This is a genomic window from Streptomyces sp. NPDC012935 (assembly GCF_042900345.1).
Taxonomy (GTDB): Bacteria; Actinomycetota; Actinomycetes; order Streptomycetales; family Streptomycetaceae; genus Streptomyces.
The window spans coordinates 113,435-169,315 of record NZ_JBIBBC010000015.1; the positions used below are offsets into that span (position 1 = coordinate 113,435).

The following is a 55,881-nucleotide window of genomic DNA, read 5'->3' on the forward strand; positions in this document are numbered from 1 at the left end:
TCGGCGACGAGGCCCTCAACCCGCGCGAGTCGCTGGAGCGGCTGCGCGAGACGAAGGCCCGGTACTCCCCTGCCCCGTAGGGCACTGCGCCCCGTAGGGCACTGCGCCCCGTAGAGCACTGCGCCCCGAAGGGCGGAGCTTCGTTACGGCAGGCGGCCGACACCTCCGAACTCGATCCACTCCTGGGTCAGTTGACGCGGCGCCACCTCGGTGTCGGGGCGCCAGGTGGAGACCTCGACCAGGCCGGGTTCGAGGATCTCCAGACCCTCGAAGTACTCCGCGACGTCCTTCTCCTGGCGCACCCGGCCCCAGTGCCCCTGTGTCGCCTGGTCCATGAAGTCCGTGACGAACTCGCGGACCTTGGCGTCCTCGCTGACGAGCTGGCACATCAGCATGAAGCTGCCGGGCGCGAGGTGCTCGCGCACCCGGCGGGCCACGGCGAGGGGGCCGTCGGTGTCGCTGTCGGGGATGCAGTGGAAGACCGAGTTGAACAGCACCGCCACCGGCTGCGAGAAGTCGATCAGGCGCTCGGTGTCGGCGTGGGAGAAGATCGCGTCGGTCTCACGCATGTCGGCGTGAATGACGGCCGTGTTGTCGTTCTGGTCCAGCAGGGCGCGGCCGTGGACCAGGACCATCGGGTCGTTGTCGACATAGACCACGCGCGAGGACGGGTCGACGGACTGGGCGACCTGGTGGACGTTGTTCTGGGTGGGCAGACCTGAGCCGTGGTCGAGGAACTGCCGGATGCCGTGGTCCTCGGCCAGTGTCCTGACCACGCGCTGCAGGAAGCGGCGGTTGTTCAGGGCGAGGGCGCGGGTGCTGGGGACGACCTTGTCCAGCTCCTCGCAGGCGGCTCGGTCGGAGGCGTAGTTGTCCTTGCCGCCGAGGTAGTAGTCGTACATGCGCGCGGCTGTCGGAATCGTGGCATCGATCGACGTGGACAGCTGCTTTCCAGGCTCCATCGTTTCCCCCAGTCACAGGGCCGGCCGAGGAGATCACCTCGCCGACAACACATCCTAGGGAGGGGGAAGTTGGTGGGGCCAGTCCATCGGTCAACCGCTGGAGAAATGACCCCTCGGCGACGGGCCGCCGACGGAATCCGCAGGCCGGGGAACCAACTCAACCCGGCCACAGAACGGCGCAATTGTCCGGAGAAGGCGCCTCTCGTCCCGGATGTCGCCATGTCGCCGTGTCGCCGTGTCGCCAAAGATGCGTAGATGCATACGACGCACTCCAGTTCGACGCCAGTCGGAGCCTGCCCTCACGGCCATGGAGTCGCACCCGTGAGGGCTTCTCGGACGCCTTTCATGATCGGGGCTGTACGGCGCGCCACTTCGAACTAGGGTTCTTGGTCGGAAGCCACATTCGACGGGGGTACGCACGTGGCCGATTCGGCGCGCTCGCTCGACGACACCGCGCAGGACGGGGGAAGGCCGGGCCGGTTCAGCGGCATGGGCCGCTTCATGCTCGTCTGGAGCGGGCAGGCGATATCCCTGGTCGGTAACTCCGTCCTGCGCTTCGCCTTCGTCTTCGAGACCTGGACCGCCCCTTCGACGAGAAGGCGGCCGGCACGGTGCCGGGCAGCGGGGTGGGCGTGCTGGTGCTGCGCCGACTGGAGGACGCGCCGGCCGACGGTGACCCGGTGCGCGCGGTGATCCGGGGTACGGCGGTCACCAACGACGGTTCCGGCAAGGTCGGTTTCACCGCCCCGGGGGTGGACCAGCAGACGGCCGCGATCACGGAGGCGTGGGCGGCGGCGGGGCTGGAGCCGTCGGCGGCGCAGTACGTGGAGGCACACGTGACCGGGACGGAGCTGGGAGACCGGATCGAACTGGAGGCGGCGAGCGCGGCCTTCGCAGGCGGTCGTGCGGGCGATGTCCGCATCGGCTCGGTGAAGTCGAACATCGGGCATGCGGACGCGGCAGCCGGGGCGGCGGCGCTGATCAAGACAGTCCTCATGCTGGAGAACGCCACGCTGGCCCCGACGGTGGACGTCACCCGCCCGGTCACCGCGCTCCGGGACTCCCCGCCGCGGCTCGTGACCGAGGCCGAGAAGTGGCCGGTCAGGGCGGGCCTGCCCCGGCTGGCGGGCGTGACGTCGGTGGGAATCGGCGGCACGAATGTGCACGTGGTGGTGCAGGAGGCGCCGGAGCAGCGGACCCGACCGGGCAGTCCCGCGCACCCGCTGGTCCTGCCGTTGTCGGCCCGCACCGAGCACCAACTCGCCGCACTCGCGGACCGGTTGGCGCGGCGCCTGCGCGAGGCGGACGCCCCGTCCCTGGCCGATGTCGCCCACACCCTCCGCACGGGCCGGGTGGCGATGCCCGTACGCGGCTATGTCGTGGCCGCCGGGGCACGGGAGGCCGCAGACAAACTCACGTCCCTGGCCGGGGGCCGCCGGGACACCGTGACCGACCCCCGGGGCGAGGCATGGCTCAGCGGCGAGGAGGTGACCTGGCCGGCCCTCGACGGTGACGTACGGCGGGTGTCACTCCCGACGTACCCGTTCGCGGGTGAGAGCTACGGCGCACTGACGCCGAGGCGGCCGGCGACGGCGGACAGGACGGCGGAAGCGCCCGACCTGCCGAGCCCGACCCCGGCGTCGGCTCCGTCGCCGTCGCGGTCGCCGTCGCCGTCGCCGTCGCCGGAGAACGAACTCGCCTCCAAAGTGGCCGAGTTGGTGATCGAGGCACTGGAACTCAACGGCGCCCCCGACCTGGAGAAGACGTACTTCGAAGCGGGCGGCGACTCGCTGACGGCCGTCCACCTCGCCGGAAGGCTCCGCGACGAGCTGGGCATCGACGTACCGATCCAGCTGTTCCTCGAACCGATCACACTGAAGGACATGACGAACCGCATCGTCGAGACGAAGCAGAACGGCGACGCCGACGGCGCACTCGACACCCTCCTCTCCGAATTCGAGGCAGAGTCATGACCGTCCCCCTCCCGGACAGCCGGACCCGATGGCTCAGGGGCGTGAGCGCGCCCGGCGCGAGAGTCCGCCTGGTGTGCTTCCCCCACGCGGGCGGCGCGGCGGGCTTCTTCCGCGACTGGGCCAAGCTGACGCCACCGGAGATCGAGGTCATGTCGGTGCAGTACCCCGGCCGCCAGGACCGGCTGTCCGACCCCTGCGCGAGCACGATGGAGGAGCTGGCGGGCGCGATCACGACAGCCCTGCTGCACGAGCTGACCGACGACGTGCCGTTGGCCTTCTTCGGCCACAGCATGGGTTCGTCGGTGGCGTACGAGGTGGCCCGCCGTCTGGAGGACGTTCCCGGCCGCACCCTCACCCGCCTGATCGTGTCGGGCCGCACCCGGCCCCTTGTCCGGCAGGAACAGGCGCCGCGCCCGCTCCAGACCGACACCGAGATCCTGGACCACGTCCGGCGGCTGGACCCCGAGGGCGCCGCCGTCTACGAGCACCCCACGCTGCGGCCGTTGATCATGCCGGCCCTGCGCGCGGACTTCGGGCTGCTGGCGACGTACCGCCCGGATCGTCTGCACCGGCTGGGGGTTCCGGTCACGGCCTGCGGCGGCGACCGCGATCCCGCCTGCTCGATCGAGGACCTCTCGGCATGGGCGGACGTCACGACCGAGGGGCTGGACGTCCGGGCCTTCGAGGGGAACCACTTCTATCTCACCCCGCGCCGAGAGGAGCTGATCGCGCTGATCACCTCGCTGCTGTCGTGAGCGGCGCGTCGAACGGACGTACAAGTGGTGAGGTGCAAGAGCTGAGAGAACTGGGCATGTTTCCCTTTCAACGACCTGAGGGGGCATGCCCCGATGAGCGAGGCCGCCGCACGCGAGGCCGCCGCACCCACGCCGGCACCCCGGAAGGTCGTCGTGACCGGCCTCGGGGCGATCACACCGCTGGGCGTCGGGGTCGCCGAGCTGTGGCGGGGGCTGCTCGACGGGCGGCACGGGATACGGGAGTTGGAGGGGGAGGAGTTCGCCGGGCTGCCCGTGCGGATCGCAGGGGTCGTGCCCGTGGACCCCGCCCGGCTGCTGCCCCGCCCGGTGGCCCGACGGATGAACCGGGCCGCTCAGTTCGGGGTGCTGGCCGCCCGGGAGGCGTGGGTCGACGCGGGGTTCGCCGTGGGCGGCACGCGGGAGAGCGAAGTCGAGCCGGAGCGGGTCGGGGTGAGCCTGGGGGCCATTCTCGGTGACGCGTCCGTACTGGTCGGCGGGGACCGGAAGTTGCGGGAGAAGGGGCCGCGCGCGGTCTCGCCGCTCACCACCCCCATGACGGTGCCGTCACAGGCCGCCTCCCAGGTGTCGCTGGACCTGCACATCACGGGTGAGGCGAGGACCGTGACGAGCGCCTGTGCGTCGGGAACCGAGGCGATAGGGCAGGCGATCGACCGCATACGGTACGGCCAGCTCGACGTGGCTCTGGCGGGCGGCGCCGAAGCCGTCGTCACCCCCGCCATCATGGCGTCCTTCGCGGCGATGCGGGCCCTGGCCGACGGGGACCCCTCGACCGGCTCGCCCTCCCGGCCCTTCGCCAAGGACCGGGACGGGTTCGTCAACGGCGAGGGTGCCGGGATGCTCGTCCTGGAGGCCGAGGAGCACGCACGGGCGCGTGGCGCGCGGATCTACTGCGAGGCCGCGGGCTGGGGCCTGTCGGCCGACGCCCACCACATGGCCGCCCCCGACCCGTCCGGCAGCGGCGTCGCGCTGGCCCTGCGCCGTGCCCTGCGCGATGCCGGGGGGCGGGTCGCGGACGTCGTCCACGTGAACGCCCATGCCACGGCCACGGTCGAGGGCGACCTGGCGGAAGCGGGCGCGCTGCGGGCGGTACTCGGGCAACGGCACGTACCCGTTACGGCGCTCAAGGGGCACCTGGGGCATCTCCAGGGTGCGGCGGGCGGGGTCGAGGCCGTCGCCGCCGTCCTGACGCTGCATCACGGGGTGGTGCCCCCGACCGTCGGGTGCGGGGAGGTCGACGACGCGATCGGGCTGGATGTGGTGAGGGGGGTGCCGCGGGCGCTGCCCGTGGACGGGGACCTGGTGCTCAGCAATTCGTTCGGGTTCGGGGGGCACAACGCGGTGTTGGCGCTGCGGCGGAGATAGGGCGCGAAGTCTTCAGGCTGTGCGCTTGCGCGACGCGGCCTTCTTGGCCGTGGTCTTCTTCGCGGTGCTCTTGGCGGTGCTCTTGGCGGTGCTCTTCGCCGTCGTCCTGGCCGTCGACTTCTTAGCGCCCTGGCCCGGCTTCGCCGTCGACTTCTTGGCCGACGACGCGGTCTTCTTGGCCGCCGCCTTCTTCGTCGCAGCCGTCGACTTCTTGCCCGCCGCCTGCTTGGGCGCCGCCCGGGCCGTCTTGCGCTGGGGCAAAGACCTGACCTCCGCCTCCCCCGGCTCTTCGCCGCGTGACTTCTTCGCCGCCCGCACGCTGTTCTCCAGAGCCGCCATCAGGTCGAGGACCTTGCCGGACTTCGCCGGTTCGGGCAGCTCGGGCGGGGCCTCGCCGGCCGCCTTCGCGGCGACGACCTCCTCCAGGGCCTCGCGGTACTCGTCGTGCAGTTCGTCGAGCTCGATCTCGCCGAGGGTGTCCATCAGGGCGTCCGCCAGGTCCAGCTCCTTGTCGTTCACGGTGACGTGCGTGTCCGGTGCGACGCCCTCCGGGGTCCGGACCTCGTCCGGCCACAGCAGCCCGTGCATGGCGATGGCGTCCTCGACCACGCGCAGCATGCCCAGGCGTTCCCGGCCGCGGAGGGCGTACTTGGCGATCGCCACCTTCTGGCTCCGCTTCAGCGCCTCCCGCAGCAGGGTGTACGGCTTGGCCGCGGGCGCGCCGCCCGCCGCGAGGTAGTACGCGCTGTCCATCTGGAGCGGGTCGATGCGGTCGGCCGGCACGAACGCCACGATCTCGATCGTCTTCGCGGTCGGGAGCGGCAGGTGGGACAGGTCCTCGTCCGTGATCGGGATGACCGTGCCGTCCGCGTCCTCGTAGCCCTTGCCGATCTCGGCCTGGGTGACCTCGCGGTCCTCCAGTTCGCAGACCTTGCGGTAGCGGATACGCCCGCCGTCCTCCGAGTGGATCTGACGGAAGGAGATCGAGCGGTTCTCCGTGGCGTTCACGAGCTTGATCGGGATGCTGACCAGGCCGAACGAGATGGCGCCGTTCCAGATGGATCGCACGTGCAGCACCCTTTCGATCGTTTTGCCAGGATCACCCGGACATCCCTCAGATTTTCTGGAATTCTCATCGTATGACGCCGATCACAGAGGTGGAGGGGCGACGGCTGGCGCTCAGCAATCTGGAGAAGGTGCTGTATCCGGCGACCGGCTTCACCAAGGGCGAGCTACTGCACTACTACGCCACCACGGCCGACGCCCTGCTGCCGCACCTGCGGGATCGGCCGGTGTCCTTCCTGCGGTACCCCGACGGTCCGGACGGCCAGGTGTTCTTCACCAAGAACGTTCCACCGGGCACTCCCGAGTGGGTCACCACCGCCGAGGTCCCTCGTGTCGAGGGGCCGGCGCGCATGGTGTTCGTGCAGGACCTCGCGAGTCTGATGTGGGCGGCCAACCTCGTCACCGAGTTCCATACGCCCCAGTGGGTGATCGACGCTCCCGGCGAGGCCGACCGGCTGGTCTTCGACCTCGACCCGGGTTCGCCCGCCGGCGTGGTCGAGTGCTGCGAGGTGGCGCTCTGGCTGCGGGAACGACTGGCGGCGGACGGCATCGAGGCGTATGCCAAGACGTCCGGCTCGAAGGGGCTGCATCTCGCTGCGGCCATCCGTCCCGCCTCGTCCGAGCGGGCCACCGAGTACGCCAAGGAGCTCGCCGTGGAGGCCGAGAAGGCCATGCCCCGGCTGGCGATCCACCGGATGACGAAGAGTCTGCGGGCCGGCAAGGTGTTCGTGGACTGGAGCCAGAACGCTGCCCGCAAGACGACGGCCACGCCGTACACGCTGCGCGCTCGGCGTGAGCCCGCCGTGTCCGCGCCGGTGACGTGGGACGAGGTGGAGGGCTGCCGCTCGCCCGAGGCCTTGACCGTTCTCGCGCCGGACCTGGCTGCGCGGCTGCAGGAGCACGGCGACCTGCTGGCTCCGCTTCTCGACGGGGACGGTGCGGGTTCACTGCCGTGAGTTTTCCTCGCCCCCGCCGCCCCTACCCGTCCCGTCCTTGAAGGGGCTCCGCCCCATCGACCCGCCAGGGGGCGCTGCCCCCTGGCCCCTCGCTCCTCAAACGCCGGAGGGGCTGAATATCCGGCCCCGACCCCACGACTCAGCCGGCGGCCAGCCACACCCCCCGGTCCCGGGCCATCGCATGCAGCGCCTCCACGTCCGCGGGCTTCAGCACCCCGCCCGTCCGGGCCAGCCCCGCCACCTCCGTGTCCTCGAGGACGCGGACCTCCCGCAGCGGCCCGGTGATGGTCACGTCGGACGGGGCGACCAGGGCGAGGACGGGATGGACCTCGGCGGTGAGGGCGTAGGACGCGCGGTCGGCGTCGGCGCGGACGCGGCGCAGCAGCGGGTGGGAGTCACGGCGGCCCAGGGTGACCATCGGGTCGGCGACGGTCACCTTCTGCTTACGGGCGTACAGGGTGTGCAGCGCGAACAGCCCACCGGGGCCGATCAAGAGGTGATGGATGCGGTCGCCGCCGGGCAGCGGCACGGAGTGCAGCGTGTGCCAGCCCGCGCCGTCGAGGCGGTCCAGCGCCTCCCCGACCGTCTGCTGCGCTGTCAGCGCCCGCTGACGCGGGTCGGGACGGCGGAGTCGGCCGACTGGTCCCGGGTCGCGGTCGAGGGAGACCAGGAGCGCCTCGCCGGGACGGTTGGGCGCCAGGTCGTCGTCCGGATGCAGGGTGAGCCGGGCCAGCTCGGCGGGTGTGGGGACCGGGGGCGGCCCCACCGTCACCGGGCCGGTGACGAAGGGCCCGAGCGCCTCCAGCACATCCTCTCTGCGGTCTTCGCTGAGCAGGTTGATCCGGGCCGCCTCACGGTCGTACCAGGCGATGTTCCGCCCGTCCGTGAGGCAGACGTAGAGCCGCTCCTGACCGTGTCGCCAGGTCGGTATGACGCGCAGTCCGCTCATGCACCATCACCCCACTGACCATGGGAACAGGCGGGGTGCTGCGCGGGCAAGAACCCGGTTACCTTTGAGAGGAGTTGGGCAGACCGCCCTGGGGGTGGTTGGGGAGGCGCCGTTGCGTACCCGCAGGAAGCAACCCGACGTACCGGCTCCGGACAGCCCGTGGAGCGAGATCGTGCCCGGCCTGTGGATGGGCGGGCACGAGTTCCGGGGGCGGTCGGGCCAAGTGGAGTTCGCCGTCGTACGGGACGAGTTCGATCTCGTCCAGACTCTGCTGCGCCTGCCCGGCCACGGGCCCGATCCCGGCGTGCAGCACCATGTGTGGCCGATCCCCGACGGGCCGCTGGACGGCACCCAGCTCGCGGGGGTGATACGGCTCGCCGAGGCCGCGTGCGAGGCGCTGGACGGGGGCCGCAGGGTGCTCGTGCGCTGCTACCACGGCTACAACCGCTCGGGGCTCGTCATCGCCCACGCCCTGGTCCGCCGGAGCCACTCCGCCGAGCAGGCGATCCGCCTGATACGCTCCCGCCGCTCTCCGTGGGCCCTGCACAACGAGCTGTTCGTCGACTACCTCCGCGCCGGGCTGTCGACCGCCCGGCTCCTCGAGGAGCTCACCGAGTAATCGTTTCGCCCGTCCGCCCACCGGGTGCGCAAAAAGGACTTCCGTCCGAATAGTGTGTACGGGCCGACACCACTCGATCCCCAGGAGAACCGTGCCCCGCAGCCGCCCCGCGCGCTTCGTCGTGCTCGTCGCCCTGCTGCTGGCGGCCGCGACCGCCTGCGGTGACGCCGGGGAGCTCCAGGGGGCGGGCCCGACCGAGGTCGCGGTGAGCCCGGACAAGCTGTGGCCGAAGCTGACGCCGGCGTCCAGCCCCGCCTATGTCGTGGGCGAGGTGAACAGGGAGGTCGTGAAGGGCGTCGACCTTCCCAAGGGCGACATCCGCGATGTGCAGCCGGTGGCGGTCGTGCGCAAGGAGATCGCCGGCCACCGGGACGAGTACAGCGGCAAGGACGCGATGTACCGCGAGACCGGCAGCCTGATGGCCGAGTGCGACCAGGGTGCCGGGCGCGGCAAGTGCCCGGTGCTGCGGCCGTACTACCGGGACCTGACCGGCGACGGGCGCCCCGAGCTGACGCTGGGCTTCCGGCTGATGCCGGGCAAGACCACCGCGGTGCGCGTCTACACCGTGGAGAAGCACCGGCTCGTACAGGTGATGGCCTGGGACGACGCCGTCAGCGGCGTCGAGCTGGCCGGACGGTCGGTGATCATACGCTCGCCGTCCGAGGTCGCCGGGTACGAGTACCGGCTGCAGTGGACCTGGGACGCGGACCAGAAGGCGATGCTGCTCACGCACGACGAGATGCTGCGCACCGGCCACAAGAAGACGCCCCGCCCCTCCCCCTCACGCTCGGCGTCGCCTTCCCTCTCCCCGTCCGTCACCCCGTCGGCGAGCACCCCATGAGAGTCGGGCTCCCCCAGTGGGCCGGTCCGCTCGCGGTGAAGGCCGCCCTCTTCATCACGGTGATGTGCTGCGCGCTCGCCGCGCTGCTCGGCATCCTCGTGCACGTCTCGGTGACGAACCAGACCGTCGGCCAGGCCCGCGACCAGGCGCTGTCCCGGCTGGAGGACGCGACGACCGCGTTCGAGGCCGGGGACACCCTCCCGTCCGGCGTCGGCCTGGATCCGCCGGAGCTGCCCGAGTCCCTGCGGGAGCTGGCGGTGGCCGGGGAGCGCGGCACGATGGTCGCCGAGCACCGGGATCGCCCCACGATGTGGGCGGCGGGCCCCGCCGACGGCGAGCGGGCCCTCGCGGTCGAGGTCGACTACTCGCAGCAGGCCCGCACCATCGACGGGCTGGACCGGGCGATCGTGTGGTCCTCGGCACTGGCGATCGGGGCGACGGTGCTGGTGGGCGCGTTCGCGGTGACGCGGGTGACGCGCCGGCTGCACGCCACGTCCCGGGTGGCCCGGCGGATCAGCGGGGGCGATCTGGACGCGCGGGTCGACGATCCCCGTACGAAGGATCCGACCCGGCCGCAGGACGAGGTGGCCTCCGTTGCCGCCGCCCTCGACTCCATGGCGTCCTCCCTGCAGAGCAAGCTGCTCGCCGAGCAGCGCTTCACGGCGGACGTGGCACACGAGCTGCGCACGCCCTTGACCGGACTGCACGCGGCGGCCGAACTGCTCCCGGCGGGGCGCCCGACCGAGTTGGTGCAGGACCGGGTGGCGGCGCTGCGCACGCTGACCGAGGATCTGCTGGAGATCTCGCGGCTGGACAGCGGGCGTGAGCGGTCGGAGCCGGACTCCGAGCCGCTGGGCGCGTTGGCCGAGCGGGTGGTGCGGGCGTCCGGGACCGGGACCGAGGTCGTCGTCGTACGGGACGCCGTGGTGGAGACCGACCGGCGGCGGCTGGAGCGGGTGTTGGGGAATCTGGTGGCGAACGCGCACAAGCACGGGCGCGCGCCGGTCGTCCTGACGGTGGACGGGCCCGTGGTGACCGTGCGGGATCACGGTGCGGGCTATCCGGAGTACCTCGTCGCGCACGGGCCGCAGCGGTTCCGCACGGAAGGCGGTTCCAAGGGGCACGGGCTGGGGCTGACCATCGCGTTGGGGCAGGCGGAGGTGCTCGGCGCGCGGCTGACGTTCACCAATTCGGCGGACGGCGGAGCCGTTGCGACGCTGACGCTCCGCTAGACGCGTCGCGGACGGGGCGCACCGCCTGGTCTCCCCCGGGGCCTCCCCAACACCTCCTGGCTCCCCTCCCGCGGCCCGGCACCGCGCGCGACGACGCACCGTTGCTCCAACGGTGTCACCGGACCCAAGCCACGCTGGCGCTGAGCCGTAAGGCACACAAGACGGACTAATTGGGTAAGTTCCGGACATGACCAAGGCCGGAACCACCCTGGTGGCAGCGGACGCGCCCGCTCCCGCCGCACGTCTCCCCCGGCGCCGTGGCATCGAACTGTCCCTCATCGTCGTGGCCGTCCTGCTCTCCGTGTACGGCTACTGCGCGGTCGGCCTCGCCAAGAACGGCACCGTCCCGCCCGGCGCCGCCGGCTACGGCGCCGGGCTCGGCGTACTCGCGTTCGTCGCGCATCTGGCGGTGCGTCTGCGCGCCCCCTGCGCCGACCCGCTGCTGCTGCCGATCGGCGTGCTGCTCAACGGCCTCGGCCTGGTCCTGATCTACCGGCTCGACCTGGAGACACCGGGCGACCGGGCGGCGCCCGCCCAACTCGTGTGGTCCACGCTGGGGGTGGCCCTGTTCATCGTGGTCGTCCTCCTGCTGCGCGACCACCGCGTGCTCCAGCGCTACTCCTACGTCTGTGTCGTGGCCGCGCTCATTCTCCTGACCCTGCCGATCTTCTTCCCGTCCGTGAACGGGGCCCGCATCTGGATCCGGATCGCCGGATTCTCCATCCAGCCCGGCGAGTTCGCGAAGGTGCTGCTCGCGGTGTTCTTCGCGGCGTACCTGGCCGCCAACCGCAGCGCGCTGGCCTACACGGGCCGCCGGGTCTTCGGCGTCAACCGGCTGCAACTGCCCACCGGGCGCGTCCTCGGCCCGATCGTCGCCATCTGGCTGCTGAGCGTGGGCGTACTGATCCTCGAACGAGACCTGGGCACCTCGCTGTTGTTCTTCGGCCTGTTCGTGGTCCTTCTCTACGTCGCCACCGGCCGCACCGGCTGGATCGCACTCGGCCTGCTGCTCGCGGCGCTCGGTGCGGTGGCCGTCGGGCAGTTGGAGCCCCATGTGCACGGCAGGGTCGAGGACTGGCAGCATCCGTTCGCGTCGATCGAGGCGGGTGAGGGCCCGAACCAGCTGTCCCAGTCGCTGTTCGCCTTCGCGGCCGGCGGCATGCTCGGCACCGGACTGGGCCTCGGCCACTCGATCCTGATCGGCTTCGCGGCCAAGTCCGACTTCATCCTGGCGACGGCCGGGGAGGAACTGGGCCTGGCGGGCCTGTCCGCGATCTTCCTGCTCTACGGCCTGCTCGTGGAGCGCGGCTACCGGGCGGGCCTCGCCCTGCGCGACCCCTTCGGCCGGCTGCTCGCGGTGGGGCTCGCCTCGATCGTGGCGCTCCAGGTGTTCGTGATCGCCGGCGGGGTGACGGGCCTGATCCCGCTGACCGGCATGGCGATGCCGTTCCTGGCGCAGGGCGGCTCGTCGGTGGTCACCAACTGGGCGATCGTGGCGCTGCTGATCCGCGTGAGCGACCGGGCGCGCAGCCGCCTCGGCGTCCCCAAGAGCGAGGAGGCCGCCGTGCCGACGGAAACCGGTGTCACCGCGGAGGCAGCCCGATGACCCGGCACATCCGGCACGCCGCCTTCTTCTGCGCGCTGCTGCTGATCGCGCTGCTCGTCAACGCCGCCCGCATCCAGGTCTTCGAGGCGCCGTCCTATGACGACAACATCGCCAACCGCCGTACCACGATCGCCCGTTACGGGCAGCCGCGCGGCGACATCCTGGTCGACGGCACACCGGTCACCGGCTCCCGGGACACCGGCGAGCACCTCCGCTACGAACGGACGTACACGAACGGCCCGATGTACGCCCCCGTCACCGGCTTCGCGTCGCAGGTGTACGGCACGACCCTGCTGGAGCACACCGAGGACGGCGTCCTGTCGGGCACGAGCCCGCTGCTGACGCCGTTCCCGCTGTGGAACGGCGTCGCCGTCCGCGACCGCAATCCCGGCGGCAACGTCGTCACCACGCTCCGCAAGGCCGCGCAGGAGGCGGCTTACGAGGGCCTCGTGGGCCGCAAGGGTGCGGTGGCGGCCATCGAGCCGTCGACGGGCCGGATCCTGGCCCTGGTGTCCGCCCCGTCGTACGACCCGTCCGTCCTGTCCGGAAACCGCTCTGCGGTGGCCAGGTCCTGGTCGACGCTGAACCGCGACGCCGACAAGCCGATGCTCAACCGGGCGGTGCGCAAGACGTATCCGCCGGGTTCGACCTTCAAGGTGATGACGGCAGCGGCAGCCCTGGACTCGGGCGTGGTCGAGGACCTGGACGACCGCACCGACTCCCCGGAGCCGTACACCCTGCCGGGCACCAGCACCTCGCTCACGAACGAGTCCAAGGGCTGCCGGAACGCACCGCTGCGCAAGGCCTTCGAGTGGTCGTGCAACACGGTGTTCGCCAAGCTGGGCGTCCAGGTCGGGGTGGACCGGATGGCGGCGACCGCGGGAGCCTTCGGCTTCAACGACCCGGACCTCAAGATCCCGTACTCGGTCGCCGAGAGCACCTTCGACACCAAGGTGGACAAGGCCCAGCTCGCCCTGTCGTCGATCGGCCAGTACAACACCCGCGCCACGCCGCTGCAGATGGCGATGGTCGCGGCGGCCGTGGCGAACGGCGGCCAGGTACGGTCGCCGTACCTGGTGGAACGCACGACCAGGGCGGGCGGCTCCACGGTCTCGACGGCCGGGTCACGCCCGATGCGGCAGGCCATGCGCCCGTCGACCGCCGTCCTTCTCAAGGAACTCATGGTGGACGTGGTACGGGAGGGCACCGGCACGAACGCCTGGATCCCCGGCGCGACGGTGGGCGGCAAGACCGGCACGGCCCAGCACGGTCTCGGCAACTCCGGCACGCCGTACGCCTGGTTCGTCTCCTGGGCGCAGGGCGACACCGACCTGGAGCCCAAGGTCGCCGTCGCCGTGGTGGTGGAGGACGCCGACGCCGACCGGGGCGAGATCAGCGGCGGCGGGGACGCGGCGCCCATCGCGCGGGCGGTGATGGAGGCCGTACTGAAATCCCCCTCCCCCGACGGCAGTTGACGCGGGCGACCGTGCCCACGTACTGAGACACCCCCTGTGGCCCCGGCTCCGCCCGACCTATCGTTCGGTCCATGACGACACCAACCGCGCAGGAAGCCTCCTACGAACTCGCCCAGGTCAACATCGCCCGCCTCAAGGCCCCCCTGGACTCCCCGCAGTTGAAGGACTTCGTCGACAGCCTCGATCCGGTGAACGCCGATGCCGACGCCGCCGACGGCTTCGTGTGGCGGCTGGAGGGCGACTCGGGCGACGCGACGGACGTGAGCGTCTTCGGCGACGACTGGCTGATCATCAACATGTCGGTGTGGCGGGACACGAACGCCCTGACCGCGTACATGTACCAAGGCCGTCACCGCGAGATGCTGGCCCGCCGCCGTGAGTGGTTCGAAAGGGTGCAGGAGGCGATGGTGACCCTGTGGTGGGTGCCCGCGGGGCACCGCCCGACGGTCGCGGAGGCCGAGTCCCGGCTCCTGCATCTGCGCACGAACGGCCCGACCCCCTACGCCTTCACCCTGCGCACGTCGTTCCCGCCGCAGGGGGCGCAGCCGCTGCTCGGCGAGGTGCCGGACGGCCTGGGCTGCTCGGTCTAGGACGGATCGGCCTCAGCGCCCGCCGCGATCGCGCCCTCGACCTCGGCGACCCGCTCGCGCTCCTCCGCCGCGAACCGCTCGGCGTCGAGCTTCTCGGCGATCTCCTCGTCCTGAGCCATCAGCAGGTCCAGATTCGAGTCCCCCATCTCGAACACCCCCAGGTCCACATAGGCCTGCTGAAGGCGCTCGCCCCACAGCCCGATGTCCTTGACGCAGGGGACGATGCGCGAGAAGAGCAGCCGCCGGAACAACTGCAGGAACTCGGACCGCTCACTGATCTGCTCGGCCTCGGCCTTCGGAATGCCGAAGTTCTCCAGGACCTCGACACCCCGCAGCCGGTCCCGCATCAGATAGCAGCCCTCGATGACGAACTCCTCACGTTCCCGGAGCTCGGCCTCGCTCAGCTGCTTGTAGTAGTCCCGAAGCGCCATCCGCCCGAAGGCCACGTGCCGCGCCTCGTCCTGCATCACATAGGCCAGGATCTGCTTGGGCAGGGGCTTGTCGGTGGTGTCCCGGATCATCCCGAAGGCGGCCAGCGCGAGCCCCTCGATCAGCACCTGCATGCCGAGATAGGGCATGTCCCAGCGGCTGTCGCGCAGCGTGTCGCCCAACAGCGACTGCAAGTTGTCGTTGATCGGATAGACCATCCCGATCTTCTCGTGCAGAAAGCGCCCGTAGATCTCGGCGTGCCGCGCCTCGTCCATGGTCTGGGTGGCCGAGTAGAACTTCGCGTCCATGTCCGGCACCGACTCCACGATCCGCGCGGCGCAGATCATCGCGCCCTGCTCACCGTGGAGAAACTGACTGAACTGCCAGGAGGCGTAGTGCTTGCGCAGCTCGCCCTTCTCCCGCTCGCTCATCTTGGCCCAGTACGGCGTCCCGTACAGCGCCATCGACTCGTCCGGCGTACCGAGCGCGTCGCACGGATCGACCTCCAACTCCCAGTCGATCCGCAGCTGCCCGTCCCACTGCTTGTCCTTGCCCTTCTGGTACAGGGCCAGAAGCCGGTCACGCCCGCCGTCGTACTCCCAGCTGAAACGGGCCGCGCCGGACGCCGGCACCTGCCAGATCGATTGCCCCGGATCCTTGGCGTACAGGTCGTATGTCGGCATGCCTCGCAGGCTCACACGCGATAGACGCGCGGTCAACAAGTCCTGCGCAAGGGATTGACGAGCTTGCTGACAAGCAGTCTCATAACAGTCGGACGACGTACCCCCGGGTAACAGAGGTGAGAGACCGATGACGACCCTGACGGAAGCCGACGCGCTCGACGGACTGCGCGACGCACTCGGCCTGCTCAAGGACCGCGAGCAGGTGGCCGAGCGGCTGCTCGCCTCTTCCGCCAAGCACTCCTTCGACCCCGACAAGGAACTGGACTGGGACGCGCCCTACGAGGAGGGCAAGTGGTTCTGGCCCCCCGAGCTGGTCTCGCTCTACGACACCCCGCTGTGGAAGCGCATGAGCGAGGAACAGCGCGTCCTCCTCTCCCAGCACGAGGCCGCGGCCCTCGCCTCCCTGGGCATCTGGTTCGAGATCATCCTCATGCAGCTCCTGGTCCGCCACATCTACGACAAGGCGGCGACGAGCGCCCATGTGCGCTACGCACTCACCGAGATCGAGGACGAGTGCCGCCACTCCAAGATGTTCGCCCGCCTGATCTCCCACGGCGACACACCCTGGTACCCCGTCAGCCGCGCACACCAGAACCTGGGCCGCCTCTTCAAGACCATCTCCACCACCCCCGGCTCCTTCACCGCCACCCTCCTCGGCGAGGAGGTCCTCGACTGGATGCAGCGCCTGACCTTCCCGGACGAGCGCGTCCAGCCCCTGGTCCGAGGCGTCACCCGCATACACGTGGTCGAGGAGGCCCGCCACGTCCGCTACGCCCGTGAGGAGCTGCGCCGCCAGATGGTGACGGCCCCGAGGTGGTCCCAGGAGTTCACCCGCATCACCTCCGGCGAGTTCGCCCGCGTCTTCTCCGTGGCCTTCGTCAACCCCGAGGTCTACACGAACGTAGGCCTCGACAAGCGAGAGGCCATGGCCCAGGTGAAGGCCAGCGGCCACCGCCGCGAGGTCATGCAGACAGGCGCGAAACGCCTGACGGACTTCCTGGACGACATCGGCGTACTGCGCGGAGCGGGCCGCCGCCTGTGGAAGTCATCGGGCCTCCTGGCGTAACCAGACGGGCACACCCTCGCGGCGCGGCACCCGCGTTACGGCGGCAAGGGGACGTGCCGGGGGTGTCCGCCCGCAGCGGCGGGCGTCAGGGAACGGAGCCTCGTGAGGTACGGCAACCGCCCGACCGAGGACGGACACCCCCGGCACGACCCCGACCCACCCACGGCCGCAGGCGCTACCCGCACCCCCACCGGACGACGACGGGCCGCCGCAGGCATCCCCGCCCGATCGCCGGAGGTTACGCTGCTGGTCATGACGCCCTCGGCCCCCACCCCCGCCTACCGTCGCCTGAGTGTCGAGGAACGCCGCACCCAGCTCCTCGACGCCGCCCTCACCCTCTTCGCACACCGGGCCCCCGAGGACGTCTCCCTGGACGACGTGGCAGAGGCAGCCGGCGTCTCCCGCCCGCTGGTGTACCGCTACTTCCCCGGTGGCAAGCAGCAGCTCTACGAGGCCGCCCTGCGCTCGGCCGCCGAAGAACTCCAGCACTGCTTCGACGAACCCCTCCAAGGCCCCCTCGTCCCCCGCCTGTCCCGTGCCCTGGACCGCTACCTGACCTTCGTCGACCAGCACGACGCCGGCTTCAGCGCCCTGCTCCAGGGCGGCAGCGTCGTGGAGACGTCCCGCACGACCGCCATCGTCGACGGCGTACGCCGCGCCGCGGCGGAGCACATCCTCCGGCACCTGGACGTCACCGCCCCCGGCCGCCTCCTGCGCATGACCGTACGGATGTGGATCACCGCGGTCGAGGCGGCCTCCCTCATCTGGCTGGACGAGGGCAAGCAGCCCCCCGTGGAGGAACTGCGGGACTGGCTGGTGGAGCAGTTCGTGGCCGCACTCTCCGTCACCGCGGGCCGAGACCCCCAGACCGCCGAGCTGACCGAGAAGCTGGCGGAGCAGCAGTCCGAGCAGCCGACCGCGGATAGCTGAGACTGGTGCCGTGAAGAGCGAAGACACCCCCTTCGAGGGCGGCCCCATGGACGGCCGGGTCCTGCCCGTACTGCTGGGCATCACAGGCCACCCGCCCAAGACGTACCGCATCCCCGTCCCCGACCCGCACGGCGGCGAGCCCACGGTCCTCGTCTACCGCCGCGTACCCCGCGCACCGGGCGGCCGTATGGGCCTCTCCCAGCGCTGGAAGTACGAGTACGACCCCGAGGGCAAGCACAGCCGCCGCCTGAACTGGCCCTGGTCCAAGCCAGACACCACGCCGCAGAGCAAGCCGCACGACTCGAACGAGTGAAGTGACTGAGCCGAGCCGCGCACACCTACCGCGCGAACCGGCCTCCCCCGCCTGATCCTCACGGTACGGAGCAGAAAGCCTCTCCGCACCGGAGGTGATGACGTGTCAGAAAGGCGAAGGCTGCTGCGTCGGGCACGCACGACGGCGGTGTCGGCGGCAACGGCGACCGCGACGATTCTCGCGTCGGCAGCCGCGTCCACACCCGCGACGGCGGCACCCGAACCCGCCCCCGACCCGCAAGAGCAATCCACCGCACGTCTCCTGACAGACCTTCAGCGTCTCTACCGCGAGACCGAGAAGGCGACGGAGACCTACAACGCCACCGAGGAAAAGCTCAAGAAGCAGCGCACCGAGGTGATCCGCCTGGACACCGCCCTGTCCCGCGCCCGCCTCTCCCTGCACGACAGCAGGGGCGCGGCCGGCCGCCTGGCCCGCCAGCAGTACCAGAACACCACCGACATCTCCCCGTACGTGCGCCTGCTCCTGGCCCGCGACCCCCAGCACGCCCTGGACCAGGGCCACGTCATCGGCCTGCTGGCACGCGAGCGCGCCGAGACGGTCGGCCGCCTGACCGGCACCGAACACAAGGCCGACGAGCTGGCCCGCAAGGCCCGCAAGGCCCTGGACCACCAACTCGTCCTCGCCGAACGGCAGAAGAAGAACAGGGACGCCGTGCACAAGCGGCTCAAGCAGGTCGAAGAGCTCCTGGCGTCCCTGACCGCCGACCAGCTCACCGCCCTGGCCTCATTCGAGAAGAAGAGCATCACCAGAGCCCAACAAGAACTGATGGCATCGGGCGAACTGGCCAAGGAGGACCACAAGCCGTCCTCCAAGGCCAACCGCGCGATCCGCTACGCCAGGAAGCAGCTCGGTAAGCCGTACAAGTGGGGCGCGGAAGGCCCGAAGTCATACGACTGCTCGGGCCTGACGTCCGAGGCCTGGGCCCACGCCGGCACCCGGATCCCCCGCACGAGCCAGGAGCAGTGGGCGCAGCTCGACCGCATCCCGCTGACGAAACTGCGACCGGGCGACCTGGTCATCTACTTCCCGGACGCCACGCACGTGGCCATGTACGTCGGCAAGGGCAAGGTGATCCAGGCCCCGCGTCCCGGCGAGAAGATCAAGGTCTCCCCGATCGCGTCGAACCCGCTCCTGGGGGCGGTGCGCCCCGAGGTCAGACCCCCGAAACCTCCGCGAGATAAGCCGCGGTCTTCTCCGGCTCATAAAAGAAGTTCTCAAAGTCGGCCGGGTCATTGAACCCGTTGGCGAACCGGTCGGCCACCGGCGGCAACTGTCCGGCCGCCCCGATGAGGTTGAGGATGTGCTCCGGCGGCGGCGCCAGCATCGCGTTCGTCCACTTGGTGACGTGCTGCGCGGTGGCCCAGTACCGGTCGAAGGTGGCGCGCATCCACGCCTCGTCGAACTCCTTGTCCCCGTGCTCGAGGATCGAGGCGAGATACGCGGCGGCGCACTTGGACGCGGAGTTCGAGCCCTGCCCGGTGATCGGGTCGTTGGCCACGACGACATCGGCGACGCCCAGCACGAGCCCGCCGCCGGGAAGCTGCCCGACGGGGTTGCGCACGGTGGGGGCGTACCGCCCGCTCAGCGTGCCGCCCGCGTCGGTGAGTTCGACCTTGGTCGCCCGGGCGTACTCCCAGGGCACGTACCTCTCCATGAGTTCCAGGGTCAGGGAGAGGTGCTCCGCCGGGTCCTTCACGCCGTCGAAGACGTCGAGCGGCCCGCCGGGTATGCCCTCCCAGAACAGGATGTCCGCCCGCCCGGAGGTCGTCAGGGTGGGCATGACGAACAGCTCGCCGACGCCGGGGACGAGGTTGCAGCGGACGCCCTCGGTGTCCGGGTGCTCGGGACGCGGGCCCAGGCCGTGGACGTACGCCACGGCAAGCGCGCGCTGCGGCTCGCTGTACGGGGACCGCTCGGCGTCCCGCCCGAACATCTGGACGAGCTCGCCCTTGCCGGCCGACACCAGCACCAGGTCGTACGTACGGGAGAAGTAGTCGAGGTCGCCGACGGCCGCGCCGTGGATGACCAGCTGGCCGCCGCGCTGTGCGAACGTCTCCATCCAGCCGGCCATCTTCACCCGCTGGTCGACCGACTGCGCGAAGCCGTCGAGCTGCCCCAGCCAGTCGATCGCCCGCGCCGCGGGGCCCTCGCCCCAGGAGCCGGGTGCCGCCACCGAGACGCCGAGTCCCTCGATCTTCGGGGCCTGGGACTCCCAGAAGTTCAGCTGGAGATCGCGCTCGTGCTGGAGTGCCGTGTGGAACATGCACTGCGTGGACATGACCCGGCCGGAGCGGATCTCGTCCGCCGTCCGGTTGGACATCAGGGTGACCTCGTACCCGTTCGACTGGAGTCCGAGGGCGATCTGGAGTCCGGACTGGCCGGCTCCGACGACGAGTATCTTCCGCATCCGGGGTTGTTCTCCTACTCGGGGGTGACGTCCAGCGCATGGCCGACGAGGGACAGGAGGGTCTCGATGACCGAGATCCGCCGCCGCGCGTCCATGATCATTACAGGTATGTGCGCGGGGATCGTCAACGCCTCCCGCACGTCCTCGGGCTCGAACCTCTCGCTGCCGTCGAAGTGGTTGACCGCGACGACGTACGGCAGTCCGCAGCTCTCGAAGTAGTCCAGCGCCGGGAAGCAGTCCTTCAGCCGCCGGGTGTCGGCCAGCACGACCGCGCCGATGGCGCCGCGCACCAGGTCGTCCCACATGAACCAGAACCGCTGCTGGCCCGGCGTGCCGAACAGGTAGAGCACCAGGTCGTCGTCGAGCGTGATGCGGCCGAAGTCCATGGCCACGGTGGTGGTCAGCTTGCCGGGCGTCGAGGTGAGGTCGTCGGTCTCCTCGCTCGCCTCGGTCATCAGCGCCTCGGTCTGCAGGGGCGTGATCTCCGAGACGGCGGTGACCAGCGTGGTCTTGCCGACGCCGAAGCCACCGGCCACGACTATCTTCGTGGCGATGGGGGCCCGGGTGCGGTCCGTCTGCCAGGGCTGTTCGGGCCCCTCTTGACCGAGGAGCGGGGAGACACCGCGAGCGGCGTCAGAGACGACGGAGTCCACTCAGCACCCTTTCCAGCAGAGCACGGTCCGGCCGGCCCGTGCCGTGGCCGGTTCCCGTGCCGTACACCCTGATCTTTCCCTGGTCCGCGAGGTCGCTGAGGAGCACCCGGACCACGCCGAGCGGCATCTTCAGCAGCGCGGCGATCTCGGCCACCGTGCGCATCCGGCGGCACAGTTCGACGATGGCCCGCAACTCCGGCATCACCCGGGTGTTGAGGGAGCCGTTCGTCAGTTCCTTGCGCTCCTGCGGGGCCTCCAGCGCCGCCACGAACGTCTCCACGAGGAGGACGTGGCCGAAGCGGGTGCGCCCGCCGGTGAGCGAGTAGGGGCGTACGCGGGCGGCTTTGCGATCGCCGCCGCGGACGGGGAGTTGCTGCCTGTTCTTCGGGGCGTTGCTCATCGGGTACTCCCTGCCGACGCGGCCTCTAGGGATTTCCGTAGCTCGCTGCGGAGTTCGGGGGTGAGGACGTGACCGGCGCGGCCGACGAAGAGCGCCATGTGGTAGGCCACCACGCTCATGTCGCAGTCCGCGGAGCCGTGCACGCCGAGCAGCGAGCCGTCGCTGATGGACATCACGAACAGGCTGCCCTCGTCCATCGCGACCATCGTGTGCTTCACGCCGCCGAACTGCATCAGCTTGGCGGCGCCGATGGTGAGGCTGCCGATGCCGGAGACGATGGTGGCGAGGTCGGCGGAGGAGCCGCGTGGGCCGGTGGGCCGGTCGGTCCTGGCTTCCCGGGCAGCCTCGTTGCGGGCGTGGTCCGAGGAGAGCAGGAGCAACCCGTCGGAGGAGACCACCGCGACTGACTGGATGCCCGGCACCTCCTCGACCAGATTCGTCAACAACCAGTGCAGGTTGCGGGCTTCACTGCTCAGTCCGAAGGTACTGGGCGCGGTCAACTGCTTGCCTCCTCGGCTGTGCCCCCCGTGGCTGCTTCGGTTTTCGTGGTCGGTGCCGGGCTCTGGCCCGTGTGTTCGGCGATCTCCGCCTGTACGTCGCGATAGCCGGCCGCCGCTCCCTGGCGGAAGCCGCCCAGCCTCCTGCGGAGGGCGTCGGCGTCGACCGTGCCCGTCCGCTGGCGCGGGGCCTGGGCGGGGGCGGTGATCTTCGGGGTGCGTTTGGGGAGGCCCTTGTCGGTGACGGGTTCGTCTGCCTCGTCGGGGACTCGTTCGTGCACCGCCTCGGCTTCGCCTGCGACGGAAGCGCCTTCGGGCGCCGGTGGCCCCTGTGGGACGTGCTCGCCGCCGGCGGCCCCGGGTTCGACGGCTACAGGTTCGGCCGCTGCCGGCGGTTCCTCCCCCGTCGCCTGCGCCGGGATCAGCAGCTCCATCGTCGTCTCGGCGGGATGCTCCCGCTCCTGCTCGGCCTCGGGTGCCACCGGCCGGCGTACGGGTTCCTCGGCGTAGCCGGTCTCCGGTACGGCCTTGTCGGCGTCCCCGGTCTCCGGTACGGCCTTGTCGGCGTCCCCGGCCTCCGGTACGGCCTTGTCGGCACCCCCGGTCTCCGGTCCGGCCTTGTCGGCGCCCCCGGTGTCCGGTCCGGCCTTGTCGGCGTCCCCCGCCCCTCGTACCGCCCGCTCCGCCAGCGCCACCAGCGGGTCCTCGCCCTTGGCGCGGCCGGGCAGGACGTTGGAGTTGGCCTCCGCGTCGGCGCCCGGGAGGGAGAAGGTGTGGGCGCCCGTGTGGTGCGGCGTGTCCGAGGGGACCGCGGCCGGCGGCGCCGCCGCCAGCAGGCCCCCCGGCAGGACCGCGACCGCCGCGACGCCGCCCTGCTTCTGCTCGCGCAGCTGCACGCGGACGCCGTGGCGTTGGGCGAGGCGGGCGACGACGTACAGGCCGAGGCCCAGGCCTTCGTCGCCCTCCTGGTCGTAGGAGTTCTCGGGGTCGAAGTCGGCGAGGCGGGAGTTGAGGCGGGACATGCGCTCGTCCGTCATGCCGATGCCCTCGTCCTGGACGGAGAGCATCACCTCGCCGCTCTCCAGCAGCCAGCCGGAGATCTCGACGGGCAGGTCCGGCGGGGAGAACGACGTGGCGTTCTCCATCAGCTCGGCCAGCAGGTGGGAGAGGTCGTCGGCCGCGAAACCCGCCACGTGCGCGTGCGGCGGCAACGCGGCGATACGGACCCGCTCGTACCGCTCGATCTCGCTGACCGCCGCGCGCACGACGTCGACCAGCGGAACCGGTCCGGCGTGCTGCTGGACGTGCTCGGTGCCGGCCAGGACGAGCAGGTTCTCGCTGTGCCGGCGCATGACCGTGGCGAAGTGGTCGAGCTTGAACAGGGTGGCGAGGCGCTCGGGGTCCTGCTCGCGCTCCTCCAGGCCCTCGATGACGGCGAGCTGACGCTCGACGAGGCCGAGGGTGCGCAGGGCGAGGTTGACGAAGGTGCTGCCGATGCTGTCGCGCAGGCGTTCCAGCTGGGCGGCGGACTCGGCGAGTTCGGTGCGCAGCCCCTCGCGGGCGTCGGCCATCCTCTGGCGCTGCCCGACGAGGTGCTTGCGGTCGGACTCCAGGGTGCCGATGCGCTCGTGGAGGGCGAGGGCGTGCGCGTGCAGGGCGTTGACGGAGTCGACGACCTGGGCGAACTCGTCCTTGCGCCCGGTGAACCTGACCGGCTCCTGAGCCGCCGGGTCCTCGGCCGCCGCGAGCCGGGCCGAGCCGAGGCGCAGTACGGCGAGGGGCCGGGTGAGGCTGCGGGCCATCCCCGTGGCGACGCCCACTGCGAGCAGCATCAGCGCGCCGAGGATCGCGATCCGGATCTCCAGCGCGGTGACGTCGTCGTCGCGCAGCTGCTCCAGGGCCTTGGTGCGGCGGTCGTAGAGGGCGGACTCGACGCCGCGCATCATGTCGACCCGTGCGGAGAGGGCGGCCTCGACGCGTCGGGCATCGGTGCCCAGGTCGCGGTCGGACAGCGTGGCCTGGTCGGTCAGTGCGGCGAGGTACCGCTCGGCGGTGCCGATCTCGGGGCCGGTGACCGTGGAGTCGTACGAGGTGCGCGCGGTCTTCGGGGCCGAGTCGCGGAAGTCGGCGACGGCGGCGTCGGAGCGCAGGCGGGCCTGCTGGGCGGCGGCGCTGAGGGCGGCACGCTGCTCGGCGTCGGCGTCCGAGGAGGTCTCGCGGGTGGCCGGGACCCCGGTGACCGGGTCGATGACGGTCTCGGTGGTGGTCGGCACGCTCAGCGCGGCGAGCAGCAGCCCCCGGGTGGCGGCGGCCTGCTGCACGGCGGAGTCCAGTTCGGCCAGCGCGTAGGCGCCGGAGCCCGCGCGGGGCGGCATCTGCTCGGCCAGCCGCTCGGCGAGCCGGTGCAGTTCGGTGATGGTGGCCGAGTAGGCGTTGTGCGCTTCGAGCGCGGTGCTCTTGCCGGTGAGCGCGCCCCTGCGCACGGCCGCGATGCCGTCGAGGTCGTCGTGCAGCGAGGCGGGCGCGTCGGTGTCGGCGCGCAGTTCCTCGACCTGCCGGTCGACGCGGACGCTGCGCTGCTCGCTGGGCGCCTTGGACTTGGGGCGGCCGGCGGCGACGTACGACGTGACCTCGTCGCGCTCGTCGGCCAGGGAGTGGGCGAGGGTGAGCGCGTCCTCGGTCTGCTCGGCGAGCGTCACCAGCTCCTGGGAGTCGTGCAGTTGCCCGGAGGCGGCGACGATCGAGGGGACGCCGGCCCCGGCGATGGCGGCGGCCACGACGGCGACGGCGACGATCAGCCGGTTCCGTACGTGGGTCGGGCGCCCCTTGCCGGCGGGTGTGGCGTCGTCGGTGGTGCCGGGAGTGGGCTGTGCGCCCCCCGTGGAGGCCGTCTTCTTGCCTGAGCGACGTGGCCGCATCTTCTGCACCGGTGCTCGCATTCCTGACTCGTGATACCCATGGGTCCGGATGACACTCCGTCAACTACCGTCGACCTCGCGTGCATCCCTTCCCCAAGCTCTCGCCACTGCTCGAGCTGGGGGTGTCCTCACCGGTCCCCGACCCTCCCAGTGCCGGTGGGCAACGGCCGCGCATCACCTGACCCGCCACCCGAAGGAGTGAACCCCGGAGGGGAGTTGGCGGGCAAGTTCCTCCGGCGCTTGCACCCGCCTTGTACGGCGGGCCGGTTGGACGTCTGGGGCAGGCGGTGGCAGTATTCGCCGCCACGCCTTCCCGGAGCGCTCCATTCCATCCCAAATCAGACGCCTGACCTGCGAGGCTGCGCTCATACAGCATCTCCTGCGACCCCTTCGTGACCCTTGTGAAGGGCTCGTGCAGACTGGCCGAATGCGAACAGAGCTTGTTTCGGAGCCCGGCGATCCGGCCCGCCCCAACGAGGACTTCGCGAGTGTCGGCCTTCCCGCCTCGGGACAGGGCGGCGTACTGGTGGTCCTGGACGGAGTGACCCCACCGAGGGGCGAGACGGGCTGTCTGCATTCCGTCCCCTGGTTCACCGCACGGCTCGGCGGAGCCCTGACCGAACTGACCGTTTCACTCCCTGATGTTCCGCTCGCCGACGCCCTGGCCCGTGCCATCGCACGTACCGCTGAGGCACACGCGCACACCTGTGACCTTTCTCACCCACGCACCCCACAGGCCACAGTGGCCCTGGCCCGCTGGTCGGCTGACGCGCTGGAGTACCTGATCCTGTCCGACTCGGCCCTCCTGGTGGAGTCGGCCGACGGCGCGATCACCCCGTACCTGGACGACCGCCTGACCCTCCTCCCCCGGGCCTCCCTGGCCACGGACGCCCTGATCGACGCCCACGTCCGCAACAAGGAGGGCGGTTTCTTCACCGCCGCCGCGGATCCGTCGGTTGCGGCGCGGGCGGTTACGGGGATGCTGCCGCGCGACCAGGTGCGGGCGCTGGCCGCACTGACGGACGGGGCGACCCGGTGGGTGGAGAAGTTCCGGGAGGGCGACTGGAGGGACTGCTTCACCCTCGTGCGTAAGGAGGGGGCGCAGGGGTTGGTGGACCAGGTACGGGCGCTGGAGCGGGCCGACATGGAGGAGCGGACGTTCCTGGGGCGCAGCAAGACGCACGACGACGCGACGGTCGTGTACGTGCAGTGGTGAGCGGAGAGGACGTCGAGGCGTGAGCTTCGGACACGTGCGGCCGTGAGCGGTGGACTCGGGGTGGTGTGAGCGGAGAACACGTTGGGCCGTGAGCAGCGGACACGGGGGGGCGCGAGCGGCCGACACGCGGCAGCGTGAGTGAGCGGCGAACTCGGGGGCGCCAGCGGCCGGCACGCGGCAGCACGAGCGGAAAACACGTCGAGCCGTGAGCAGTCGGCACGGGGGGCGGGAGCGGCCGGCACGATCCGGCCGGACAGCCCGCGGCTGCTGGTGAACTCGGCCCAGCGGCGTGCCGCGCGGGTGGCGGCGGGAAAGCCGGAGTATCCGCTCAAGGTCACGGTCAGCGCGTCCGGCGAGCTGGATCCGACGGCGAACTTCTGGCACACCGGCGGCGAGAAAGTCGTCTATACGACGGAGAAGGGCGCGGAGCGCCTGCGCCGGGCGCCTCTCGCGGCCGACGTGGTCGCGCTGGGCGCCGAGCTGGACTGGCGGGACCTGCTGCGGCACCCGCACGAGGCGTGAGCGGCGGGCACGCGGCAGCGTGAGGGGCGAGGCCGCACGCTCCGCGGGGCTACTTCTCCATCCCCCGGTTCAACTGGTTCAGCAGCCGCGCCAGCTCCGCGACCTCACGCCGGTCCCAGTGCGAGAGCTGCGCGACGTAACGCTCCCGCCGTGCCTCACGCACCTTGGCGACCCGGCCACGCCCCTCCTCCGTGAGGTGCACCAGCCACGCCCGCCCGTCGGCGGGGTCGGGTTCACGGGCGACCAGCCCGAGGTCCTCCAGTGCGCGCAGCTGACGCGACATGGTGGCCTTGCCGACACCGATGTACGCGGCGAGTTCGGTGGCCCGCAGTTGCCCGGACTCATCCAGACGGACCAACAGGCCGTACGCCGCCGACTCCAGGTCCGGATGGACCTCGCGGGCCATCTCACCCTGCTTGGCGCGGGCGCGCCGGAACAGAACCGTCAACTCGCGTTCCAGGTCGAGGAACTCGGGCCGGCCCGGACCACCACCGGACACTCCTCCGGCGGAGGCGCCCTGGGATTCGACTCGCGGCCCGTCGCCGTTTCGGTCTTCGTGCACGTCAGCCCCTGCCTCGATTTTCCCGGTCCTGAAAGTTTCCGCCGACCGCCGTGATTGCCGCAGCTCCGCCAGTATTTCGCAGGCGTGGACCAACGGCAGCCTCCGGACCCCCTTCCACCTGCTCTTCTACGCGCCTAGCGTCTGTGCCGGGGCCGTGCACCGAGGCCCGAATGGCATGCACACGCCACAGACACGCGCGTTTCCTCACCGAGCATCACCGAGCCTTCGGAGGCACGCTAATGCCCGTGCACAGACCCGAACCGCTCCGCCGCCGGCGCCCGCACCTCGCCGGGCTCCTGCTCGCCGCCGTCCTCTCCCTACTCCTCGCCGCCCACACCTCTCCCGCCACCGCCGACGACACCCCGCCCCGCGGCTCCGCGTACATGGGCATGGGCGTCCTGGCCCACGACGGCGAGGAGAGCCTCCCCGCCGATGTCCTGGCCACCCAGACGGAAGGCGTGGACGTCTCCAGCCACCAGGGCGACGTCGCCTGGCCGACCCTGTGGAACAGCGGGGTCAAGTGGGCCTACGTCAAGGCCACCGAGGGGACCTACTACACCAACCCCTACTTCGCCCAGCAGTACAACGGCTCCTACAACGTCGGCATGATCCGCGGCGCCTACCACTTCGCCACCCCCGACACCACCAATGGAGCAACCCAGGCCAACTACTTCGTCGACCACGGCGGCGGTTGGTCCCGCGACGGCAGGACCCTGCCGGGCGCCCTCGACATCGAGTGGAACCCGTACGGCGACGCCTGCTACGGCAAGACCCCGGCTGCGATGGTCACCTGGATCCGCGACTTCGTGACCCAGTACAAGACCCGCACCGGGCGCGACCCCGTCATCTACACGGCCACCAGCTGGTGGAAGCAGTGCACCGGGAATAACAGCGGCTTCGCCTCCGCCCATCCGCTGTGGATCGCGCGGTACGCCGCCGCCGTGGGCGAACTCCCGGCCGGCTGGAGCTACTACACGATGTGGCAGTACACGTCGTCCGGTCCGACCGTCGGCGACCACAACAGGTTCAACGGAGCGCTGGACCGGCTCCAGGCTCTGGCGAACGGCTGAGCCACACCCACGCCCAGCCCACGTCCAGGTCCACACCCACACCCCCCCACGCCCACGCCCACAACCGACTGCGGCGAAGGCCCGGGCCTCCCTCACGAGAACCCGGGCCTTGCCCATCCGGCCGCGTCCGTCACGCCGCGACCGGAACCTCCGGCGCCGCGCCGTTGGTGGCCGGCGACAGCGCCAGTTCCAGGACCTGGCGGACGTCGGTCACGGCGTGGACGTCGAGCTTGTCCAGCACCTCGGCCGGGACGTCGTCCAGGTCGGCCTCGTTGCGCTTGGGGATGATCACCGTGGTGACCCCGGCGCGGTGCGCCGCCAGCAGCTTCTGCTTCACGCCACCGATCGGCAGCACCCGGCCCGTCAGCGAGACCTCACCCGTCATCGCCACGTCCGTGCGGACCAGCCGGCCGGACAGGAGCGATGCCAGCGCCGTCGTCATCGTGATGCCGGCGCTCGGGCCGTCCTTGGGGACCGCGCCCGCCGGGAAGTGGATGTGCACGCCCCGGTCCTTGAGGTCGGCGACCGGGAGCTCCAGTTCCGCGCCGCGCGAGCGGAGGAAGGACAGGGCGATCTGTGCGCTCTCCTTCATCACGTCACCCAGCTGGCCGGTCAGCGTCAGACCGGCCGCGCCCGTCTCCGGATCGGCCAGGGACGCCTCGACGAACAGGACGTCACCGCCCGCGCCCGTCACCGCCAGCCCGGTCGCCACGCCGGGCACGGCCGTACGGCGCTCCGCCGGGTCCTGGGCGGACTCGGGCACGTGGTGCGGCCGGCCGATCAGGCCGCGCAGGTCGCCGTCCTCGACGGTGAACGGCAGCTCCCGCTCGCCCAGTTCGTGCTGGGCCGCCACCTTGCGCAGCAGCCTCGCGATGGACCGCTCCAGGTTGCGGACGCCCGCCTCGCGCGTGTACTCACCGGCGAGCTTGCGCAGCGCGCCCTCGCCGATGGCGACCTCGTCCTTGTCCAGACCCGCCCGCTCCAGCTGACGCGGGAGCAGGTGGTCACGGGCGATGACGATCTTCTCGTCCTCGGTGTAGCCGTCGAGGCGGACCAGCTCCATGCGGTCGAGCAGGGCCTCCGGGATGGCCTCCAGGACGTTGGCGGTGGCGAGGAAGACCACGTCCGAGAGGTCCAGTTCCACTTCCAGGTAGTGGTCGCGGAAGGTGTGGTTCTGGGCCGGGTCCAGGACCTCGAGCAGGGCGGCCGCCGGGTCGCCCCGGAAGTCGGACCCCACCTTGTCGATCTCGTCGAGGAGGACCACCGGGTTCATCGACCCGGCCTCCTTGATGGCCCGCACGATGCGGCCGGGCAGCGCGCCGACGTACGTACGCCGGTGGCCGCGGATCTCCGCCTCGTCCCGTACGCCACCGAGGGCGACGCGGACGAACTTGCGGCCCATGGCGTGCGCGACGGACTCGCCGAGCGAGGTCTTGCCGACGCCGGGCGGGCCGACCAGCGCCAGGACGGCACCGCCACGCCGGCCGCCGACGACACCCAGGCCGCGGTCGTTACGGCGCTTGCGCACCGCGAGGTACTCGGTGATGCGTTCCTTCACGTCCTCCAGACCGGCGTGCTCGGCGTCGAGAATCGCCTTGGCGCCCTGGATGTCGTACTCGTCCTCGGTCCGCTCGTTCCACGGCAGTTCGAGCACGGTGTCGAGCCAGGTCCGGATCCACGACCCCTCGGGCGACTGGTCGGAGGACCGCTCCAGCTTGTCGACCTCCTTGAGCGCGGCCTCGCGGACGTTCTCGGGCAGGTCGGCGGCCTCGACGCGGGCGCGGTAGTCGTCGGACTCCTCGCCGTCCTGCTCGCCGTTGATCTCCCGCAGTTCCTTGCGCACGGCCTCCAGCTGACGCCGCAGCAGGAACTCGCGCTGCTGCTTGTCGACGCCCTCCTGGACGTCCTTGGCGATGGTCTCGGCGACGTCCTGCTCGGCGAGGTGGTCGCGCAGCTGCTGGGTGGCGAGCTTGAGGCGGGCGACCGGGTCGGCGGTCTCCAGGAGCTCCACCTTCTGCTCGGTGCTCAGGAAGGGCGAGTAACCGGAGTTGTCGGCGAGGGCGGAGACGTCGTCGATGGCCTGGACGCGGTCGACGACCTGCCAGGCGCCGCGCTTGCGCAGCCAGGCGGTGGCGAGGGCCTTGTACTCCTTCACCAGGTCGGTGACCTGTCCGGGCAGCGGCTCGGGCACGCTCTCGTCGACGCGGGTCCCCTCGACCCACAGGGCCGCACCCGGTCCGGTCGTCCCGGCGCCGATCTGCACACGGCCGCGACCGCGGATCAGGGCACCGGGGTCACCGTCGGCCAGCCGGCCGACCTGCTCGACGGTGCCGAGCACACCGGTGCTCGCGTACGTCCCGTCGATGCGTGGCACCAGCAGCACCCGGGGCTTCCCTGGCTGTGACCTCGCGGCGGCCTCAGCGGCCTCCACCGCGGCGCGCACGTCGGCGTCGTTCAGGTCCAGCGGGACCACCATTCCGGGCAGCACCACCTCGTCGTCGAGCGGCAGCACGGGCAGGGTGAGCGGTGTGGACGTCGAAGCCATGATCTCCCCTTCGGCAGTCAAGTTGAGTTATGCCGACTCAATGCACGGGACGCTTCGAATGTTCCCCGGCCTCCGTTCGCTGTGAGCGATCGCTTACGCCACAGGACCTGACCTCGACTTCTTTCGGTAAACGGCGGGCGGGGCCTGATCCTTCCCGCGCCGTCTCCGCCTCGTTCAGCGGCCCGCGTGAGGGTCGAACGGAAAATCGGTCGCACGCCAGCGCGGCCGCCCCACCGCCCGCCCGGGCGCGGCGGGCTTCGTGCCCGAGGGCGAGGGCGAGGGCGAGGGCGAGGAGACGGTAGTGGTCGGACGCGCCGCGGCCATGGCCGACGACAGCCTGTCCTGCCCGCGGGCGTGACGCTGCGCCATGCCGGGGCGGCCCCGGGCGGGATCGCCGTCCATGTCGCCGACGCGCACGGCGAGGTCGTCTCCGCCTCCCGGCCGGCCTGCCGCGCCGATAGCGACTTCGCGAGCCTGTGCAGCGAGGCAACCCTGGTCGAACGGCGGGGGCCGGGGTTGGCTACCGCGCGCTGGTCGCGACCCGCGCGTGCGGCCGCCCGAAGCCGGTCGACCCCGCCGGGCACCACCCGCGCACGACCGGCCACATCGCGATCCCGATGGCCAGGGCCATCAGATGCCCCCAATTGGTCAGCGGGTCCGTGAGATTGACGAGGTCCTGGACCAGCATCCCGCCGAACAGCACCAGCACCGGCCACCGAAGCCACGGCCGCAGCAGCCCGCTCAGCGCGCCGATGGCCGTGGCGACGCCGAAGCTGACGCCGTAGTCGAGGCGGTGCAGCGAACTGTCGGGAAGGTGGCCGGCCAGCACGGCGAGTCCCACCGGGACCTCGGTCGCGAGGGTGGCCAGGACGTGCCCGGTCAGGAAGACGAGGGCCGTGCGCACGCCGCCGATCCGTCGCTCCAGGGCTGTGAGCACCAGCAGGAAGGCGAGCGTGTACGGCGTCACGAGCCCGCCCGCGATCCACAGCGCGCTGGCGAGCAGCACCGTCACGGGCGTCCCCACGAGGTGCGCCACGTCGGTGCTGGAGCCTTGGTGCAGAGCGTGGACGAGGGCGGGGTCGGCATACGCGGCGACGAGCGAAGTGACGGCCAGTACGGCTGCGTAGGCGAGAGTGAACAGCGTGCCGGTGGCGGTGGGGAGCAGACGCCAGGGGTGGCCGAGGCGGAGCAGGGGCGCGCAGGCTTCAGGGGGGATCGGCGAGGGCGCCGTCGCAACGGCGCTCGGCGCGGAGGGCGACGCAGGAACGGCGGTCGGCGCCGTCGCGCCCAGCGGCCCGCGCTGCCGCGGCATCCCGTCCAGCAGCTCCGCCACATCGGGCAGGTCCGCCACGTCGGGCAGGTCCGCCACGTCGGGCAGATCCGCCACCTCTCGCAGGCCCGCCACATCGGGCAGCTCCGCCACGCCTCGCAGGTCCGCCGCATCGGGCAGGTCCGCCACGTCGGGCAGATCCGCCACCTCTCGCAGCTCCGCCACCTCTCGCAGGCCCGCCACCTCTCGCAGCTCCGCCACCTCTCGCAGGTCCGCCGCGTCGGGCAGCTCCGCCACACCTCGCAGACCCGGCACGTCGGGCAGATCCGCGTCCCCGGGCATGGGAGCCGAGCCCGGCACGCCCCCAGCCGCAGTCCGTTCCAAGGTGAGGCGCCCCTTCCGTTTCCTCCACCCTTCGCCCGCGGCGCACCCGTGTCTGTGACCGGCGCCACAAGGGAGCCGATTCTCAGCAACCTCTCAACAAGCCCCCGAACCCGTTCCCCCCAACGGGGTACCTCCCGGCCACACACCCCCGAGGGAAAGCTTTCAGCCCACCGTGCAGGCCTGCCAGGATGGCCCGATGCCCACTTCGTACGACATCCCCGAAGTCCTGGACCGTCGCGAAGGCCCGCACGGTGAGGTCGTGCTGCGACGGCACGGTGAGCTGCTCCAGATCATCGCGAACGGCTGCTTCCTGATGGACACATCCGACGGCCGCTCGGAACGGCTGCTCGTGGACGCGGCACTCGGCGCACTGGACGGGCGGCCGCGGCCCCGCGTGCTGATCGGGGGGCTCGGCGTCGGGTTCTCGCTCGCACATGCCGCAGCCGATCCACGCCCGGGAAGGATCACCGTCGTGGAGCGCGAGCGCGCGATTATCGACTGGCATCTCGACGGCCCGTTGTCCGACTTCTCCCGCCGGGCCATCGCGGACCCCCGTACCGAGATTCTGGAAACGGATCTCGTGGCGTACGTACATGAGACTTCCGCCACGTATGACGCCTTGTGCCTCGACATCGACAACGGCCCCGGCTGGACTGTCACCGAGGGCAACGACAGCCTCTACTCACCGGCCGGACTGGCAGGCTGCGCAGGGGCGTTGAGGCCCGGCGGGGTGCTTGCCGTATGGTCCGCACAGCCATCTCCGGAATTCGAAGAAACCTTGTGTAATGCCGGATTCCAACAGGTGCGTACCGAAGAGATCCCCGTTGCCCGGGGCGTTCCGGACGTCGTACACCTCGCCGTACGACCTGGATAGCCGTGGCGCGGTGACTCCCCGTACTCTGCTCACCTGACGCGGATCATTCAAGCGTCAATCGCAAGCATGAGCAGGCATGGCCAGTTAGCGGGATCACCCCACGGATTCCGGAAAGCAACTTTGGGGCGGGCGATGGAGCAGACACACACCTCCCACAACGGCACGGCGGCAACCCCGGGCGCTCAGCGCCGGGTCCTCGTGGTCGAGGACGATCCGACCATCGTGGACGCCATCGCGGCCCGCCTGCGCGCCGAGGGTTTCCTCGTGCAGACCGCGGGCGACGGTCCGGCGGCGGTCGACACGGCCGAGGCCTGGCAGCCCGACCTGCTGATCCTCGACATCATGCTGCCGGGCTTCGACGGCCTGGAGGTATGCCGCCGGGTGCAGGCCCAGCGCCCGGTGCCGGTGCTGATGCTGACCGCGCGGGACGACGAGACCGACATGCTGGTCGGCCTCGGCGTCGGCGCGGACGACTACATGACGAAGCCGTTCTCGATGCGGGAGCTGGCGGCACGCGTGCATGTGCTGCTGCGCCGCGTCGAGCGGGCCGCGCTGGCCGCGACGACCCCGCGGTCGGGCATCCTGCGGCTCGGCGAGCTGGAGATCGACCACGCACAGCGTCGGGTGCGGGTGCGCAGTGAGGATGTTCACCTCACACCCACCGAGTTCGACCTCCTGGTGTGCCTGGCGAACACCCCGCGCGCGGTGCTCTCCCGTGAGCAGCTGCTCGCCGAGGTGTGGGACTGGGCGGACGCCTCCGGCACCCGCACGGTCGACAGCCACATCAAGGCGCTGCGCCGGAAGATCGGCGCCGAGCGGATCCGTACGGTGCACGGCGTGGGCTACGCCCTGGAGACGCCGACGCCATGAGCGACGGACCGGCCGCACGGAGAGGCCCTGGGGAGCCCTGGGGCGGCGTACGTCCGTTCTCGATCAAGACCAAGCTGGGCGCGCTGGTCATCATCGCGGTGCTGATCACCACCGGCCTGTCGATGATCGCGGTGCGCACGCAGACGGAACTGCGCTTCATCACGGTCTTCTCGATGATCGCCACACTGCTCATTACGCAGTTCGTGGCTCATTCGCTCACCGCGCCGCTGGACGAGATGAACGCGGTGGCCCGGTCCATCTCGCACGGCGACTACACGCGCCGGGTGCGCGAGAACCGCCGCGACGAGCTGGGCGACCTGGCCGGGACGATCAATCTCATGGCGGACGAGCTGGAGGCCCAGGACCAGCAGCGCAAGGAGCTGGTGGCGAACGTCTCGCACGAGCTGCGCACCCCGATCGCGGGCCTGCGTGCCGTCCTGGAGAACGTGGTCGACGGCATCGCCGAGGCCGACCCCGAGACCATGCGTACGGCGCTGAAGCAGACCGAGCGGCTCGGCCGGCTCGTGGAGACGCTCCTGGACCTGTCCCGCCTGGACAACGGCGTCGTACCGCTGCGCATGCGGCGCTTCGAGGTCTGGCCGTACCTGTCCGGCGTGCTGAAGGAGGCCAACATGGTCGCCTCCGCGCGCGGGGGCATGGCGTCGGGCTCCGGCAGCCACACCCGTACGGACGTCCATCTGCACCTCGACGTCTCCCCGCCGGAGCTGACGGCGCACGCCGACCCCGAGCGCATCCACCAGGTGGTCGCCAACCTCATCGACAACGCGATCAAGCACAGCCCGCCGCACGGCCGCGTGACGGTCAAGGCGCGGCGCGGGATGCAGCCGGAGTCGCTGGTGCTGGAGGTCCTGGACGAGGGGCCGGGGATTCCGAAGGCGGACTGGCACAGGGTCTTCGAGCGCTTCAACCGCGGCGCCGTCCGCCGGCCGCACGGGCCGGGCAGCGATGGCGGTACGGGTCTGGGGCTGGCGATCGCGCGCTGGGCCGTCGATCTGCATGGCGGCCGGATCGGGGTGGCCGAATCCGAGCGGGGTTGCCGGATTCTTGTCACACTTCCCGGGCAGCCATCCGTACCAAGTTGACGTAAAGTTCGAACCGGAGCATCAAGATCCACGTGCGTCCTGCCTGACGGACACGTGTGATCAGGTACGGACCTGCGCTTTCGGCGCGCCAGGTCGAGATCTCGTCGTCCCCTCTGCGGTCAACCCAAGCGGAACCACGCTTGTTTCCCGCCATTTCCAGGCCCGAAACACGCTTTCCGATGTGACTTACACGACGATGACCTTGCTCAGCCTGACCTTCTCGGCCATGGGGGCGTAGCCTTAATTCCCGCTGTCCATCACCTTGTGAAGCGGAAGAGGGCGGTTGCCGCCGTGTCGCCACAGTCCCCCAGTAACTCGAGCATCTCGACCGACACCGACCAAGCGGGCAAGAACCCCGCGGCCGCGTTCGGGCCGAACGAGTGGCTCGTCGACGAGATCTATCAGCAGTACCTCCAGGACCCGAATTCGGTAGACCGTGCCTGGTGGGACTTCTTCGCCGACTACAAGCCGGGAGCGCCTGCCGCCTCGGCTCCGGCGGGTACCGCGGCCCCGGGGGCGGCGGGAACCACCAGCACGGCTCCGGCGGCCCCCGCCGCCCCGGCTGCTCCGGCCGCCCCGTCGGTCCCCGCGCCGGCCCCCGCCGCCCCGAAGCCCGCTGCCGCCGCGCCCGCCGCTGCGGCCCCGGCTCCGGCTGCGGCGAAGCCCGCCGCGCCGGCCCCGGCCGCGAAGCCCGCTCAGCCGAAGAAGACCGAGCCTGCCGCCGCTGTCGACGGTCCCGAGCTCGTGACGCTGCGCGGCCCCGCCGCCGCGGTCGCGAAGAACATGAACGCCTCCCTGGAGGTGCCCACGGCCACGTCCGTGCGCGCCGTCCCGGTGAAGCTGCTCTTCGACAACCGCATCGTCATCAACAACCACCTGAAGCGCGCCCGGGGCGGGAAGATCTCCTTCACGCACCTGATCGGCTACGCGATGGTGCAGGCCATCAAGGCCATGCCGTCGATGAACTACTCCTTCGCGGAGAAGGACGGCAAGCCGACCCTGGTCAAGCCGGAGCACATCAACTTCGGCCTCGCCATCGACCTGGTCAAGCCCAACGGCGACCGCCAGCTCGTGGTCGCGGGCATCAAGAAGGCCGAGACCCTGAACTTCTTCGAGTTCTGGCAGGCCTACGAGGACATCGTCCGCCGCGCCCGTGACGGCAAGCTGGGCATGGACGACTTCACCGGCGTGACCGTCTCCCTGACCAACCCCGGCGGCCTCGGCACGGTTCACTCCGTGCCGCGTCTGATGCCCGGCCAGTCGGTGATCATGGGCGTCGGCTCCATGGACTACCCGGCGGAGTTCCAGGGCACGTCCCAGGACACCCTGAACAAGCTCGGCATCTCGAAGGTCATGACGCTCACGTCGACCTACGACCACCGGGTGATCCAGGGCGCCGCCTCCGGCGAGTTCCTGCGGATCGTCGCGAACCTCCTGCTCGGCGAGAGCAACTTCTACGACGAGATCTTCGAGTCGCTGCGCATCCCCTACGAGCCGGTCCGCTGGCTCAAGGACATCGACGCCAGCCACGACGACGACGTCACGAAGGCCGCCCGTGTCTTCGAGCTGATCCACTCCTACCGGGTCCGCGGCCACGTCATGGCCGACACCGACCCGCTGGAGTACCAGCAGCGCAAGCACCCCGACCTGGACATCACCGAGCACGGCCTCACGCTCTGGGACCTGGAGCGCGAGTTCGCGGTCGGCGGCTTCTCCGGCAAGTCCCTGATGAAGCTGCGCGACATCCTCGGCGTGCTGCGCGACTCGTACTGCCGCACCACCGGCATCGAGTTCATGCACATCCAGGACCCCAAGCAGCGCAAGTGGATCCAGGACCGCATCGAGCGCCCGCACACCAAGCCGGAGCGCGAGGAGCAGCTGCGCATCCTGCGCCGACTGAACGCGGCGGAGGCCTTCGAGACCTTCCTGCAGACGAAGTACGTCGGCCAGAAGCGGTTCAGCCTGGAGGGCGGCGAGTCCGTCATCCCGCTGCTGGACGCGGTCCTCGACTCGGCCGCCGAGTCGCGCCTGGACGAGGTCGTCATCGGCATGGCCCACCGCGGCCGGCTGAACGTGCTCGCGAACATCGTCGGCAAGTCGTACGCGCAGATCTTCCGCGAGTTCGAGGGCAACCTCGACCCGAAGTCGATGCACGGCTCCGGCGACGTGAAGTACCACCTGGGCGCCGAGGGCACCTTCACGGGCCTGGACGGCGAGCAGATCAAGGTCTCGCTCACCGCCAACCCCTCGCACCTGGAGGCGGTCGACCCGGTCCTCGAGGGCGTCGCGCGCGCCAAGCAGGACATCATCAACAAGGGCGGCACGGACTTCACGGTCCTGCCCGTCGCCCTGCACGGTGACGCGGCCTTCGCGGGCCAGGGTGTCGTGGCCGAGACGCTCAACATGTCTCAGCTGCGCGGTTACCGCACCGGCGGCACGGTCCACATCGTCATCAACAACCAGGTCGGCTTCACGGCGGCGCCCGAGTCCTCGCGCTCCTCCATGTACTCGACCGACGTGGCCCGGATGATCGAGGCCCCGATCTTCCACGTCAACGGCGACGACCCCGAGGCGGTCGTCCGCGTTGCCCGCCTGGCCTTCGAGTTCCGCCAGGCGTTCAACAAGGACGTCGTGATCGACCTCATCTGCTACCGCCGCCGCGGTCACAACGAGTCGGACAACCCGGCCTTCACCCAGCCGCTGATGTACGACCTGATCGACAAGAAGCGCTCGGTGCGCAAGCTCTACACCGAGTCCCTCATCGGTCGCGGCGACATCACCCTGGAAGAGGCCGAGCAGGCCCTGCAGGACTACCAGGGCCAGCTCGAGAAGGTCTTCACGGAGGTCCGCGAGGCCACCTCGCAGCCGGCCGCCGTGGAGCCCTCTGACCCGCAGGCCGAGTTCCCGGTCGCCGTCACCACCGCGGTCACCGCGGAGGTCGTCAAGCGAATCGCGGAGTCCCAGGTCAACATCCCCGACCACATCACCGTCCACCCGCGTCTGCTGCCGCAGCTGCAGCGCCGGGCGTCGATGGTCGAGGACGGCACCATCGACTGGGGCATGGGCGAGACCCTCGCGATCGGCTCCCTCCTGCTGGAGGGCGTCCCGGTCCGCCTCGCCGGCCAGGACTCGCAGCGCGGTACGTTCGGCCAGCGCCACGCGGTCATCATCGACCGTGAGACGGGCGAGGAGTACACGCCGCTGCAGTACCTCTCCGAGGACCAGTCGCGGCTGAACGTCTACAACTCCCTGCTGTCCGAGTACGCGGCCATGGGCTTCGAGTACGGCTACTCGCTGGCCCGTCCCGAGGCGCTCGTGATGTGGGAGGCCCAGTTCGGCGACTTCGTCAACGGCGCCCAGACGGTCGTGGACGAGTTCATCTCGTCGGCCGAGCAGAAGTGGGCCCAGACCTCCGGTGTGGTCCTGCTCCTCCCGCACGGCTACGAGGGCCAGGGCCCGGACCACTCGTCCGCCCGCCCGGAGCGCTTCCTTCAGATGTGCGCGCAGAACAACATGACGGTCGCGATGCCGACGTCCCCGTCGAACTACTTCCACCTCCTGCGGTGGCAGTCGCACAACCCGCACCACAAGCCGCTGGTCGTCTTCACCCCGAAGTCGATGCTGCGCCTGAAGGCCGCCGCCTCCAAGGCGGAGGAGTTCACGACCGGGCAGTTCCAGCCGGTCATCGGCGACGCGTCGGTCGACCCGGCCGCGGTGAGGAAGGTCGTCTTCTGCGCCGGCAAGGTCTACTACGACATCGAGGCCGAGCGGAAGAAGCGCGGCGTCACGGACACGGCGATCATCCGCATCGAGCGTCTGTACCCGCTGCCGGGTACCGAGCTCCAGGCCGAGATCGCCAAGTACCCGAACGCCGAGAAGTACCTGTGGGCCCAGGAGGAGCCGGCGAACCAGGGTGCGTGGCCGTTCATCGCGCTCAACCTGATCGACCACCTGGACCTCGCGGTCGGCGCCGACGTCCCGCACGGTGAGCGCCTGCGCCGCATCTCGCGTCCGCACTCCTCGTCCCCGGCCGTCGGTTCCGCCAAGCGGCACCAGGCCGAGCAGGAACAGCTGGTGCGTGAGGTGTTCGAGGCCTGAGCCTCTGCACGGTCTGATCGGAAGGTCCGGCTCCGAGTCCGCGTGACTCGGAGCCGGACCTTCCGGCATTCGCGGTCAACTCGCCTGCCGCGCGACTAGATTGAGGGACGCACACGCTGAACCGACCCGGTCGCCAATCGGGTTGTGACCTGTTGTGACCTGTTGTGACCCCTCGGGACCTACGGGGGAACGAATGGCCGAGCTACTGCGGATCGCCATGGACGACGAGGACGGCCGCACAACTGGTCGTGGAGGTCGAGGACGACGAGCCCGGCATGGTCCGCGCTTCCCGCGTGGGTGACCGTATGCGCGAGGCCTCCGTGTCCCTGGAGGAAGCCCTGGCCCCCATCAGACGGGCCGCCGAGACCACCCTGCGCACTTTTCAGGCGGCCCAGCCCACCACGGTGGAGCTGGAGTTCGGCGTGAAGCTGAACGCGAGCGCCGGCGCCGTGCTCACGAAGACGGGCGTCGAGGGGCATGTCGTCGTGAAGCTCGGCTGGCAGAAACGGGACTCCGGCGCGTGAGTCGCGCAGCCGGTGGCCGCTCGGTACTCCCGTACACGCGCGCGTGCCGGGCACGACATATCCTCACTGCATGTACTTCACCGACCGAGGCATCGAAGAACTGGAGAAGCGGCGCGGCGAGGAGGAGATCACCTTCGAGTGGCTGGCCGAGCAGCTGCGCACCTTCGTCGACCTGAACCCCGACTTCGAGGTACCGGTGGAGCGGCTGGCGACATGGCTGGCCCGGCTGGACGACGAGGACGACGACGTCTAGACGCCAAGCAGGGGGTCGGCCGGCCCTCTCGTCCTGACGGTGCTCCTTCGCGGCGCGTCCCGGCGGATGCCTTCCCCCGTGGGCGCCCCTGACGCGGCGCGCTCATCACGTTGCCCGGCCGCCCGAGCCTCACTTTGCACAGCCGCCCGAGCAACCATCGCCAGCGGAGCCACAGGACGCCGACCAGGAGGTCGGCCGGCCCTCCCGGCGTGACGGTGCTCCTTCGCGGCGCGTCCCGGCGGATGCCCTCCCCCGTGGGCGCCCTGACGCGGCGCGCTCATCACGTTGCCCGGCCGCCCGAGCCTCACTTTGCACAGCCGCCCGAGCAACCATCGGCAGCGGAGCCACAGCACGCCACAGGACTGTGACCGTACAGCGACGACCGACGGCATCGGAGAGCCCTCGGTCGACGCCGAGCAGGAGGTCGGCCGGCCCTCCCGGCGTGACGGTGCTCCTTCGCGGCGCGTCCCGGCGGATGCCCTCCCCCGTGGGCGCCCTGGGGCGGCGGGCTTATCACGTTGCACGGCCGCCCGGGCAACCATCGCCAGCGGAGCCACAGGACGGCGACTGGACAGCGACGACCGACGGCATCGGAGAGCCCTCGGTCCAGTGGCCGCACCACCGCCGTGGGCCCCCGGGGCCCTCCTCCCAGCGGCGCACACCGCCGCCACTCTCCTCCCGTTCCCGCCGCCGGCCCGTGGGTGCGGACCTCGCGCCGATGTGCGTCGATGTCTGTTCCCCGCGACCAGATCACCGTCACCCGCCTCGATCCATCCACGTTCGCCGCCGAGCCGAACCATCCTGCGCGGACCCCGCGCCGCCCACGGCCACAGACCCCTGCCAGGCGCGCACCGCGGCCCCAGACCCGCGCCAGGCACAGCACCCCGATGCCCCTCAACCCCGCCACCCCCGCTGACGTCTCAACCCCGCCGCCGCGCCACCCTCGCTCACGCCTCAGCACGTCCGCCCCGCACCCCCAGCCCCGTCAGTCCAGCGGCCGCACCGCCTCGTACGCCAGCCCCAGCGCACCGTGGGCCAGCAGCACCGTGCCCGCCGCGAGCCAGCCGCCGCTGCGGTGCCGTAGGCCCCAGACCGCGAGGGGCAGGCCGGTCGCGATCTGCGTCAGGGCGAGGGCGCGGGCCTTGGGGCCGCCGGCCCAGGGGAGCCAGGGCCCGAGTCGGCCGCCCTCGACGGCGTCGAGTTCCGCGCGGAAGGCTTCGCGCCAGCCCCACCACTCGATGAGGCGGATGTGCGGCTGTGCGCGGACGGCAGCGTCGAGGTTGTCGGCGCTTTCGCCGGGCGCGAGGCCGTCGGGCAAGGACACGCCCGCGCGCGTGAGGACGGCGACCAGGCCACGCATGCGGGCCCGCGCGTCGGACTCGGGGTCGGGGCGCGTCAGCTCGTCGAGGGACTGCATGTCCAGGACCGGATCGAGGCCGAGCCGGCCCGCGAACGTGCGCATGGCCTCGTCCTCGCCGACCGGGGTGCCGTTGGCGAGCCAGACGTAGCCGACGGGGCGGCGGAAGCCGGAAGCGAGGGTGTATCCCGCGCGGTCGGCGTCCCACCACAGGGCGAGGACAGGCCAGGGCGCGCCGACGGCGAGGGCGGTGGCCCAGCCGGTGAGGACGCGGTCGATCGGTTCGCCGCACTCCAGCCAGGGCCGCCCCTCGGGCACGAGCACGCTCCACTCCCCGCCGGCGGGCGCGAGCAGCATGTCCTCGCGCAGCAGCCGGGCGACGGGGCCGACGGACTCGGGGTCCGCGCGGCAGAGCAGCAGGGCGCCCGGGGCAGGACGGGCCTGGCGAGCGACGCTGGACTCTTCCGTCGGCATGCCAACACGCTAGGCCGATTTGTCCACCTCACGTCACTTGTGATCACCAAAACGAGTGCCTTGACTTTCCCCGGCCGCGATATATCGTGTTTAGCAAGAGACGCGATATGGCGTGTCGTTGCTCATTGTTCAGGTCCGCCCCGGCCCGCGCGGCCGTGTCCGGTCGCCCAGGAGGTCCGCACCATGTCCGAGTGGTCCGTAGCAGAGCCCAGGAAGCTCACCTTCGACGAGCCGGTGAGCGAGCTCCATGTGCGCATCGTCAACGGCACGGTGAACGTCGTGGGCACGGACGAAGGTTCCGCCCGCCTGCAGGTCTCCGAGATCGAGGGACCGCCTCTGGTGGTGACCCAGGAGGGCGGCACCCTGTCGGTGGCGTACGAGGACCTGCCCTGGAAGGGCTTCCTCAAGTGGCTCGACCGCAAGGGCTGGCGCCGCAGTGCGGTGGTCTCTCTCGCGGTTCCGGCCGACACGCGCGTCGAGGTGGGCGTGGTCGGCGCGGGGGCAGTGGTCTCGGGGATCCAGGGCCCGTCGGTGGTCAAGGGCGTAACCGGGGACACCACCCTCGTCGCCCTGTCCGGCCCGGTCCGCGCCGACACGGTCTCCGGGAACCTGGAGGCCCAGGCCGTCACCGGCGACCTCCGCTTCAACTCCGTCTCCGGCGACCTCACGGTCGTAGAGGGCTCCGGCTCCTCCGTGAAGGCCGACTCGGTCAGCGGCTCCATGATCGTCGACCTTGACCCGGACGGCCCGACCGACGTCCGGCTGACCAGCGTCTCCGGCGAGATCGCCATCCGCCTGCCGGCACCGGCGGACGCGGACGTGGAGGCCAACACCGCGAGCGGCACGATCTCCAACGCCTTCGAGGGGCTGCGGGTCCACGGCCAGTGGGGCGCCCACAAGATCACCGGCCGTCTGGGCGCCGGCACCGGCAAGCTCCGGGCGACGACGGTCTCCGGCTCGATCGCGCTGCTGCGCCGCCCACCGCGGGAGGAGGAGCCGTGGGAGGCAGAGGCCTGGGAGGACCCCGAGCCCACGACGGACACGACCGACACGACCCCGACGACGGACACGACCCCGACGACGGACAAGGCCCGGACGACGGACGAGGCCCCGGCGACAGACACCGCCGCGACGACGGCCCCGCTGAGCGACACACACCACAGCCCGGGGGACAATTCCGTCTCCGGCCAGGGCGATGAACCAACCGACGCCCCACCCCACGCCCCGGCCGACGGCACGACCGACAAGAAGGTGCTCTGACATGCCCCCCGTCTTCGCCCACGGCCGCCTCCGCCTGTACCTGCTGAAGCTGCTGGACGAGGCCCCGCGCCACGGCTACGAGGTGATCCGCCTCCTCGAAGAGCGCTTCCAGGGGCTGTACGCACCGTCGGCCGGCACCGTCTACCCCCGCCTCGCCAAGCTGGAGGCCGAGGGCCTGGTCACCCACACCACCGAGGGCGGCCGCAAGGTGTACGCCATCACCGACGCCGGCCGGGCCGAACTGGCCGACCGCAGCGGCGAGTTGGCCGACCTGGAGCTGGAGATCAGGGAGTCGGTGGCCGAACTCGCCGCCGAGATCCGGGCCGACGTACGCGGCGCTGCGGGCGACCTGCGCCGCGAGATGCGGGCAGCCGCGACCGAGGCCCGCACGGGCACGTCCGCCAAGACGGACACGCCCTTCGGTGACTTCTCCGACTACACCGACAAGGAGGCGTGGCGCGCCGCCAAGGAGGAGATGCGCCGCGCCAAGCAGGAGTGGAAGGAGCAGGCCCGACGCGCCAAGGACGAGAGCCGCCGGGCCCGCGAGGAGGCCCAGCGCGCCCGCCGCCAGGCGAAGGAGGCCCAGGACCACGCGCGCGCCCAGGCCCAGGAGGAGGTCCAGCGCATCGCCCGCCGGGTCCAGGAGCACGTACAGGACCACTTCGCCCGCGGCGACTGGCCCACGGGCGTCCGGGAGGGCCTGACCGAACTGGCCAAGGAGTTCGGCGACTTCGGCAAGGACTACAGCAAGGGGTTCGGCCGGGACTTCGGCTTCGGCCGCCCGAGCGCCCCCAAGTCGGCACAGCAGCCCCCCGACTACTCCGACACCCCCAAGGACTTCCCCGCCGACTACGAACCCACCTGGGCCCACGAGTCCCCCACCGACGACCCGGCCCGCGACCTCGACCGCCTGCTCGACCGCTTCCGCGACGACATCCGTGATGCGGCAAGGGACCACGGCGTGACCCCCGACCAACTCCACGACGCCCGCCGCCACTTGTCGACAGCGGCAGCCCACATCGGAGCCCTACTGCGCACACCCAGGCCCTGACACCACGCCCCTGGGCAGCACGGCGCCCACTTCAACGGCGCTGCACTGCCCAGGCAGGCCGGCTCAGGAACCGCGCACCGACGCCCAGCGGCGCACCGCGAAGGCTTCCCCGGCCCCGTCCCCGCTCCCCCTTCTCCCATCCCCCTCCCCCTCCTCACCCGGCCTTGGCCTCTCCCTCGCCCTCTCCCCCCAGCACCCGGGTGACAGCCTCATATGTCACCCCGTGATCGGCGAGGACCTCGGCGGGCACGCCGGGGCGGCCGGTCAGGGCCAGGAGGATGTGCTCGTCGCCGATGTGCCGGTCCCGGCGCGCGACGGCGATACGCAGCGACCGCTCCAGCACGTCCTTGGCCTCCCGGCTGAAGGAGCGGCGCCCCGACCACCACCCCTTGTCCTTCCGGTCCCCGGCCATCGCCCCGACACCATGGACCTCCTCGACCCGGGCGACGATCTCCCCCACATCGATCCCCAACCCGGCCAGCGCATCTGCCTCGGCCTGCGAAAGCCCACCCCGCCGGCGAGCCTCCGCCAATGCCTGCCGCACGGACTCCAACCACTCCCCACCGCCGAGCACCGCCAGCGCGAACGAGGCCCGGCTCCCCTCCCTATCGAGCAGGGCGAGCAGCATGTGCTCGGCGTCGACGGTCTGCGCCCCTCCCCTCTCGGCGTGCTCAACGGCCCCCGTGACCACGGCACGGGCATCCTTCGTGAACCGCTCGAACATCAACGCCTCCCGTACTTCTTGTGCACGGCCTGCCTGCTGACCCCGAGTTCCGCGGCGATCTCCTGCCACGACCACCCCTGATTGCGCGCACTGCGCACCTGTACGGCTTCCAGCTGCTCCAGCAGCCGGCGCAGCGCCGCAACGGCCCGTAGCCCGACCCGGGGATCACGATCGCCCGCACGCGCGGCAAGATCTGTTGCTTCGGTCATACTGTCAACGTAAGTTGACACAAGTCGATACGTCAACCCCAGTTGACAGATGGGCCGAACAAAACGGCGGGCCCGAGGCAAAGCCCCGAACCCGCCGCAAGCCGCAGGCGCCGTACTCGTACTCCGTACGCCGCACTCCGCACTATTCGTTGGTGAGCACGATCTTCCCGAACTGCTCCCCCGACTCCATCCGCTCGAAGCCCTCTCGGGCCCGATCCATGGGAAGCACCTCGTCGATCACAGGCCGCACACCGGTGGCGGCACAGAAGGAGAGCAGGTCCTCGAGCTCGTCCTTCGTCCCCATCGTGGACCCGACGATCTTCAACTCCAGGAAGAAGATCCGGGTGAGCTCGGCGTGCGAGGGCCGATCACCACTGGTCGCACCCGAGATGACGAGCGTGCCCCCGGGCTTCAGCGACTTGACGGAGTGCGACCACGTGGCGGCACCCACGGTCTCGATCACGGCATCGACCCGCTGCGGCAGCCGAGCCCCCGACTCCACGGCCTCCACGGCCCCCAGTTCCAGGGCCCGCTTCCGCTTGGCCTCATCCCGGCTGGTGGCGAACACACGCAGCCCCGCAGCCTTCCCGAGCACGATGGCGGCGGTGGCCACGCCACCCCCGGCCCCCTGCACGAGCACGGAGTCCCCGGGCCGCACCCCCGCGTTGGTGAACAGCATCCGATACGCGGTCAGCCAGGCGGTAGGCAGACAGGCGGCCTCGGCGAACGAGAGCTCCTTGGGCTTCGGCAGAACGTTCCAGGTCGGCACGGCGACCTGCTCCGCAAACGTCCCCTGATACCGCTCGGTGAGAATGGAACGGGGCTCCTTGGGACCCACCCCGTGCCCGCTCTGTCCGATCACGGAGTGCAGGACGACCTCGTTGCCGTCCTCATCGACCCCGGCGGCATCACAGCCGAGGATCATCGGCAGCCGGTCCTCGGGCAGGCCCACCCCCCGCAGTGACCAGAGGTCGTGATGGTTGAGGGAAGCGGCCTTGACGTTGACGGCGCTCCAGCCGGGACGGACCTCGGGGGCCGGCCGCTCCCCCAACTCCAATCCGGAGAGCGGCTGGTCGCGGTCGATTCGGGCGGCGTAGACAGCGAACATGACCTTGACGATAGGCTCCGCCGCCGACCGACGGAACCACGACGCCCTGTGAGACACACCCTCTTGCCAAGGCCCACGGGTCGGCGCAGGCATGGACGCAGACCCCTGCCCACCCGAACGGCCCCGACTCCGGGCAGAGAAATGACCCCGCCCGGACGGACGGGGCCATTCACTCAACGGCACATCAGCGCCGCGCAACACCTTCCGCCCGGGCCGCAGCGGCAACGGCCGCCGTGACGGCCGGAGCGACCCGCTCGTCGAACGGCGACGGGATGACGTAGTCCGCGGCCAGGTCGTCCCCGACGACCGACGCCAGCGCCTCGGCCGCCGCGATCTTCATGCCCTCGGTGATCCGGGACGCCCGGACCTGAAGCGCTCCGGCGAAGATCCCCGGGAACGCGAGCACGTTGTTGATCTGGTTCGGGAAGTCCGACCGCCCGGTGGCAACGACCGCCGCGTACTTGTGCGCGACATCGGGGTGCACCTCGGGATTCGGGTTGGCCATGGCGAAGACGAACGCGCCCTCGGCCATGGAGGCGACGGCCTCCTCCGGCACCGTGCCGCCGGAAACCCCGATGAACACGTCGGCACCCTCCAGCGCCGCCTCCAGCGACCCGGTGATCCCGGCCTTGTTCGTGAACCCGGCCAGCTCCCGCTTGACCGACGTCAGGTCGTCCCGGTCGGCGGAGACCACGCCCTTGCGGTCCGCCACGGCGACGTCCCCGATGCCGGCCTCGACCAGCATCTTCGCGATGGCGACACCGGCCGCGCCCGCCCCCGAGATAACGGCCCGCAGATCCCCGAGCCCCTTCCCGGTCAGCCGCGCGGCGTTCCGCAGCGCGGCCAGCGTCACGACAGCCGTACCGTGCTGGTCGTCGTGGAAGATCGGGATGTCCAGCCGCTCCTGCAGCTTCCGCTCGATCTCGAAGCACCGGGGCGCCGAGATGTCCTCCAGGTTCACACCACCGAAGGACGGCGCAAGGCGGACCACGGTCTCGACGATCTCGTCGACGCCCGTGCAGTCGAGCGCGATCGGCACCGCGTCGACACCACCGAACTGCTTGAAAAGAATCGCCTTCCCCTCCATCACCGGAAGGGAGGCCTCAGGCCCGATGTCCCCGAGCCCCAGCACAGCCGTGCCGTCGGTCACGACGGCCACGACGGACGACTTCCACGTGTAGTCGTGCACGAGCTCCGGCTGCTCGGCAATCGCGCTGCACACCTTCGCGACGCCGGGCGTGTACGCCAGGGACAGGTCGTCCTTGTCACGGACCGGCACGGTGGCCTGCACAGCCATCTTGCCGCCACGATGCAGCGCGAAGGCCGGATCGAAGGAATCGAGGGGTTCGACCCCACCGTCCTGATCGGTATTGCCTCCGCCGCGAGGATTGACGATCTCCGCTGCCACTTTGTCTGACCCCTTAAGTGTTCATGGTTTGAGGGTGGAACCACTCCTGGTGAGAAGTGGGCGGGACCGCGTATGGCCCTGCTCGTTGATACGTACGACGTACGACGTACGGACCCATACGCGACGGCGCGCCGCACACGCGCCATGAGCCCCGGATGAGGGGTGTAAAGAACCTTCTTACCGGACGGACCGCGCCGCCGACGAGCCCAATACGTGCAAGATCACATGACGGGAAGGAAAACACCCACAGTGACGACACGAATCGGACACGACCCGACGACGGAACCACTGCGATTCACGGCCCGCTAAGCGGACAATAAGCAGACAATCCACACTTGAAACCATGAAAGGCCGCCAACAGCCCGCACACCAGGCTCGCAGCCGGTCCACATCCTGAGAGTGGCCGAAGATCTTCCGGCCGGAAGGGCAGATTCCCGCAGAAGGTGCGGTCAGGATGTACCGACCTGAGGCGGTTCGGGGGTAACCCGTTATCCGATTTTGACATCGCGAGCGCCCTGAATGCCTCAGTCCGAATGGCAAGATGCCGTAATCACACGAGGTCGCGACACTCGAAGGCGTGTGCTCTCGTCGGCCTATGAAACCAAGGCACCTGCCGAGTCCCGGCGGGCGCCCGCCCCATCGGCAACTCCACCCATCCGCCGGAGGAACCCATCATGACCGCAAGCTCCACCCGTCGTACGACCGCCACGCGCTCCCGGCTGGCAGCGGTCGCCTCGATCGCGGTCGCAGGCGCCCTGATTCTCACCGGTTGCGGTGACCAGACGAGTGACGGCGGCAGCGAGGGCACCAACGAGACGGGGAACGCCAACAGCGCTCCGCTCTTCTCCAAGCTGCCCAAGAAGATCCAGGACGCCGGCGTCATCAAGGCGGGCACGAACGCCGAGTACGCCCCGATGGAGTTCCAGGAGGGCGGCAAGATCGTCGGCGTCGACCCCGACATCGCCGCCGCCCTGGGCGAGAAGCTGGGTGTGAAGGTCCAGTTCACCTCCGGCTCCTTCGACGGCCTGATCACGGCCCTGAACTCCGGCCGCTACGACATCGCCATGTCCTCCATCACGGACACCCCGCAGCGCCAGGAGGGCCTGGACGACAAGGGCAAGAAGCTCGGCCCGGGTGTCGACTTCGTCGACTACTTCACGGCCGGCACCGCCGTGTACGTGCAGAAGGGCAACCCGAAGAAGATCAACTCGATCGAGGACCTCTGCGGTCAGACTGCGGCCGTACAGCGCGGTACGACGTACGAGAAGGCGCTGCAGACCCAGTCCAAGGCCTGCACGGACGACGGCAAGAAGAAGATCAACATCGAGTCGTTCGAGAACGACACCGAGGCCCAGACCCGCGTGAAGTCGGGCGGCGCCGTCGCCGGCGTGAACGACTACCCGGTGGCCGTGGACCTGGCCCGCAAGTCCGGTGGCGGCAATGACTTCGAGGTCGTCGGCGAGCAGGTCGACGCCGGTCCGTTCGGCATCGCGGTGAACAAGGACAACAAGGAGCTCACCGCTGCCCTCGAAGAGGCCGTCAACGCCATCATCGAGGACGGCACGTACGAGGAGATCCTCAAGAAGTGGGGCGCCGAGTCCGGCGCGATCGACAAGGCCGCGATCAACGGCGGCAAGTGACCGTCCCGGGCAAGACTGAAGGGCAGTCACAGTGACTGACAAGTTCGACAAGGAGCCGGCCGACGCGAAGCCGTCGGCCGCCGTCTCCAAAGAGGGCGGGGCCCTCCCGCCCGAGGCGATCAAGGCCATCCCGGTCAGGCACTACGGCCGCTGGGTCAGCGCCGTCGTCGTGCTGGCCCTGGTGGGCCTGCTCATCAACGCGTTCGCCAGCGCCGAGAAGATCCAGTGGAACGCAGTCGGCGACTACGTCTTCGACTCCACGGTCCTCGCCGGTGCCGGCCGCACCCTGCTGATCAGCGTCCTCGCGATGGTCATGGGCGTGGTCCTCGGCGTGATCCTGGCCGTGATGCGCCTGTCCAAGAACCCGGTGACGAGCTGGGTGGCCTGGGTCTACATCTGGTTCTTCCGCGGCACGCCGGTCTACGTCCAGCTGCTGCTGTGGTTCAACCTGGCGCTGATCTTCCCCGTGCTGGATCTCGGTCCGATCTACAAGGACGAGATGGTCGACGTCATGACCCCGTTCATGGCCGCCCTGCTGGGGCTGGGCCTGAACGAGGCGGCGTACATGGCGGAGATCTGCCGCGCAGGTCTGATGGCCGTCGACGAGGGCCAGACCGAGGCCTCGCACGCGCTCGGCATGAGCCACGCGAAGACCCTGCGCCGCATCGTGATCCCGCAGGCGATGCGGGTGATCGTGCCGCCGACCGGCAACGAGTTCATCAACATGTTGAAGACCTCGTCGCTGGTGTACGCGGTGACGTACAACGAACTGCTGCGCGCAACCTCCACCATCGGCTCCACGTCGTACGCCGTGATGGAGATGCTGTTCGTGGCGTGCATCTGGTACCTGGTCATGACCAGCGTGTTCAGCGTCTTCCAGTACTACCTGGAGCGCCGTTACGCCCGTGGCTCGCTGCGGAACCTGCCGCCGACGCCGTGGCAGCGGGTCAAGGTCAACCTGATGGCCCTCGGCAGCGAAAGGGGCGTGTGAGATGACCGCCATGGTGAAGGCCGAGGGCGTCCACAAGTCCTTCGGTCCCGTACAGGTCCTCAAGGGCATCGACCTGGAGGTGAAGACCGGCGAGGTGTTCTGCCTCATCGGCCCCTCCGGCTCCGGCAAGTCGACGTTCCTCAGGTGCATCAACCACCTGGAGAAGATCAACGCCGGTCGGCTGTACGTCGAAGGCGAGCTGGTCGGCTACCGCCAGAAGGGCGACAAGCTGTACGAGCTCAAGGACAGCGAGGTCGCGCAGCAGCGCCGGGACATCGGCATGGTGTTCCAGCGGTTCAACCTGTTCCCGCACATGACGGCGCAGGAGAACGTCATGGAAGCGCCGATCCAGGTCAAGGGCGTGGGCCGGAACCAGGCCAAGGAGCGTGCCCGGGAGCTGCTCGACCGCGTCGGCCTGGCCGACAAGGCCGGCGCCTACCCCTCGCAGCTCTCCGGCGGCCAGCAGCAGCGCGTCGCCATCGCGCGGGCGCTCGCGATGGACCCGAAGCTGATGCTGTTCGACGAGCCCACGTCGGCCCTCGACCCGGAGCTGGTCGGCGACGTCCTCGACGTCATGCGCGACCTCGCCGAGTCCGGCATGACGATGGTCGTCGTCACCCACGAGATGGGCTTCGCCCGCGAGGTCGGCGACAGCCTGGTCTTCATGGACGGCGGCGTGGTCGTCGAGTCGGGCGACCCGCGCGAGGTCCTGACCAACCCGCAGCACGAGCGGACCCAGGCGTTCCTGTCCAAGGTGCTCTGACGGTCGATCGCAGGTGAAGGGGCGGTACGGGATTCCCGTACCGCCCCTCTCCCATGCTGCGCCTCCCGCGGCGCTACTTGAGAGCCAGCAGCAGCGTGTCCGAAGGCGAGCACCACACCGGCCGGGCCTCCCCGAAGCCCTTCTCGCGCAGTACGCGCGCGTGCCACTCGACGGACGGCATGTCGCCCTCGGCGTGTTCGCCGTAGATCTCGAAGCGGCGGGCCGTGGGTTCGGCGAGGACCGGGTCCTTCGCCGCCAGCTGCCACCACTCGGCCCAGTCGAGGGCGCCGTCCGCCTTGGCCTGATCCATGCGGGTGTGGCGCTGGGCGCGCTCCGCCGCGTTGATCCGGGGCGTCGACTCGTCGATCATGTGGTCCGCGTTCAGGAAGACACCGCCGTCGCGGACCAGCGCCGCGACCTGACCGTAGAGGGTCGCGAGGGGTTCACGGTGCAGCCAGTGCAGGGCCGTGGCGGTCAGGACGGCGTCGTAGGAGTCGTACGGCAGCTTCGACGGCCATTCGGGGTCCTTGAGGTCGGCCGTGACGAGGGAGACCCGCTCGTCGTTCGCGAAGGTGCCCTCGGCGATGGCGAGGAGCGCGGGGTCGAGGTCGACGCCGGTGCTGGTGGCCTCCGGGAACCGCGCGAGCAGCCGGGCCGTGATGGTTCCCGTGCCGCAGGCGAGATCGAGCACGCGCGGGGCAGCGCCGACGAGCGCCTCGACCATGTCGAGCATGAGCCGGAAACGCTCCTCACGGTCGGGCATGTACCACTCCTGCTGCCGGTCCCAGCTCTCCTGCCAGGCGGCCCAGTCGGCGCCGGTCGTGGTGATGTCCGTGTCCGTCATCGAACCCTCCATCGCGCATGTCACGTAATACCCTGGAAGCACGATCAGTTGTTACCCGACCGCACCACGACGATAGAACGCCTCCGTAAGGACTACAAGTGGAACTGGCCTATTACTCGGACTACGCCGTACGTCTCGTCAACAGCGAGGACCCGGCCCGGGGCAAGGACTCACTGACCTCGGTCGAGGCCGTCCGCGACCTGTTCGGCGGCAACCAGTCGGCGGCCCGCCGCGCCACCGACGCCGACGTCACGCGGTTCCGCGCGGTCCGGGCCAGGCTGCGCTCGGTCTTCGCGGCGGCGGACACCGGCGACGAGACCCTGGCCGTCGACCTGCTGAACTCCCTGCTTCTGGAGTTCCCGGTGAGCCCGCAGATCTCCGGCCACGACTTCCGGGACGACGACGGCCGCCCCCTGTGGCACATGCACCTCGCGGACCACCCGTCGAACGCGACCGCGGGCTTCGCGGCCATCGCATCGATGGGCCTGGCGTTCCACCTGACGGAGTACGGCGTGGACCGTCTGGGCCTGTGCGAGGCGGCCCCGTGCCGCAACGCCTACCTGGACACCTCCACCAACCGCTCCCGGCGCTACTGCTCGGACCGCTGCGCGACCCGCGCGAACGTGGCCGCCTACCGCGCCCGCAAGCGCCTGGAGGCCGACCGGTCGGCGAGTACGGGCCGCACGGCGGACAGCGCCCAGCGCGCCAGCGCGAACGGCGAGCGCTGATCCGCCTTGCGCGGCCGGTACCGCAGACGCACCCTGCCCAGGATCAGCTCGTCCGGCACGACTCCGTAGTCGGTGCTGTCGCCGCCGGCGTACGCGTTGTCCCCGAGCACCCACCAGCCGCCCTCGCGGCGCTCCGCGGCGCGCTTGACGACCAGCAGGTCCTGCTGGAAGGGATGACGCAGGACGACGACGTCACCGGGCCTGATCCGGCCCCGGTGCGAAACGACGAGCAGGTCGCCGCTGTACAGCGTGGGCACCATCGACGGCCCGGTCACCTCGGCCCACCCGAAGGGCCGGTCCGCCCGCCCGCGCTCGGTCTCCTGCGACAACTCCGGCATCCCCGGCACCTCCCCGGTACGGTCCTCCACCAGTCTCAGTCTGACCCTGGACTTTTGTCCTAAGCCCATGGGGGCACTCGCGAAATCCCGTCTTGCAGGGAGTAATGTCCCACCTGAGAAGACGATCACGAGGAAGGAATGCTCCATGCTTTCCCGCCTGTTTGCCCCCAAGGTCAAGGTCAGCGCGCACTGCGACCTGCCCTGCGGCGTGTACGACCCGGCCCAGGCCCGCATCGAGGCGGAGTCGGTGAAGGCCGTGCAGGAGAAGATGGCCGCCAACGACGACCCGCACTTCCAGGCGCGCGCCACCGTCATCAAGGAGCAGCGTGCCGAGCTCGCCAAGCACCACGTCTCGGTGCTCTGGAGCGACTACTTCAAGCCTCCGCACTTCGAGAAGTACCCGGAGCTGCACCAGCTGGTCAACGACGCCCTGAAGGCCCTCTCGGCCGCCAAGGCCTCGACCGACCCGGCGACGGGTCAGAAGGCTCTGGACTACATCGCCCAGATCGACAAGATCTTCTGGGAGACCAAGAAGGCCTGACTCAAGGCTCTTTCGTCGCTCTCCCGACCCTGAAGGGGCCCGACCGGTTCGCCGGGCGGGCCCCTTCGGCGTGGGTTGCTCCCGCTGCGGGGAGACGTCACGCACGGTCCGGTCGCTGTGGCGGATGAGGCGGCCAGGGCCCGAGAGCAGGCAGCGCCTCGGCCGCCGACGGTGCGACGGTGGGCGTGCATCCGGCCAGCCAGGCCGCCAGGTCGCGTACGCGTCCGGTGACCACTGTGTCCGGCGGCCCGTCGCCGACGGACCACTGGCGTCGCGCGTCGTCGGCGTGGAGGTGGGTGCGTTTCGGAAGGCGGCCGAGGAGAAAGTCGATGGCGTGTGCGGCCAGGTCCTCGGGCCAGTCGTCCGGCCGTACACCGAGATCGAGGTCAACCATGTGGATCCAGGCCTCGCGCCAGCGAACACCGTGGCGGCGAGGTCCGCGTTGCGGAAGGTGACCGGACGGCGCCAGTCCTCGTCGTCGGCGCGAGCCCAGGTCGCTTCCAGCGCGGCTGTGTGTGCGGCGAGTTCCCCGCGGTGCTCGGCGGCGCCGCGCCCCGCAGTGGCCTCGATGATCGCGTTCCGCTCGGCCGTGCCGCCGTCGTAGCCCGCTACGAGTTCACCGCGCAGTGCATGCTCCGCGAGCCGGCCGAACATTCTCGTGTTGTCGGTGAGATGGGCCAGGACGTGGCCTCGTGACCAGCCCGGAAGCCCGGATGCCTCGGTGACCTGCTGGTCGTCCAACCGGGCCACGAGCCTTTCCAGGGCACCGTGGGCTTCGATCACTGCTGCGACAGGAGGTTGCATGACCCCGTCCTACGAGACCGAGGTCCCGTTGGGAACAGCCGGGACCCGGCCGGCGAGGTCCCTGAGGGGCTCACCGCTCAGCCGGCATATCCGCCACTCGTCCAGGAACTCCACGCCGAGCGACTTGTAGAAGTCGATCGTCGGCTCGTTCCAGGCGAGGACCCACCATTCGAAGCGCTCGTAGCCCCTCTGTTCACAGATCGCGGCCAGGGAGGCGAGCAGGGCCTTGCCGTGTCCACCGCCACGGGCGGACTCACGCACGTAGAGATCCTCCAGGTGCATCCCGCGCGTGCCGGTCCACGTCGAGAAACGCGGGAACCACAGGGCGAACCCGACCGCCTCGCCCGTCTCGTCGTCCTCGGCGATCAGTACGAAGGCGGCGGGATGCTCTGCGAAGAGCGCCTCGCGAAGCTGCTCCTCGGTCGCCCGCATGTGCTCAACAGCCCGCTCGTACTCGGCGAGTTCACGGATCATCGCCCGGATCGTCGCGACGTCGTTCACAGTGGCGGCACGGATCATGCCGAAGATCATCGGTCACCGTGCCGACCGTGTCCATCCAATTCCGCGCCTGCTCGGCGGACCGGAGCTGGAGCGGTGTGTCACGGCGCTTCGCCCGCGAACGGCTCGGTGACGGTCTCATCCGAGTTCCCGGGGCCCGTACAGCGCCCTTTCGGCATCGGTGGCAAGGGCCCAGTAGCGGTCGCCCTAGGACCAAGTGCCACCACTCCGTGGGGTAGTTCACCAGGCCCGCAGCGCTCAGCGCGGCACCGAGCACCCGCCGGTTGGCCCGCGCCTCGGGGCCGATGTCGCCGGCGTCGGTGTAACAAGCGCCGTCGCTGTCCTCGGGGCCGGCGTTCACGCGGGTCCCCATGTCGGCCTCCCGGCCGTCGGCGGAGATCAGAGCGAGGTCGACGGCTGCGCCGGCGCTGTGCGGCGCGATCTCCGGCGGCGACACGTACCGGCTCGCGGCGTCGCGGATCCGACCGGTGGTTCGCCGCAGTCGACCACGGGGATTGCCGCAACCCTGGGATCCGACATCAGCACGATCTCGTCCGTGCCCCGATCATGGCCGACCGCACCGGGCAACCGGGCAACCGGGCAACCGGGCAACCGGGCACCAGGTTCCCTGAATTCGCGGTGATTGTGTTCACGCGGTAAACGGTGGCCGGGCATCGTTGACGTCCCGTAGGTTCTGAAAAGTCCACCCTGAGGTCGAACGCCCTTGCGGGTGGGCCCACGGGGGAAGGTCAGCGGCACTCGGCTCCCGTCTCGGCCTGCGTGGCCGAGGCGTTGTCCGGGGTGCTCTGCGACAGCGGGCGAGTGGAGATCACATCATCCGGCGGTCTGTCTCCCGACGGACGGAATGCCGATCCCCTGGGAGATACCCCTGCGCCGCCCCCTGCTCCTTTGGCCGATCCCCCTGCTGTGGACCCTCGCCCTGGGGCTGTGGGGACTGTCCCGGCAGGACAGTGTGTGGCGGGACGAGGCCGCGACCTGGCAGGTGGCCCGCCGGTCCGTCGGCGACATCTGGCACATGCTGGGCAACGTCGACTCCGTGCACGGGCTCTACTACCTGCTGATGCACGGCCTCTTCGAATGGTTCGGGGCCGGCACCACGACCCTGCGG

51 protein-coding genes and 4 pseudogenes (2 of these 55 only partly in view) are annotated in these 55,881 nt (G+C 70.5%); 32 read left to right on the forward strand and 23 right to left on the reverse strand.

Annotated elements, in window-relative coordinates; genetic code table 11:
* Positions 1-80, forward strand: partial view of a helix-turn-helix domain-containing protein gene (locus ACFY5C_RS30515; protein ID WP_389450000.1) — the 3' portion only. Its footprint begins 841 nt before the window's first position; only the last 80 of its 921 coding nucleotides appear in the window; its start codon lies beyond the left edge, outside the window; its stop codon occupies positions 78-80.
* 63 nt (positions 81-143) lie between these two features.
* Here the strand turns inward: ACFY5C_RS30515 and ACFY5C_RS30520 are convergent, their stop codons facing one another.
* On the reverse strand, positions 144-962 hold the full coding sequence (locus tag ACFY5C_RS30520; protein ID WP_389450003.1) for an SAM-dependent methyltransferase: 819 nt from the start codon (positions 960-962) through the stop codon (positions 144-146).
* A gap of 611 nt (positions 963-1,573) precedes the next feature.
* Between ACFY5C_RS30520 and ACFY5C_RS30525 the strand changes: the two genes are divergently transcribed.
* The 3 genes and pseudogenes from ACFY5C_RS30525 to ACFY5C_RS30535 all read left to right on the forward strand — a co-directional run.
* A complete protein-coding gene (locus ACFY5C_RS30525) occupies positions 1,574-2,935 on the forward strand; it encodes a ketoacyl-synthetase C-terminal extension domain-containing protein (protein WP_389450006.1) in 1,362 nt (453 codons plus the stop codon).
* Entirely contained in the window at positions 2,932-3,690 is a 759-nt protein-coding gene (locus ACFY5C_RS30530) for a thioesterase II family protein (protein ID WP_389450009.1), read from the forward strand. Before ACFY5C_RS30525 ends, ACFY5C_RS30530 begins: the two co-directional genes overlap by 4 nt.
* A 138-nt stretch (positions 3,691-3,828) precedes the next feature.
* A pseudogene (locus tag ACFY5C_RS30535) lies at positions 3,829-5,073 on the forward strand (beta-ketoacyl-[acyl-carrier-protein] synthase family protein); the annotation flags it as partial.
* A gap of 12 nt (positions 5,074-5,085) precedes the next feature.
* On the opposite strand, the gene ACFY5C_RS30540 reads toward ACFY5C_RS30535, so the two are convergent.
* Positions 5,086-6,141 carry a Ku protein gene (locus tag ACFY5C_RS30540; RefSeq protein ID WP_389450012.1) on the reverse strand — a complete coding sequence of 352 codons (1,056 nt, stop codon included), beginning with the start codon at positions 6,139-6,141 and terminating at the stop codon, positions 5,086-5,088.
* Positions 6,142-6,212: 71 nt separating this feature from the next.
* Between ACFY5C_RS30540 and ligD the strand changes: the two genes are divergently transcribed.
* On the forward strand, positions 6,213-7,094 hold the full coding sequence (gene ligD / locus ACFY5C_RS30545) for a non-homologous end-joining DNA ligase (RefSeq protein WP_389450015.1): 882 nt from the start codon (positions 6,213-6,215) through the stop codon (positions 7,092-7,094).
* Positions 7,095-7,233: 139 nt separating this feature from the next.
* On the opposite strand, the gene ACFY5C_RS30550 is transcribed toward ligD, so the two are convergent.
* Entirely contained in the window at positions 7,234-8,043 is an 810-nt protein-coding gene (locus ACFY5C_RS30550; RefSeq protein WP_389450018.1) for a nuclease-related domain-containing protein, read from the reverse strand.
* A gap of 112 nt (positions 8,044-8,155) precedes the next feature.
* Here ACFY5C_RS30550 and ACFY5C_RS30555 point away from each other — a divergent pair, with 112 nt between their 5' ends.
* The 6 genes from ACFY5C_RS30555 (at position 8,156) to ACFY5C_RS30580 (ending at position 14,406) form a co-directional block, all read left to right on the forward strand.
* Positions 8,156-8,662, forward strand: coding sequence for a protein phosphatase (locus tag ACFY5C_RS30555; RefSeq protein ID WP_389450021.1), 507 nt, complete (start codon positions 8,156-8,158; stop codon positions 8,660-8,662).
* A gap of 91 nt (positions 8,663-8,753) precedes the next feature.
* Positions 8,754-9,503, forward strand: a complete 750-nt coding sequence (locus tag ACFY5C_RS30560; RefSeq protein ID WP_389450024.1) for a hypothetical protein — start codon at positions 8,754-8,756, stop codon at positions 9,501-9,503.
* On the forward strand, positions 9,500-10,735 hold the full coding sequence (locus ACFY5C_RS30565) for an ATP-binding protein (protein ID WP_389450027.1): 1,236 nt from the start codon (positions 9,500-9,502) through the stop codon (positions 10,733-10,735). Before ACFY5C_RS30560 ends, ACFY5C_RS30565 begins: the two co-directional genes overlap by 4 nt.
* A 187-nt stretch (positions 10,736-10,922) precedes the next feature.
* Entirely contained in the window at positions 10,923-12,341 is a 1,419-nt protein-coding gene (locus tag ACFY5C_RS30570; protein WP_389450030.1) for an FtsW/RodA/SpoVE family cell cycle protein, read from the forward strand.
* Positions 12,338-13,816: a penicillin-binding transpeptidase domain-containing protein gene (locus tag ACFY5C_RS30575; protein ID WP_389450033.1), complete on the forward strand. Its 1,479-nt coding sequence runs from the start codon at positions 12,338-12,340 to the stop codon at positions 13,814-13,816. The genes ACFY5C_RS30570 and ACFY5C_RS30575 overlap by 4 nt, the downstream gene beginning before the upstream one ends.
* 71 nt (positions 13,817-13,887) lie before the next feature.
* On the forward strand, positions 13,888-14,406 hold the full coding sequence (locus ACFY5C_RS30580; RefSeq protein ID WP_389450036.1) for a DUF3291 domain-containing protein: 519 nt from the start codon (positions 13,888-13,890) through the stop codon (positions 14,404-14,406).
* Here the strand turns inward: ACFY5C_RS30580 and ACFY5C_RS30585 are convergent.
* Entirely contained in the window at positions 14,403-15,518 is a 1,116-nt protein-coding gene (locus ACFY5C_RS30585; RefSeq protein ID WP_389450039.1) for a ferritin-like domain-containing protein, read from the reverse strand. The genes ACFY5C_RS30580 and ACFY5C_RS30585 overlap by 4 nt on opposite strands.
* Before the next feature lie 127 nt (positions 15,519-15,645).
* On the opposite strand from ACFY5C_RS30585, the gene ACFY5C_RS30590 reads away from it, so the two are divergent.
* From ACFY5C_RS30590 to ACFY5C_RS30605, 4 genes are all read left to right on the forward strand, one after another.
* Positions 15,646-16,584 carry a diiron oxygenase gene (locus ACFY5C_RS30590; protein ID WP_389450042.1) on the forward strand — a complete coding sequence of 313 codons (939 nt, stop codon included), beginning with the start codon at positions 15,646-15,648 and terminating at the stop codon, positions 16,582-16,584.
* A gap of 252 nt (positions 16,585-16,836) precedes the next feature.
* Positions 16,837-17,514: a TetR/AcrR family transcriptional regulator gene (locus ACFY5C_RS30595; RefSeq protein ID WP_389450045.1), complete on the forward strand. Its 678-nt coding sequence runs from the start codon at positions 16,837-16,839 to the stop codon at positions 17,512-17,514.
* Positions 17,515-17,524: 10 nt separating this feature from the next.
* On the forward strand, positions 17,525-17,827 hold the full coding sequence (locus tag ACFY5C_RS30600; protein ID WP_389450048.1) for a hypothetical protein: 303 nt from the start codon (positions 17,525-17,527) through the stop codon (positions 17,825-17,827).
* A gap of 102 nt (positions 17,828-17,929) precedes the next feature.
* Positions 17,930-19,084, forward strand: coding sequence for a C40 family peptidase (locus tag ACFY5C_RS30605; protein WP_389450051.1), 1,155 nt, complete (start codon positions 17,930-17,932; stop codon positions 19,082-19,084).
* On the opposite strand, the gene ACFY5C_RS30610 is transcribed toward ACFY5C_RS30605, so the two are convergent.
* Genes ACFY5C_RS30610 through ACFY5C_RS30630 form a run of 5 tightly spaced genes read right to left on the reverse strand, consistent with a single transcriptional unit; the run spans position 19,002 to position 24,744 of the window.
* Positions 19,002-20,255: a styrene monooxygenase/indole monooxygenase family protein gene (locus ACFY5C_RS30610; protein WP_389450054.1), complete on the reverse strand. Its 1,254-nt coding sequence runs from the start codon at positions 20,253-20,255 to the stop codon at positions 19,002-19,004. The two genes, ACFY5C_RS30605 and ACFY5C_RS30610, sit on opposite strands and share 83 nt — an antisense overlap.
* 14 nt (positions 20,256-20,269) lie before the next feature.
* Positions 20,270-20,908, reverse strand: a complete 639-nt coding sequence (locus ACFY5C_RS30615) for an ATP/GTP-binding protein (protein WP_389450058.1) — start codon at positions 20,906-20,908, stop codon at positions 20,270-20,272.
* Positions 20,889-21,308 (reverse strand): DUF742 domain-containing protein, encoded by a 420-nt coding sequence (locus ACFY5C_RS30620; RefSeq protein ID WP_363035412.1) that lies wholly within the window; start codon positions 21,306-21,308, stop codon positions 20,889-20,891. Before ACFY5C_RS30620 ends, ACFY5C_RS30615 begins: the two co-directional genes overlap by 20 nt.
* Positions 21,305-21,808 carry a roadblock/LC7 domain-containing protein gene (locus ACFY5C_RS30625; protein WP_328879344.1) on the reverse strand — a complete coding sequence of 168 codons (504 nt, stop codon included), beginning with the start codon at positions 21,806-21,808 and terminating at the stop codon, positions 21,305-21,307. The genes ACFY5C_RS30620 and ACFY5C_RS30625 overlap by 4 nt, the downstream gene beginning before the upstream one ends.
* Positions 21,805-24,744 (reverse strand): nitrate- and nitrite sensing domain-containing protein, encoded by a 2,940-nt coding sequence (locus tag ACFY5C_RS30630; protein ID WP_389450061.1) that lies wholly within the window; start codon positions 24,742-24,744, stop codon positions 21,805-21,807. Before ACFY5C_RS30630 ends, ACFY5C_RS30625 begins: the two co-directional genes overlap by 4 nt.
* Positions 24,745-25,150: 406 nt before the next feature.
* Between ACFY5C_RS30630 and ACFY5C_RS30635 the strand changes: the two genes are divergently transcribed.
* Both ACFY5C_RS30635 and ACFY5C_RS30640 read left to right on the forward strand, forming a co-directional pair.
* The gene (locus ACFY5C_RS30635; RefSeq protein ID WP_389450064.1) at positions 25,151-25,939 is read left to right on the forward strand and encodes a protein phosphatase 2C domain-containing protein; all 789 of its coding nucleotides are present in this window, start codon (positions 25,151-25,153) and stop codon (positions 25,937-25,939) included.
* Positions 25,940-26,173: 234 nt separating this feature from the next.
* Positions 26,174-26,455 (forward strand): annotated as a pseudogene (locus tag ACFY5C_RS30640) (dihydrofolate reductase family protein); the annotation flags it as partial.
* A gap of 55 nt (positions 26,456-26,510) precedes the next feature.
* On the opposite strand, the gene ACFY5C_RS30645 reads toward ACFY5C_RS30640, so the two are convergent.
* Positions 26,511-27,023 (reverse strand): MarR family winged helix-turn-helix transcriptional regulator, encoded by a 513-nt coding sequence (locus ACFY5C_RS30645; RefSeq protein ID WP_389450067.1) that lies wholly within the window; start codon positions 27,021-27,023, stop codon positions 26,511-26,513.
* Between the two features lie 239 nt (positions 27,024-27,262).
* On the opposite strand from ACFY5C_RS30645, the gene ACFY5C_RS30650 reads away from it, so the two are divergent.
* Positions 27,263-28,093, forward strand: a complete 831-nt coding sequence (locus ACFY5C_RS30650) for a lysozyme (RefSeq protein ID WP_389450070.1) — start codon at positions 27,263-27,265, stop codon at positions 28,091-28,093.
* Positions 28,094-28,223: 130 nt separating this feature from the next.
* Here the strand turns inward: ACFY5C_RS30650 and lon are convergent, their stop codons facing one another.
* Positions 28,224-30,638, reverse strand: coding sequence for an endopeptidase La (gene lon / locus ACFY5C_RS30655; protein ID WP_389450073.1), 2,415 nt, complete (start codon positions 30,636-30,638; stop codon positions 28,224-28,226).
* Between the two features lie 520 nt (positions 30,639-31,158).
* On the reverse strand, positions 31,159-32,250 hold the full coding sequence (locus ACFY5C_RS30660) for a rhomboid-like protein (RefSeq protein ID WP_389450076.1): 1,092 nt from the start codon (positions 32,248-32,250) through the stop codon (positions 31,159-31,161).
* 238 nt (positions 32,251-32,488) lie between these two features.
* Here ACFY5C_RS30660 and ACFY5C_RS30665 point away from each other — a divergent pair, with 238 nt between their 5' ends.
* From ACFY5C_RS30665 to ACFY5C_RS30690, 6 genes are all read left to right on the forward strand, one after another.
* Positions 32,489-33,166, forward strand: coding sequence for a spermidine synthase (locus ACFY5C_RS30665; RefSeq protein WP_389450079.1), 678 nt, complete (start codon positions 32,489-32,491; stop codon positions 33,164-33,166).
* A 132-nt stretch (positions 33,167-33,298) separates the two neighbouring features.
* Positions 33,299-34,036 carry a response regulator transcription factor gene (locus ACFY5C_RS30670; protein WP_003997964.1) on the forward strand — a complete coding sequence of 246 codons (738 nt, stop codon included), beginning with the start codon at positions 33,299-33,301 and terminating at the stop codon, positions 34,034-34,036.
* Positions 34,033-35,139, forward strand: coding sequence for a sensor histidine kinase (locus tag ACFY5C_RS30675; RefSeq protein WP_389450082.1), 1,107 nt, complete (start codon positions 34,033-34,035; stop codon positions 35,137-35,139). Before ACFY5C_RS30670 ends, ACFY5C_RS30675 begins: the two co-directional genes overlap by 4 nt.
* A gap of 291 nt (positions 35,140-35,430) precedes the next feature.
* On the forward strand, positions 35,431-39,237 hold the full coding sequence (locus tag ACFY5C_RS30680) for a multifunctional oxoglutarate decarboxylase/oxoglutarate dehydrogenase thiamine pyrophosphate-binding subunit/dihydrolipoyllysine-residue succinyltransferase subunit (RefSeq protein ID WP_389450085.1): 3,807 nt from the start codon (positions 35,431-35,433) through the stop codon (positions 39,235-39,237).
* A 248-nt stretch (positions 39,238-39,485) separates the two neighbouring features.
* Positions 39,486-39,761, forward strand: coding sequence for a CU044_2847 family protein (locus ACFY5C_RS30685; RefSeq protein ID WP_389450088.1), 276 nt, complete (start codon positions 39,486-39,488; stop codon positions 39,759-39,761).
* A gap of 70 nt (positions 39,762-39,831) precedes the next feature.
* Positions 39,832-40,014, forward strand: a complete 183-nt coding sequence (locus ACFY5C_RS30690) for a DUF6104 family protein (RefSeq protein WP_003997970.1) — start codon at positions 39,832-39,834, stop codon at positions 40,012-40,014.
* 985 nt (positions 40,015-40,999) lie between these two features.
* Here the strand turns inward: ACFY5C_RS30690 and ACFY5C_RS30695 are convergent.
* Positions 41,000-41,845 carry a hypothetical protein gene (locus ACFY5C_RS30695; protein WP_389450091.1) on the reverse strand — a complete coding sequence of 282 codons (846 nt, stop codon included), beginning with the start codon at positions 41,843-41,845 and terminating at the stop codon, positions 41,000-41,002.
* Positions 41,846-42,028: 183 nt separating this feature from the next.
* Between ACFY5C_RS30695 and ACFY5C_RS30700 the strand changes: the two genes are divergently transcribed.
* Both ACFY5C_RS30700 and ACFY5C_RS30705 read left to right on the forward strand, forming a co-directional pair.
* Entirely contained in the window at positions 42,029-43,105 is a 1,077-nt protein-coding gene (locus tag ACFY5C_RS30700; RefSeq protein ID WP_389450094.1) for a DUF4097 domain-containing protein, read from the forward strand.
* Position 43,106: 1 nt separating this feature from the next.
* The gene (locus ACFY5C_RS30705) at positions 43,107-44,156 is read left to right on the forward strand and encodes a helix-turn-helix transcriptional regulator (RefSeq protein ID WP_389450097.1); all 1,050 of its coding nucleotides are present in this window, start codon (positions 43,107-43,109) and stop codon (positions 44,154-44,156) included.
* 154 nt (positions 44,157-44,310) lie between these two features.
* Here ACFY5C_RS30705 and ACFY5C_RS30710 read toward each other — a convergent pair whose 3' ends face one another.
* The 4 genes from ACFY5C_RS30710 to ACFY5C_RS30725 all read right to left on the reverse strand — a co-directional run bounded on the left by ACFY5C_RS30710 (position 44,311) and on the right by ACFY5C_RS30725 (position 47,605).
* Positions 44,311-44,880, reverse strand: coding sequence for a Clp protease N-terminal domain-containing protein (locus ACFY5C_RS30710; protein WP_389450100.1), 570 nt, complete (start codon positions 44,878-44,880; stop codon positions 44,311-44,313).
* Positions 44,880-45,089, reverse strand: coding sequence for a helix-turn-helix domain-containing protein (locus ACFY5C_RS30715; RefSeq protein ID WP_039651429.1), 210 nt, complete (start codon positions 45,087-45,089; stop codon positions 44,880-44,882). The genes ACFY5C_RS30710 and ACFY5C_RS30715 overlap by 1 nt, the downstream gene beginning before the upstream one ends.
* A 142-nt stretch (positions 45,090-45,231) precedes the next feature.
* Positions 45,232-46,197, reverse strand: coding sequence for a zinc-binding dehydrogenase (locus tag ACFY5C_RS30720; protein ID WP_389450102.1), 966 nt, complete (start codon positions 46,195-46,197; stop codon positions 45,232-45,234).
* A gap of 184 nt (positions 46,198-46,381) precedes the next feature.
* On the reverse strand, positions 46,382-47,605 hold the full coding sequence (locus tag ACFY5C_RS30725; RefSeq protein WP_328423525.1) for an NADP-dependent malic enzyme: 1,224 nt from the start codon (positions 47,603-47,605) through the stop codon (positions 46,382-46,384).
* Positions 47,606-48,279: 674 nt separating this feature from the next.
* On the opposite strand from ACFY5C_RS30725, the gene ACFY5C_RS30730 reads away from it, so the two are divergent.
* The 3 genes from ACFY5C_RS30730 to ACFY5C_RS30740 are packed head-to-tail and all read left to right on the forward strand — an operon-like array spanning position 48,280 to position 50,999.
* On the forward strand, positions 48,280-49,245 hold the full coding sequence (locus ACFY5C_RS30730) for an ABC transporter substrate-binding protein (RefSeq protein ID WP_389450105.1): 966 nt from the start codon (positions 48,280-48,282) through the stop codon (positions 49,243-49,245).
* Positions 49,246-49,276: 31 nt separating this feature from the next.
* On the forward strand, positions 49,277-50,236 hold the full coding sequence (locus ACFY5C_RS30735) for an amino acid ABC transporter permease (protein WP_389450108.1): 960 nt from the start codon (positions 49,277-49,279) through the stop codon (positions 50,234-50,236).
* 1 nt (position 50,237) lies between these two features.
* Positions 50,238-50,999 carry an amino acid ABC transporter ATP-binding protein gene (locus ACFY5C_RS30740; RefSeq protein WP_389450111.1) on the forward strand — a complete coding sequence of 254 codons (762 nt, stop codon included), beginning with the start codon at positions 50,238-50,240 and terminating at the stop codon, positions 50,997-50,999.
* Between the two features lie 73 nt (positions 51,000-51,072).
* Here ACFY5C_RS30740 and ACFY5C_RS30745 read toward each other — a convergent pair whose 3' ends face one another.
* Complete coding sequence (locus ACFY5C_RS30745; RefSeq protein WP_389450114.1) at positions 51,073-51,843, reverse strand: class I SAM-dependent methyltransferase; 771 nt, start codon at positions 51,841-51,843, stop codon at positions 51,073-51,075.
* A 98-nt stretch (positions 51,844-51,941) separates the two neighbouring features.
* On the opposite strand from ACFY5C_RS30745, the gene ACFY5C_RS30750 reads away from it, so the two are divergent.
* A complete protein-coding gene (locus ACFY5C_RS30750) occupies positions 51,942-52,571 on the forward strand; it encodes a CGNR zinc finger domain-containing protein (RefSeq protein ID WP_389450117.1) in 630 nt (209 codons plus the stop codon).
* Here ACFY5C_RS30750 and sodX read toward each other — a convergent pair.
* Positions 52,475-52,909, reverse strand: a complete 435-nt coding sequence (gene sodX, locus ACFY5C_RS30755) for a nickel-type superoxide dismutase maturation protease (RefSeq protein WP_389450266.1) — start codon at positions 52,907-52,909, stop codon at positions 52,475-52,477. The genes ACFY5C_RS30750 and sodX overlap by 97 nt on opposite strands.
* Before the next feature lie 145 nt (positions 52,910-53,054).
* On the opposite strand from sodX, the gene sodN reads away from it, so the two are divergent.
* Positions 53,055-53,450: a superoxide dismutase, Ni gene (sodN, locus tag ACFY5C_RS30760; protein WP_020123534.1), complete on the forward strand. Its 396-nt coding sequence runs from the start codon at positions 53,055-53,057 to the stop codon at positions 53,448-53,450.
* 97 nt (positions 53,451-53,547) lie between these two features.
* On the opposite strand, the gene ACFY5C_RS30765 is transcribed toward sodN, so the two are convergent.
* From ACFY5C_RS30765 to ACFY5C_RS30780, 4 genes and pseudogenes are all read right to left on the reverse strand, one after another.
* Complete coding sequence (locus ACFY5C_RS30765) at positions 53,548-53,844, reverse strand: hypothetical protein (RefSeq protein ID WP_389450120.1); 297 nt, start codon at positions 53,842-53,844, stop codon at positions 53,548-53,550.
* Positions 53,845-53,912: 68 nt separating this feature from the next.
* Positions 53,913-54,254 (reverse strand): annotated as a pseudogene (locus ACFY5C_RS30770) (maleylpyruvate isomerase N-terminal domain-containing protein); the annotation flags it as partial.
* Between the two features lie 9 nt (positions 54,255-54,263).
* On the reverse strand, positions 54,264-54,773 hold the full coding sequence (locus ACFY5C_RS30775) for a GNAT family N-acetyltransferase (RefSeq protein ID WP_389450123.1): 510 nt from the start codon (positions 54,771-54,773) through the stop codon (positions 54,264-54,266).
* Between the two features lie 117 nt (positions 54,774-54,890).
* Positions 54,891-55,236: pseudogene (locus tag ACFY5C_RS30780) on the reverse strand (M15 family metallopeptidase); the annotation flags it as partial.
* Positions 55,237-55,617: 381 nt separating this feature from the next.
* On the opposite strand from ACFY5C_RS30780, the gene ACFY5C_RS30785 reads away from it, so the two are divergent.
* A protein-coding gene (locus ACFY5C_RS30785; RefSeq protein WP_389450126.1) for a hypothetical protein crosses the window boundary here: on the forward strand, positions 55,618-55,881 show its 5' portion. It continues 1,182 nt past the right edge of the window; 264 of the gene's 1,446 nt are visible here — the first part of the coding sequence; the start codon lies at positions 55,618-55,620; its stop codon lies beyond the right edge, outside the window.

Excerpts from the sequence above, each read along its gene's own strand:
- ACFY5C_RS30520 (WP_389450003.1), bottom strand. The coding sequence starts at position 962 with ATGGAGCCTGGAAAGCAGCTGTCCACGTCGATCGATGCCACGATTCCG.
- ACFY5C_RS30635 (WP_389450064.1), top strand. The coding sequence starts at position 25,151 with ATGCGAACAGAGCTTGTTTCGGAGCCCGGCGATCCGGCCCGCCCCAAC.
- ACFY5C_RS30575 (WP_389450033.1), top strand. The coding sequence starts at position 12,338 with ATGACCCGGCACATCCGGCACGCCGCCTTCTTCTGCGCGCTGCTGCTG.
- ACFY5C_RS30710 (WP_389450100.1), bottom strand. The coding sequence starts at position 44,880 with ATGTTCGAGCGGTTCACGAAGGATGCCCGTGCCGTGGTCACGGGGGCC.
- ACFY5C_RS30650 (WP_389450070.1), top strand. The coding sequence starts at position 27,263 with ATGCCCGTGCACAGACCCGAACCGCTCCGCCGCCGGCGCCCGCACCTC.
- ACFY5C_RS30715 (WP_039651429.1), bottom strand. The coding sequence starts at position 45,089 with ATGACCGAAGCAACAGATCTTGCCGCGCGTGCGGGCGATCGTGATCCC.
- ACFY5C_RS30550 (WP_389450018.1), bottom strand. The coding sequence starts at position 8,043 with ATGAGCGGACTGCGCGTCATACCGACCTGGCGACACGGTCAGGAGCGG.
- ACFY5C_RS30585 (WP_389450039.1), bottom strand. The coding sequence starts at position 15,518 with ATGCCGACATACGACCTGTACGCCAAGGATCCGGGGCAATCGATCTGG.
- lon (WP_389450073.1), bottom strand. The coding sequence starts at position 30,638 with ATGGCTTCGACGTCCACACCGCTCACCCTGCCCGTGCTGCCGCTCGAC.
- ACFY5C_RS30590 (WP_389450042.1), top strand. The coding sequence starts at position 15,646 with ATGACGACCCTGACGGAAGCCGACGCGCTCGACGGACTGCGCGACGCA.
- ACFY5C_RS30660 (WP_389450076.1), bottom strand. The coding sequence starts at position 32,250 with ATGCCCGGGGACGCGGATCTGCCCGACGTGCCGGGTCTGCGAGGTGTG.
- ACFY5C_RS30730 (WP_389450105.1), top strand. The coding sequence starts at position 48,280 with ATGACCGCAAGCTCCACCCGTCGTACGACCGCCACGCGCTCCCGGCTG.
- ACFY5C_RS30695 (WP_389450091.1), bottom strand. The coding sequence starts at position 41,845 with ATGCCGACGGAAGAGTCCAGCGTCGCTCGCCAGGCCCGTCCTGCCCCG.
- ACFY5C_RS30775 (WP_389450123.1), bottom strand. The coding sequence starts at position 54,773 with ATGATCCGTGCCGCCACTGTGAACGACGTCGCGACGATCCGGGCGATG.
- ACFY5C_RS30740 (WP_389450111.1), top strand. The coding sequence starts at position 50,238 with ATGACCGCCATGGTGAAGGCCGAGGGCGTCCACAAGTCCTTCGGTCCC.
- ACFY5C_RS30705 (WP_389450097.1), top strand. The coding sequence starts at position 43,107 with ATGCCCCCCGTCTTCGCCCACGGCCGCCTCCGCCTGTACCTGCTGAAG.
- ACFY5C_RS30690 (WP_003997970.1), top strand. The coding sequence starts at position 39,832 with ATGTACTTCACCGACCGAGGCATCGAAGAACTGGAGAAGCGGCGCGGC.
- sodX (WP_389450266.1), bottom strand. The coding sequence starts at position 52,909 with ATGCCGGAGTTGTCGCAGGAGACCGAGCGCGGGCGGGCGGACCGGCCC.
- ligD (WP_389450015.1), top strand. The coding sequence starts at position 6,213 with ATGACGCCGATCACAGAGGTGGAGGGGCGACGGCTGGCGCTCAGCAAT.
- ACFY5C_RS30670 (WP_003997964.1), top strand. The coding sequence starts at position 33,299 with ATGGAGCAGACACACACCTCCCACAACGGCACGGCGGCAACCCCGGGC.
- ACFY5C_RS30595 (WP_389450045.1), top strand. The coding sequence starts at position 16,837 with ATGACGCCCTCGGCCCCCACCCCCGCCTACCGTCGCCTGAGTGTCGAG.
- ACFY5C_RS30720 (WP_389450102.1), bottom strand. The coding sequence starts at position 46,197 with ATGTTCGCTGTCTACGCCGCCCGAATCGACCGCGACCAGCCGCTCTCC.
- ACFY5C_RS30765 (WP_389450120.1), bottom strand. The coding sequence starts at position 53,844 with ATGGTTGACCTCGATCTCGGTGTACGGCCGGACGACTGGCCCGAGGAC.
- ACFY5C_RS30610 (WP_389450054.1), bottom strand. The coding sequence starts at position 20,255 with ATGCGGAAGATACTCGTCGTCGGAGCCGGCCAGTCCGGACTCCAGATC.
- ACFY5C_RS30665 (WP_389450079.1), top strand. The coding sequence starts at position 32,489 with ATGCCCACTTCGTACGACATCCCCGAAGTCCTGGACCGTCGCGAAGGC.
- ACFY5C_RS30570 (WP_389450030.1), top strand. The coding sequence starts at position 10,923 with ATGACCAAGGCCGGAACCACCCTGGTGGCAGCGGACGCGCCCGCTCCC.
- ACFY5C_RS30630 (WP_389450061.1), bottom strand. The coding sequence starts at position 24,744 with ATGCGAGCACCGGTGCAGAAGATGCGGCCACGTCGCTCAGGCAAGAAG.
- ACFY5C_RS30675 (WP_389450082.1), top strand. The coding sequence starts at position 34,033 with ATGAGCGACGGACCGGCCGCACGGAGAGGCCCTGGGGAGCCCTGGGGC.
- ACFY5C_RS30745 (WP_389450114.1), bottom strand. The coding sequence starts at position 51,843 with ATGACGGACACGGACATCACCACGACCGGCGCCGACTGGGCCGCCTGG.
- ACFY5C_RS30580 (WP_389450036.1), top strand. The coding sequence starts at position 13,888 with ATGACGACACCAACCGCGCAGGAAGCCTCCTACGAACTCGCCCAGGTC.
- ACFY5C_RS30530 (WP_389450009.1), top strand. The coding sequence starts at position 2,932 with ATGACCGTCCCCCTCCCGGACAGCCGGACCCGATGGCTCAGGGGCGTG.
- sodN (WP_020123534.1), top strand. The coding sequence starts at position 53,055 with ATGCTTTCCCGCCTGTTTGCCCCCAAGGTCAAGGTCAGCGCGCACTGC.
- ACFY5C_RS30620 (WP_363035412.1), bottom strand. The coding sequence starts at position 21,308 with ATGAGCAACGCCCCGAAGAACAGGCAGCAACTCCCCGTCCGCGGCGGC.
- ACFY5C_RS30565 (WP_389450027.1), top strand. The coding sequence starts at position 9,500 with ATGAGAGTCGGGCTCCCCCAGTGGGCCGGTCCGCTCGCGGTGAAGGCC.
- ACFY5C_RS30700 (WP_389450094.1), top strand. The coding sequence starts at position 42,029 with ATGTCCGAGTGGTCCGTAGCAGAGCCCAGGAAGCTCACCTTCGACGAG.